The 55,529-nt window shown below is 71.2% G+C and carries 54 protein-coding genes and 1 pseudogene (1 of these 55 running past the window's edge); 32 read left to right on the top strand and 23 right to left on the bottom strand.

From position 1 onward, the window contains the following. A protein-coding gene (locus tag EJK15_RS20925; RefSeq protein ID WP_138712177.1) for an STAS domain-containing protein crosses the window boundary here: on the top strand, nt 1-282 show its 3' portion. 75 nt of this gene lie to the left of the window's left edge; only the last 282 of its 357 coding nucleotides appear in the window; its start codon lies off the left edge, out of view; its stop codon occupies nt 280-282. 2 nt (nt 283-284) lie between these two features. Here EJK15_RS20925 and EJK15_RS20920 read toward each other — a convergent pair whose 3' ends face one another. Further along, on the bottom strand, nt 285-1,001 hold the full coding sequence (locus EJK15_RS20920; RefSeq protein ID WP_138712150.1) for an ANTAR domain-containing response regulator: 717 nt from the start codon (nt 999-1,001) through the stop codon (nt 285-287). Between the two features lie 64 nt (nt 1,002-1,065). Here EJK15_RS20920 and EJK15_RS20915 point away from each other — a divergent pair, with 64 nt between their 5' ends. Both EJK15_RS20915 and EJK15_RS20910 read left to right on the top strand, forming a co-directional pair. Then, nucleotides 1,066-2,892, top strand: coding sequence for a SpoIIE family protein phosphatase (locus EJK15_RS20915; RefSeq protein ID WP_138712176.1), 1,827 nt, complete (start codon nt 1,066-1,068; stop codon nt 2,890-2,892). A 108-nt stretch (nt 2,893-3,000) separates the two neighbouring features. Further along, a complete protein-coding gene (locus EJK15_RS20910; protein ID WP_138712149.1) occupies nt 3,001-4,104 on the top strand; it encodes a glycosyltransferase in 1,104 nt (367 codons plus the stop codon). A gap of 58 nt (nt 4,105-4,162) precedes the next feature. On the opposite strand, the gene EJK15_RS20905 is transcribed toward EJK15_RS20910, so the two are convergent. Next, entirely contained in the window at nt 4,163-5,230 is a 1,068-nt protein-coding gene (locus EJK15_RS20905; RefSeq protein WP_138712148.1) for a PucR family transcriptional regulator, read from the bottom strand. A 76-nt stretch (nt 5,231-5,306) separates the two neighbouring features. On the opposite strand from EJK15_RS20905, the gene EJK15_RS20900 reads away from it, so the two are divergent. Both EJK15_RS20900 and pruA read left to right on the top strand, forming a co-directional pair. Then, the gene (locus tag EJK15_RS20900; RefSeq protein ID WP_138712147.1) at nt 5,307-6,224 is read left to right on the top strand and encodes a proline dehydrogenase family protein; all 918 of its coding nucleotides are present in this window, start codon (nt 5,307-5,309) and stop codon (nt 6,222-6,224) included. Next, the gene (gene pruA, locus EJK15_RS20895; RefSeq protein WP_138712146.1) at nt 6,225-7,850 is read left to right on the top strand and encodes an L-glutamate gamma-semialdehyde dehydrogenase; all 1,626 of its coding nucleotides are present in this window, start codon (nt 6,225-6,227) and stop codon (nt 7,848-7,850) included. Between the two features lie 71 nt (nt 7,851-7,921). Here pruA and EJK15_RS20890 read toward each other — a convergent pair whose 3' ends face one another. From EJK15_RS20890 to EJK15_RS20845, 10 genes are all read right to left on the bottom strand, one after another. Further along, nucleotides 7,922-9,463: an FGGY-family carbohydrate kinase gene (locus EJK15_RS20890; RefSeq protein WP_138712145.1), complete on the bottom strand. Its 1,542-nt coding sequence runs from the start codon at nt 9,461-9,463 to the stop codon at nt 7,922-7,924. Between the two features lie 26 nt (nt 9,464-9,489). Further along, the gene (locus EJK15_RS20885) at nt 9,490-9,969 is read right to left on the bottom strand and encodes an RpiB/LacA/LacB family sugar-phosphate isomerase (RefSeq protein WP_138712144.1); all 480 of its coding nucleotides are present in this window, start codon (nt 9,967-9,969) and stop codon (nt 9,490-9,492) included. A 32-nt stretch (nt 9,970-10,001) separates the two neighbouring features. Continuing rightward, entirely contained in the window at nt 10,002-11,735 is a 1,734-nt protein-coding gene (locus EJK15_RS20880) for a dihydroxyacetone kinase family protein (protein ID WP_138712143.1), read from the bottom strand. Continuing rightward, entirely contained in the window at nt 11,732-12,418 is a 687-nt protein-coding gene (locus EJK15_RS20875; protein ID WP_138712142.1) for an HAD family hydrolase, read from the bottom strand. The genes EJK15_RS20880 and EJK15_RS20875 overlap by 4 nt, the downstream gene beginning before the upstream one ends. Continuing rightward, nucleotides 12,415-13,179 (bottom strand): DeoR/GlpR family DNA-binding transcription regulator, encoded by a 765-nt coding sequence (locus EJK15_RS20870; RefSeq protein WP_240777097.1) that lies wholly within the window; start codon nt 13,177-13,179, stop codon nt 12,415-12,417. Before EJK15_RS20870 ends, EJK15_RS20875 begins: the two co-directional genes overlap by 4 nt. 38 nt (nt 13,180-13,217) lie before the next feature. Then, complete coding sequence (locus EJK15_RS20865) at nt 13,218-14,936, bottom strand: glycerol-3-phosphate dehydrogenase/oxidase (RefSeq protein ID WP_138712141.1); 1,719 nt, start codon at nt 14,934-14,936, stop codon at nt 13,218-13,220. A 135-nt stretch (nt 14,937-15,071) separates the two neighbouring features. Continuing rightward, nucleotides 15,072-16,079, bottom strand: coding sequence for a D-ribose ABC transporter substrate-binding protein (locus EJK15_RS20860; RefSeq protein ID WP_138712140.1), 1,008 nt, complete (start codon nt 16,077-16,079; stop codon nt 15,072-15,074). Nucleotides 16,080-16,143: 64 nt separating this feature from the next. Continuing rightward, nucleotides 16,144-17,250, bottom strand: coding sequence for an ABC transporter permease (locus EJK15_RS20855; protein ID WP_240777096.1), 1,107 nt, complete (start codon nt 17,248-17,250; stop codon nt 16,144-16,146). After that, nucleotides 17,243-18,826, bottom strand: coding sequence for a sugar ABC transporter ATP-binding protein (locus EJK15_RS20850; protein WP_138712139.1), 1,584 nt, complete (start codon nt 18,824-18,826; stop codon nt 17,243-17,245). Before EJK15_RS20850 ends, EJK15_RS20855 begins: the two co-directional genes overlap by 8 nt. Next, nucleotides 18,826-19,482 (bottom strand): DUF2291 family protein, encoded by a 657-nt coding sequence (locus tag EJK15_RS20845; protein ID WP_138712138.1) that lies wholly within the window; start codon nt 19,480-19,482, stop codon nt 18,826-18,828. Before EJK15_RS20845 ends, EJK15_RS20850 begins: the two co-directional genes overlap by 1 nt. A gap of 271 nt (nt 19,483-19,753) precedes the next feature. Between EJK15_RS20845 and EJK15_RS20840 the strand changes: the two genes are divergently transcribed. The 8 genes from EJK15_RS20840 to EJK15_RS20805 all read left to right on the top strand — a co-directional run bounded on the left by EJK15_RS20840 (nt 19,754) and on the right by EJK15_RS20805 (nt 28,262). After that, a complete protein-coding gene (locus EJK15_RS20840; RefSeq protein WP_138712137.1) occupies nt 19,754-21,385 on the top strand; it encodes a glycerol-3-phosphate dehydrogenase/oxidase in 1,632 nt (543 codons plus the stop codon). Then, nucleotides 21,386-22,897, top strand: a complete 1,512-nt coding sequence (locus EJK15_RS20835) for an FGGY-family carbohydrate kinase (RefSeq protein WP_138712136.1) — start codon at nt 21,386-21,388, stop codon at nt 22,895-22,897. Then, nucleotides 22,894-23,673, top strand: a complete 780-nt coding sequence (locus tag EJK15_RS20830) for a triose-phosphate isomerase (protein ID WP_240777095.1) — start codon at nt 22,894-22,896, stop codon at nt 23,671-23,673. Before EJK15_RS20835 ends, EJK15_RS20830 begins: the two co-directional genes overlap by 4 nt. Nucleotides 23,674-23,700: 27 nt before the next feature. Continuing rightward, the gene (locus EJK15_RS20825; RefSeq protein ID WP_138712134.1) at nt 23,701-24,507 is read left to right on the top strand and encodes a DeoR/GlpR family DNA-binding transcription regulator; all 807 of its coding nucleotides are present in this window, start codon (nt 23,701-23,703) and stop codon (nt 24,505-24,507) included. A 94-nt stretch (nt 24,508-24,601) separates the two neighbouring features. Then, on the top strand, nt 24,602-25,561 hold the full coding sequence (locus EJK15_RS20820; protein WP_138712133.1) for a GlxA family transcriptional regulator: 960 nt from the start codon (nt 24,602-24,604) through the stop codon (nt 25,559-25,561). Between the two features lies 1 nt (nt 25,562). Then, entirely contained in the window at nt 25,563-26,186 is a 624-nt protein-coding gene (locus EJK15_RS20815; RefSeq protein WP_138712132.1) for a DJ-1/PfpI family protein, read from the top strand. A gap of 445 nt (nt 26,187-26,631) precedes the next feature. Next, nucleotides 26,632-27,279, top strand: coding sequence for an MFS transporter (locus EJK15_RS20810; protein ID WP_240777094.1), 648 nt, complete (start codon nt 26,632-26,634; stop codon nt 27,277-27,279). Nucleotides 27,280-27,455: 176 nt separating this feature from the next. After that, the gene (locus EJK15_RS20805) at nt 27,456-28,262 is read left to right on the top strand and encodes a serine/threonine-protein kinase (protein WP_138712131.1); all 807 of its coding nucleotides are present in this window, start codon (nt 27,456-27,458) and stop codon (nt 28,260-28,262) included. A 72-nt stretch (nt 28,263-28,334) separates the two neighbouring features. Here the strand turns inward: EJK15_RS20805 and EJK15_RS20800 are convergent, their stop codons facing one another. Together EJK15_RS20800 and EJK15_RS20795 are read right to left on the bottom strand one after the other, a co-directional pair. Then, nucleotides 28,335-29,081, bottom strand: a complete 747-nt coding sequence (locus tag EJK15_RS20800) for a lysophospholipid acyltransferase family protein (protein ID WP_138712130.1) — start codon at nt 29,079-29,081, stop codon at nt 28,335-28,337. 24 nt (nt 29,082-29,105) lie between these two features. Continuing rightward, nucleotides 29,106-30,281 carry a cytochrome P450 gene (locus tag EJK15_RS20795; RefSeq protein ID WP_138712129.1) on the bottom strand — a complete coding sequence of 392 codons (1,176 nt, stop codon included), beginning with the start codon at nt 30,279-30,281 and terminating at the stop codon, nt 29,106-29,108. 45 nt (nt 30,282-30,326) lie between these two features. Between EJK15_RS20795 and dhaK the strand changes: the two genes are divergently transcribed. Genes dhaK through dhaM form a run of 3 tightly spaced genes read left to right on the top strand, consistent with a single transcriptional unit; the run spans nt 30,327 to nt 32,360 of the window. Next, on the top strand, nt 30,327-31,307 hold the full coding sequence (gene dhaK / locus EJK15_RS20790; protein WP_138712128.1) for a dihydroxyacetone kinase subunit DhaK: 981 nt from the start codon (nt 30,327-30,329) through the stop codon (nt 31,305-31,307). Continuing rightward, nucleotides 31,307-31,933: a dihydroxyacetone kinase subunit DhaL gene (gene dhaL / locus EJK15_RS20785; protein WP_338089878.1), complete on the top strand. Its 627-nt coding sequence runs from the start codon at nt 31,307-31,309 to the stop codon at nt 31,931-31,933. The genes dhaK and dhaL overlap by 1 nt, the downstream gene beginning before the upstream one ends. Before the next feature lie 52 nt (nt 31,934-31,985). Beyond that, complete coding sequence (dhaM, locus tag EJK15_RS20780; RefSeq protein WP_138712127.1) at nt 31,986-32,360, top strand: dihydroxyacetone kinase phosphoryl donor subunit DhaM; 375 nt, start codon at nt 31,986-31,988, stop codon at nt 32,358-32,360. Between the two features lie 29 nt (nt 32,361-32,389). On the opposite strand, the gene EJK15_RS20775 is transcribed toward dhaM, so the two are convergent. From EJK15_RS20775 to EJK15_RS20740, 8 genes are all read right to left on the bottom strand, one after another. Beyond that, complete coding sequence (locus EJK15_RS20775; RefSeq protein WP_138712126.1) at nt 32,390-34,093, bottom strand: thiamine pyrophosphate-binding protein; 1,704 nt, start codon at nt 34,091-34,093, stop codon at nt 32,390-32,392. Continuing rightward, nucleotides 34,090-34,863 carry a cyclase family protein gene (locus EJK15_RS20770; RefSeq protein ID WP_138712125.1) on the bottom strand — a complete coding sequence of 258 codons (774 nt, stop codon included), beginning with the start codon at nt 34,861-34,863 and terminating at the stop codon, nt 34,090-34,092. Before EJK15_RS20770 ends, EJK15_RS20775 begins: the two co-directional genes overlap by 4 nt. A 63-nt stretch (nt 34,864-34,926) precedes the next feature. After that, entirely contained in the window at nt 34,927-35,739 is an 813-nt protein-coding gene (locus EJK15_RS20765; protein ID WP_138712124.1) for a carbohydrate ABC transporter permease, read from the bottom strand. Then, nucleotides 35,736-36,626, bottom strand: coding sequence for a carbohydrate ABC transporter permease (locus EJK15_RS20760; protein WP_138712123.1), 891 nt, complete (start codon nt 36,624-36,626; stop codon nt 35,736-35,738). Before EJK15_RS20760 ends, EJK15_RS20765 begins: the two co-directional genes overlap by 4 nt. Beyond that, entirely contained in the window at nt 36,623-37,882 is a 1,260-nt protein-coding gene (locus tag EJK15_RS20755; RefSeq protein WP_138712122.1) for an ABC transporter substrate-binding protein, read from the bottom strand. Before EJK15_RS20755 ends, EJK15_RS20760 begins: the two co-directional genes overlap by 4 nt. Continuing rightward, the gene (gene melA / locus EJK15_RS20750) at nt 37,879-39,168 is read right to left on the bottom strand and encodes an alpha-glucosidase/alpha-galactosidase (protein ID WP_138712121.1); all 1,290 of its coding nucleotides are present in this window, start codon (nt 39,166-39,168) and stop codon (nt 37,879-37,881) included. Before melA ends, EJK15_RS20755 begins: the two co-directional genes overlap by 4 nt. Beyond that, on the bottom strand, nt 39,165-40,079 hold the full coding sequence (locus EJK15_RS20745; protein ID WP_138712120.1) for a carbohydrate kinase family protein: 915 nt from the start codon (nt 40,077-40,079) through the stop codon (nt 39,165-39,167). Before EJK15_RS20745 ends, melA begins: the two co-directional genes overlap by 4 nt. Further along, nucleotides 40,069-40,932 (bottom strand): endo alpha-1,4 polygalactosaminidase, encoded by an 864-nt coding sequence (locus EJK15_RS20740; protein WP_138712119.1) that lies wholly within the window; start codon nt 40,930-40,932, stop codon nt 40,069-40,071. The genes EJK15_RS20745 and EJK15_RS20740 overlap by 11 nt, the downstream gene beginning before the upstream one ends. A 401-nt stretch (nt 40,933-41,333) precedes the next feature. On the opposite strand from EJK15_RS20740, the pseudogene EJK15_RS77615 reads away from it, so the two are divergent. Next, a pseudogene (locus EJK15_RS77615) lies at nt 41,334-41,468 on the top strand (hypothetical protein); the annotation flags it as partial. A 333-nt stretch (nt 41,469-41,801) separates the two neighbouring features. On the opposite strand, the gene EJK15_RS20730 reads toward EJK15_RS77615, so the two are convergent. Beyond that, on the bottom strand, nt 41,802-42,230 hold the full coding sequence (locus tag EJK15_RS20730) for a CBS domain-containing protein (protein WP_138712117.1): 429 nt from the start codon (nt 42,228-42,230) through the stop codon (nt 41,802-41,804). A gap of 145 nt (nt 42,231-42,375) precedes the next feature. Between EJK15_RS20730 and EJK15_RS20725 the strand changes: the two genes are divergently transcribed. The 15 genes from EJK15_RS20725 (at nt 42,376) to EJK15_RS20660 (ending at nt 55,515) form a co-directional block, all read left to right on the top strand. Next, the gene (locus EJK15_RS20725) at nt 42,376-43,779 is read left to right on the top strand and encodes an aminopeptidase P family protein (protein WP_138712116.1); all 1,404 of its coding nucleotides are present in this window, start codon (nt 42,376-42,378) and stop codon (nt 43,777-43,779) included. Nucleotides 43,780-43,947: 168 nt separating this feature from the next. After that, complete coding sequence (locus EJK15_RS20720) at nt 43,948-44,739, top strand: MlaE family ABC transporter permease (protein ID WP_138712173.1); 792 nt, start codon at nt 43,948-43,950, stop codon at nt 44,737-44,739. Nucleotides 44,740-44,749: 10 nt separating this feature from the next. After that, nucleotides 44,750-45,604: an ABC transporter permease gene (locus tag EJK15_RS20715; RefSeq protein ID WP_138712115.1), complete on the top strand. Its 855-nt coding sequence runs from the start codon at nt 44,750-44,752 to the stop codon at nt 45,602-45,604. Between the two features lie 4 nt (nt 45,605-45,608). Further along, complete coding sequence (locus tag EJK15_RS20710) at nt 45,609-46,628, top strand: MCE family protein (protein ID WP_138712114.1); 1,020 nt, start codon at nt 45,609-45,611, stop codon at nt 46,626-46,628. Nucleotide 46,629: 1 nt separating this feature from the next. Beyond that, a complete protein-coding gene (locus EJK15_RS20705; RefSeq protein ID WP_138712113.1) occupies nt 46,630-47,685 on the top strand; it encodes an MCE family protein in 1,056 nt (351 codons plus the stop codon). Next, nucleotides 47,685-48,710 carry an MlaD family protein gene (locus tag EJK15_RS20700; RefSeq protein ID WP_138712112.1) on the top strand — a complete coding sequence of 342 codons (1,026 nt, stop codon included), beginning with the start codon at nt 47,685-47,687 and terminating at the stop codon, nt 48,708-48,710. The genes EJK15_RS20705 and EJK15_RS20700 overlap by 1 nt, the downstream gene beginning before the upstream one ends. After that, nucleotides 48,707-49,732 (top strand): MCE family protein, encoded by a 1,026-nt coding sequence (locus EJK15_RS20695; protein ID WP_138712111.1) that lies wholly within the window; start codon nt 48,707-48,709, stop codon nt 49,730-49,732. Before EJK15_RS20700 ends, EJK15_RS20695 begins: the two co-directional genes overlap by 4 nt. Beyond that, nucleotides 49,729-50,733 carry an MCE family protein gene (locus tag EJK15_RS20690; RefSeq protein WP_138712110.1) on the top strand — a complete coding sequence of 335 codons (1,005 nt, stop codon included), beginning with the start codon at nt 49,729-49,731 and terminating at the stop codon, nt 50,731-50,733. The genes EJK15_RS20695 and EJK15_RS20690 overlap by 4 nt, the downstream gene beginning before the upstream one ends. Next, nucleotides 50,730-52,067: an MlaD family protein gene (locus tag EJK15_RS20685; protein WP_138712109.1), complete on the top strand. Its 1,338-nt coding sequence runs from the start codon at nt 50,730-50,732 to the stop codon at nt 52,065-52,067. The genes EJK15_RS20690 and EJK15_RS20685 overlap by 4 nt, the downstream gene beginning before the upstream one ends. After that, complete coding sequence (locus EJK15_RS20680; RefSeq protein ID WP_138712108.1) at nt 52,064-52,957, top strand: hypothetical protein; 894 nt, start codon at nt 52,064-52,066, stop codon at nt 52,955-52,957. Before EJK15_RS20685 ends, EJK15_RS20680 begins: the two co-directional genes overlap by 4 nt. Further along, nucleotides 52,954-53,568: a 4'-phosphopantetheinyl transferase family protein gene (locus EJK15_RS20675; RefSeq protein ID WP_240777092.1), complete on the top strand. Its 615-nt coding sequence runs from the start codon at nt 52,954-52,956 to the stop codon at nt 53,566-53,568. Before EJK15_RS20680 ends, EJK15_RS20675 begins: the two co-directional genes overlap by 4 nt. Before the next feature lie 4 nt (nt 53,569-53,572). Next, nucleotides 53,573-53,749 carry a hypothetical protein gene (locus EJK15_RS70725; protein WP_171074432.1) on the top strand — a complete coding sequence of 59 codons (177 nt, stop codon included), beginning with the start codon at nt 53,573-53,575 and terminating at the stop codon, nt 53,747-53,749. Nucleotides 53,750-53,833: 84 nt separating this feature from the next. Then, entirely contained in the window at nt 53,834-54,292 is a 459-nt protein-coding gene (locus EJK15_RS20670) for a MarR family winged helix-turn-helix transcriptional regulator (RefSeq protein WP_171074431.1), read from the top strand. 60 nt (nt 54,293-54,352) lie between these two features. Next, entirely contained in the window at nt 54,353-55,003 is a 651-nt protein-coding gene (locus tag EJK15_RS20665; protein ID WP_138712106.1) for an LppX_LprAFG lipoprotein, read from the top strand. Beyond that, nucleotides 55,000-55,515 carry an MFS transporter gene (locus EJK15_RS20660; protein WP_240777091.1) on the top strand — a complete coding sequence of 172 codons (516 nt, stop codon included), beginning with the start codon at nt 55,000-55,002 and terminating at the stop codon, nt 55,513-55,515. Before EJK15_RS20665 ends, EJK15_RS20660 begins: the two co-directional genes overlap by 4 nt. The last annotated feature ends 14 nt before the right edge of the window (nt 55,516-55,529 follow it).

Here is a 55,529-nt window from a genome sequence, read left to right as displayed (position 1 = left end):
CGAGTCGACGGCGTGCTCGACGCGACCACGCGCGAGCAGTTCGCCGATTACCTGTCGATGGCGGGTTCCGATGTGATCCTCGACCTGGCCGGGGTAACGTTCATGGACTCGCGCGCGCTGGGCCTGATCGTCCACCACTGGCAGACGAGTCTGGCCTCGGGCTCCAGGTTCGCCCTGGTGGGGGTGGAATATTCGAAGTCCAAGGTGATGTGGATCACCGGGCTCGCGCAGCGGCTGCCTCTCTACGACACGCTCGACGACGCCCTTGCCGCCATCGGCTGAGGTCAGTGCCGCGACTTGCGCTGGTGCTCGTCGACCAGGAGCCTGGCAAGGTCGGCCACCTTGACCTGGTGGTGCTGCGAGATCCTGCGCAGCTCCTCGAAGGCGGCCTCGGCGGTGCATCCGCTGGTCTGCATGATGATGCCCTTGGCCTGGTCGATCACGGAGCGGCCGGCGAGCGCCTCCTGGAGCTGGGCGGCGTCGGTGCGCACCTCCTCGAAGTCCCACAGGTTCGCCATGGCCACGCCGAGCTGCTCGGTGAGCATGTCGGCGAGCGAGTGGGCGCCCTGCGGGGAGAACGCGCCGGGGCGTACGGAGTAGAGGCCGACGACGAGTTGCGCGGGCGACGCGTCGATGGGGACGATGAGCGCCGAGCGCACGCCCCAGCGCGTGGCCAGCGCGTCGTAGCGGGGCCAGCGGGTGTCGCTCAGCACGTCCGACACGGAGGCGCGGGCGCCGCTCTTCCTGGCCTCGATGGACGGGCCCTCGCCGAGCTCGCGCTCGCCCTCGACGAGCATGATGAGCTCGCTGTGCGAGCCGGAGACCAGGACGCGGTGGTCGCGCCAGTGCTCGGCGGAGGAGCCGGAACAGCCGGGCACGCCCGCGGCCAGCGCGGTCGTCAGCCCGCGCAGCACGCTCTCCATCGACGTGTCCTCGCCCAGCCTTCCCAAGGTGGCGAGGTCACGGGCGAGACCGGGGGTGATCATCGCGGTGGATTCCATAGCGATAAGGCTCTACCCCTTATGGCACCCCTTATCCCGGGTGGCGTAGCGTCAGAGGGTGACCATGCCGGACCTCGAACACGCGCTGGACGCGCTGACCCAGCGCGTCTCGTCGTTGCGCGAGGCGAGGACCGCCTATCCCGCCGACCTGGCGCCCACGCTCGACGCCGCGCTGGCCGAGCTCGACACCGCGGTCGAACTGCTGGCCGAGGCCCATGAGCAGCTGCGCAAGGCGCCCAAGCGGGGCGGGGGCAAGAAGGACGGCACGCAGCGGGAGCTGAAGCTGCTGCGCCAGATGTTGAGGGCGTTTCCGGTGCCGGTCATCGTGCTCGACGGCGGCGGCGTGGTCAGGCGGATCAATCCCGAGACCTCCCGGATGCTCGGCAGCCCCGACGGCTACCTGGTCGGCCGCTCGTTCCCGCTGCTCGTGGACGTGTCGCGGCGGGCGGCGTTCCGGTCGCATCTGACGTCGGTGCTGCAGACCGGGCAGCCGTCGGCGTTCGAGACCCGGCTGGCGCACCAGGGGCGCACGCACACGGTGCAGGTCGCGCTGACCAGGGTGACGATGCCGGGTGAGCCGCAGCAGATGGTGGCGGTCGTGGCGCTGCCGACCGAGGTGCAGCTGCCCGAGCCGGGCGCGCGGCGGCCGGAGCAGTCCGACGGCGCGCTGCTGATCGCGGCGGCCAAGCGGCAGGACCTGCTGGTCAGGATGGCCGGGCTGCTGCTCGACGAGCAGGCGCTGCTGCGGCCCGTCGCGGTGCCGCGGGCGACCCGGCTGCTGGCGGCCGAGTGGGCCGACTGGGTGATCGCGGATCTGGTGCGCAACGGGCTGCCGCGCCGGTCCGTGGTGGTGGGGCCGAAGGACCATCCGGTCGGCGAGCTCGTCCGGCAGGTCGAGTCGGCCGATCCGGCGAGCAGCCATGTGGTGCTGCAGGTGCTGGAGCGGGGCTCCGGCCTGGTGCACGAGATGGTGGACGACGAGACCCTGCTGGGCTTCTGCCCCGACGGGCCGCTGCTGACGGTGATGGGCGCGGGCTCGATGGTGTGCGTGCCGATCGGATCCGGCGACGGCGCGCTGACGCTGGTGCGGACGCACGACAGGCCGCCGTTCACGCTGGCGGACCTGGCCGTGATGCAGGAGGTGGGAATGCAGCTCGGGCTGGCGGTACGCGCGCAGAGCAGCTTTCAGAGCCGCTCGCGGGCGGCGGACGCGCTGTCGGCGAGCGTCGCGCCGCGCAACCTGCCCGACGTGCCCGGCTACGAGGCGGCCGCCGTCTACCATCCGGGGTCGTCGGTGGGCGCCGAGTTCTACGACGTGTTCCCGGTCTCGGGCTCGTGGGGGTTCGCGCTCGGCGGCGCGGCGGGCAAGGGCGAGGAGGCGGCGTCGGTCAGCGCCATGGTGCGCGGCGGCCTGCGGGTGCTGAGCGTTTGGGAGTCCGATCCCGACCTGGTGATGCGCAAGGTCAACGAGGCCCTGGTCGCACAGGGCACCGGCATGTTCGTGATGGCAGTGGCGGGGTTCGTACGGGGCCGCGAGATCAGGATGGCGTCGGCCGGCCACCACCCCGCGGTGCTGCTGCAGCCGGACGGCAGCGTGCGCTACGCTGCGGGCGGTGGCGTGCCACTGGGCATCGCTCCCGAGGCGGAGACCGGGGTGGAGACACTGACGGTCTGCACGGGGCAGACGCTGGTGCTGTATTCGGAGGGGCTGATCTCCTCCAGGAACGACCGGGGCGAGCCGTACGGCGAGGAGCGCCTGGCCGACGTGCTCGGCCGGTGCGCGGGCCAGTCGCCGTCCACCGTGGTCAAAGCGGTGGAGGCGGACCGGCATGCGTTCTCGGGCGGCCAGGTCTGGGACGAGATCGTGGTGTTCGCGTTGCGAGGTGTCTGATCTGTGGGGGTTTGCGATCGGCGCAAACCTGGGTATCGTCGGGATTGTAGACATACGTGCCTAAGACGCAGGCACACCTTAACGCATTCCACGCTGCTGAGGTGTGCCATGAATATCGCGATCGTCGCATCCGCCGGGGGTAACCAGCGTCACCGCCTGCTCGCCGTCGCACGCGAGCTGGGGCGCGAACACCACGTCACCATCTACTCCCGCCGTGACAACGCCGAGGGCAAGCCCAAGACGCGGGTGGCCCCGGGGGTCACGCTGGAGCAGCTCGACGTGGGCCCGGCCAAGGACCTGCAGGCGGACGACGTCCTGCCGTACCTCAACGACCTGGGCGACCACCTCATGCGGCGCTGGAGCCATGAGCGGCCCGACGTGATCCACGCCCACACGTGGACCTGGGGCCTGGCCGCCGTGGCGGGCGCCAAGGGGCTGTCGGTGCCGGTCACGCAGACGTTCCACACGGTCGACGCCCTGCACAAGGAGCTGGAGCTGGCGCTCGGCCGCCGGGCGGACGCGGTCATCGCCGGCTCGGGCGACGAGGAGTCGGCGCTGATCCGGCTCGGGGTGCCGCGCGGCAACATCGCGGTCGTGCCGTACGGCGTCGACACCGAGCGCTTCCAGCGGCGCGGCCCGGTGGCTACGCGCGGCTCGCGCAAGCGGCTGCTGCACGTCGGCCCGCTCACGCCGGACCGCGGCGCGCACACCATCGTCCGGGCGCTGCAGGGGCTCTCCGACGTCGAGCTCGTCATCGTCGGCGGGCCCGAGCCCGAGAACCTCGACGCCGACCGGGACGCGCGCCGCCTGCGCGCGCTGGCCGACCAGCTCGGCCTGGCCGACCGGGTGACGCTGCTGGGCCAGGTGAAGCGAGCGGCGGTGCCGAAGCTGATGCGCAGCGCGGACGCCGTGGTGTCGGTGCCGCGCGAGGCCGTGACCGGGATCGTCGCGCTGGAGGCCATGGCCTGCGGCGTGCCGGTGATCGCCTCGGCCGTCGGCGCGCACCTGGACTCGGTCATCGACGGCGTCACCGGGCTGCTGGTGCCGCCGGACCGGCCGGCGCGTACCGCGCGGCTGGCCCGCGAGCTGCTGTGGGACCCGACCCTGCGCACCGCCCTCGGATACGCGGGCGCCGACCGGGCCCGCTCGCGCTACTCCTGGGAGCGCGTCAGCCAGGAGCTGGTCCGGGTCTACGAGTCGGCCTGCGCCTGAACCCCCCCGAAACGAACTCCGGCAGGTGGCAACAGCCACCTGCCGGCGCCATGAAGGTCTACAAGGCGTCCTGAGTGCGCAGCCTGGCCGCCTTGAGTCCCAGGTGCACGGCCAGGCGGTCGTCGCCGTCCGACAGGTCGCGGTGCGTGAGGCGCTCGGCCTTGCCCAGCCGGTAGTAGAGCGTCTGCCGGTGGATGCCCAGCTCGGCGGCCGTCTTCTGGGCGTGGCCGCCGAGGTCGAGGTAGATCTCCACGGTGTGGGCCAGCTCGGTGTCCAGCGCGGCGGTCTCGGCCGCCAGCTCGCGCAGATCCTGCTGGCCGAGCCGGGCCAGCAGGCGGTGCACGCCCAGGTCCGCCCAGCGGGCGACGGGGGCGTACCGGGGGAAGTGCTCGGCGATGCGCAGTGCCTGGCGGGCCTCGCGCCAGCTCAGCCAGGCGTCGGCCGGGTCGGCCCTGGGGGCGCCGACGCCGGCGGCGGTGCCGTACGCGCTCTGGACCGTCTGCGCCACCTCGCCGGCCAGGTGGGCGGGGGCGAGCAGGGCGACCGGCGAGCCCGTGCGGGCCAGCACTCCGCGCGGGAGTGTCCAGAGGGCGGCGACGCGTTCCTGCGACTCGCGCACGGCGACGGCCGCGACCGGCCCGGGCACCTCGATGGAGGCGCCGGCGCGTTCCTCTGGGTCGGCCGAGAAGAGGGCGAGCAGGCCGTGGCCGAGGTCGCGGCGGCTCCTGGCCTCCTGGGCGAGCGCGGCGGCGGCCCTGGCCACGAGCGGCTCGGCGGAGCGGAGCCGCTCGGCGGAGAGCGCGCCCGAGTCGAGCAGCCACAGGTAGCCGTAGACGACGTCGCCGTGCCGCAGCGGCCAGCACACCCGGGCCAGGACCTCGAGCTCGGCGTCGCCGGGGATCCTGACCGGGCCCTCGGCCCTGGCGATGCCGTAGCGTTCGAAGTAGTCGCGCACCTCGCCGGTGGCGCGCCTGCGCAGGATGGACTCCTGGCGGACCGTGTCGATGGCGCCGTGCTGCGCGCCGTAGGCCAGCAGCCGGAACGAACGGTCCTCCAGCGTCGCGGAAGCCCCCAGCCGGGCGGCGATCTCGTCGACGATCTCTTGTAGGTCAGCCGAGTCGTACATTTGTATGACAGCCTGCCACACGCGGCGTTACGCGCGTCGATGGCCCCCTCTGAGCTGCGTTTTTAGACTTGGCCGCATGCTGGGTCAACTGCTGCTTGCCGCTTCCAGGAGCGGTGTCGTACGTCGCTCCGTGTCGGGCCTCCCGCTCACCAGGAGAGTGGTCGAGCGCTTCGTCGCGGGTGAAAGCGTCCAGGAGGCCCGCGACGCCGTCGAACGGCTGCGTGATGCGAACCTCGCCGTCACCATCGACCACCTCGGCGAGGAGACGCGAGACGCGCGGGCCGCCGAGGCCACCGCGAACGCCTACATCACGCTGCTCGAGGCGCTGCGGCCACAGGAGCTGGGCGGCCGGGGCGAGGTGTCGGTGAAGCTGTCGGCCGTCGGGCAGCGGCTCGACGACGCGATGGCGCTGGAGCACGCCCGCGAGATCTGCGCCGCGGCCGCCGCGAACGGCTCGACCGTCACGCTGGACATGGAGGACCACACCACCGTCGACTCGACGCTGGGCATCCTGCGCAAGCTGCGCGAGGATCACCCGTCGACGGGCGTGGCGATCCAGGCGTACCTGTTCCGCAGCGAGGAGGACTGCCGCGACCTGGCGGCGGAGGGCTCCAGGGTGCGGCTGGTCAAGGGCGCCTACCGCGAGCCCCCCTCGGTCGCGCACCAGGGGAAGGCCGCCGTGGACAAGGCGTACGTTCGATGCCTGCGGATCCTCATGGCGGGGAAGGGATACCCCATGGTGGCGACGCACGACGATCGCATGATCACGATCACGGAGCTGCTCGCCGACCGGTACGGGCGGGCGATCGGCGACCACGAGTTCCAGATGCTCTACGGAATCCGGACCGACAGGCAGGAGGCCCTGGCCGGGGCCGGTCACACGGTCCGCGTCTACGTCCCGTACGGCGACGACTGGTACGGCTATTTCATGCGCCGCCTCGCGGAGCGCCCGGCCAACGTCGCCTTCTTCCTTCGTGCCCTTGGGGGTAAGTAAATGGATGCCATCAGCAATGTCCCCGTTCCCGCCAATGAGCCGGTGTACGGCTACGCGCCCGGCAGCGCCGAGCGGGCCGCGCTGGAGGACCGCATCAAGGAGCTGGCCGGGGCGTCAATCGACCTCACCATGACCATCGACGGCGAGCAGCGGCTCGGCGGCGGCGCGCCCATCGACGTGGTGCAGCCGCACAACCGCAGTGCCGTGCTGGGCCGTGCCCACGACGCCACGGCACAGGACGTGCGGGGCGCCGTCGACAGCGCGCTGCGGGCGGCGCCCGCCTGGCGGGCGCTGTCGTTCGACGAGCGGGCTGCGATCTTCCTGAAGGCGGCCGATCTGCTGGCCGGGCCGTGGAGGGCGACGCTGAACGCGGCCACGGTGCTGGGCCAGTCGAAGTCGGCGTACCAGGCGGAGATCGACGCCGCCTGCGAGCTGATCGACTTCCTCCGGTTCAACGTGACCTTCGCCCGGCAGCTCTACGCCGACCAGCCGTTCTCTTCGCCCGGCGTGTGGAACAGGATGGAGTACCGGCCGCTCGAGGGGTTCGTGCTCGCGATCACGCCGTTCAACTTCACCGCCATCGCCGGGAACCTGCCGACCGCGCCGGCCCTGATGGGGAACGTCGTCGTCTGGAAGCCGTCGCCCACCCAGCAGTTCGCCGCGCACTTCACGATGCGGCTGCTGGAGGCGGCCGGTCTGCCGCCCGGTGTGATCAACATGGTCACCGGGAACGGCCAGGCCGTCTCCGAGGTGGCCCTCGCGCACCCCGCGCTGGCCGGCATCCACTTCACCGGCTCCACCGCGACGTTCCAGCACCTGTGGAGCACGGTCGGCGCGAACATCGCCTCGTATCACGCCTACCCGCGCCTCGTCGGCGAGACCGGCGGCAAGGACTTCGTGCTCGCCCACCCGTCCGCCGACCCGGGCGTGCTCGCGACGGCGCTGATCAGGGGCGCGTTCGAGTACCAGGGGCAGAAGTGCTCGGCGGCCTCGCGGGCGTACGTGCCGCGCTCGGTCTGGAACCTGATGCGTGACGACTTCGTCGCCACCGCCGAGTCGCTGACCATGGGCGACGTGGCCGGCGACCTGTCGACGTTCATGGGCGCGGTCATCGACGACCGGGCGTTCGCCAAGCACAAGGCGGCCATCGACCGGGCGCGGGCGGTCTCGAACATCGACGTGCTCACCGGCTCGTACGACGACTCCGTCGGATATTTCGTGAAGCCGACCATCCTGGAGTGCGCCGACCCCACGGACGAGATCTTCGTCAAGGAGTACTTCGGGCCGATCCTCGGCGTGCACGTCTACGAGGACCGCGACTACGACCAGGTCCTCGACCAGATGGAGGGCATCGCCCCGTACGCGCTGACCGGGTCGATCATCGCCCAGGACCGGTACGCCATCGCCGCGGCGTCGGAGCGGCTCCGCTTCGCGGCGGGCAACTTCTACGTCAACGACAAGCCGACCGGGGCGGTCGTGGGCCAGCAACCGTTCGGCGGCGCCCGCTCCTCGGGCACCAACGACAAGGCCGGCTCGATCTTCAACCTGATCCGCTGGGTGAACGCCCGCACGATCAAGGAGACGTTCGTCCCGCCGACCGACCACCGCTACCCGCACATGGGCTGACCTCTCATGACGCGAGCCCCGATCCCCCCGGTGGATCGGGGCTCGCGGCATGATGCGCCGCGGTCCTGCGGTCAGGCGAGAACGGCTGAGCCGGGGTCCTCCTCGGCGACCGGGCCGGGCGGCCGGTGGCGTGCCCGGGACACGGCCAGGCGGCCCCAGTCGTTCCTGGCCCCGTCACGGAGGGCCAGGAAGTCGCCGTACAGCTCGTCGTACAGCGCGGAGCGCTGCTCGTCGGGTTCGAAGACGTCGCGCGGCACCACGTGCCGTTTCACCGCGGCCTGCACGGAGGGCTCGGCGCCGGAGGCGACGAGCGCGGTGATGAACGCCCCCTTGGCCCCGATCTCGGAGTCGGCGGACCGTGACGTGGGCACGCCGGTGATGTCGGCGAGCAGCCGGCACCAGAAGTCGCTGTTCGCGCCGCCGCCCGTGATCCGCAGCTCCGTGGGGCGGGTGCCGGAGAACTCCAGGCACTCGCGGACGACGTAGCTCATCCCTTCCAGCATGGCGCGGGCGATGTGCGACCTGGTGTGCTCGAAGGTGAGCCCGCTCATCGAGCCGCGGGCGCGGGCGTCCCGGAACGGGGCGCGCTCGCCCGCCGGGCTGAGATAGGGATGGAAGAAGAGGCCGCCCGCGCCGGGATCGGTGGTCTGCGCGAGGTCGGAGATCCAGTTGGGTTTGTCCAGGCCGATCAGCTTCATGCCCCAGCCGATGGCCTCGACTCCGGCCATGGCGGCGAGGGAGCGCAGGTATCCCCCGGGCACGCCGGAGGGCAGGGTCATCCCGGCCGGTGGGCCGGAGGTGTCCACCTCGGCGACGGGGATCCCGGTGGACAGGGTGGTCCCGAGGATCGTGCAGGCCTGTCCCGGGGCGACCGCCCCGATGCCGAGCGCCGTGGCCGGGATGTCGAAGGGCGCCATGACCACCGGGAGCCCGGCCGGGAGCCGCAGCTCCGCCGCCGCGAGGGGCTGCAGCTGGCCGATCCGGTCGCCGTCGCCGCGGACGCCGGGCAGGAGGCGTTCGGCCCAGGGCAGGCCGAGGAGGTCGAGGATCTCCGGCGAGTAGGCGTGCGTGCGGATGTCCAGGAACGGCGAGGCGGCGTCGGACTCCTCGGCCGCGTACTCGCCGGTGAGCCGCAGGAACAGCCAGCCGCCGCAGTAGAGCGCCTTGTGGGAGGCGTCGAGCCGCTCCCGGTCGTTGTCCCGCAGCCACGCCAGGATGGCGCCGGACGTGCCGGCGAAGCCGTAGTTCCCATTGATCCTGAAGACGTCGTCGAGCACCCCGCCGGCCTCCCAGCGGTCGATGACGTCGGCGGCCCGCCCGTCGTTCCACAGAATGGCGGGCCCCGTGGGACGGCCGTCGGGCCCCACCAGCCAGCATCCGTCCCCTTGCCCGGTGAACGCGAGCATCCGCACCGGCTCGGGGGAAGCGTGGACGATGGACCGGACGGTGTACACGACCGCGTCCCAGACGCCGTACATGTCCTGCTCGCTGAAGCCCGGGGCGCGTCGCCGCACCTGCGTCTCCTGGCGGACGACCCGCAGCTCGCTCCCCTCGTCATCGAACATCACGGCCTTGACCATGGTGGTGCCCGCGTCGACGCACAAGACGGCCATGTTTCTCGCTCCTTCGACGGGGGTTCCTAGCTGGCGCTCCGGTCCTCGTAGCGGGTGATGACGACGACCTTCTCGTTCGATGGGGAGGAGCTGTCGAACTCGTAGCCGAGCCACTCCTTGACCAGGCGGCGGGCCAGCTCGGGCCCGATCACGCGCTGGCCGAGCGTGAGCACCTGGCAGTTGTTGGACAGGATAGACCGCTCGGCGCTGAAGGAGTCGTGGGCGACGGTGGCGCGCACCCCCGGCACCTTGTTGGCGCTGATGGCCATGCCGATGCCGGTGCCGCAGATCAGGACACCCCGGTCGATCTCCCCCGCCGCGACGAGCTCGGCGAGCCTGATGCCGACCTCCCCGTAGGACTCACTCTCCGGATCGGACGCGGGGACGCCGAGGTCGCGGACCGACTGCACGCGGTCGTCGGCCTGCAGATCCGCCAGGATCAGCTCCTTGTACGCGAGTCCGGCGGCGTCGCAGCCGATCGCCATACGCCAGCGCTTGGACACCATGGACAGTCTCCTTCGTACGTTCTTTCAGCAGATCAGCCGCACTGCACGGCGAGCACGTCGCCGACGGCGGTGAGGATGAGACCCATGGAGGTCGCGCCGGCGTCCGGGGACCCGACGCTGCGCTCGGCCAGGGGGCGTGCCCGGCCCACCTTGGGCACGAGTTGAGCGGTGGCGGCGGCGGCCTCGACCGCTGACCGAGCCGCCGCGGCCCATGAGGCGGCGAGCGCGGAGCCCGCGGCGAGGTTCGCGTCGAGGGCGTCGGCGAAGGGGAAGACCGCGTCGAGCATGGTCTTGTCGCCGAGTTCGGCTCCGCCGAAGTCCTTCATGGCCTCCGCGCCCCGCCGCACGGCCCGCGCGAGCCGCGCCGGTTCTACGGGCTCGTGGTTGCCGAGGGACTCTCCGATGGTGCGCAGGAACAGGCTCCACAGCACCCCGGAGGTGCCGCCGGCCCGGTCGCCGAAGGCGCTCGCCGCGGCGGTGAGCACGGTCTCGGCGCCTCCCCGGGTCGCCTCGGCCGCCGACAGTGCGGCGCGTAGCCCGCGTACCATGCCGGAGCCGTGGTCGCCGTCGCCGGCGACCGCGTCGATCCGCGCCAGCTCGTCCTCGTGCTCGGCCACGACGGCGGTCATCGCGCGCAGCGCGTCCCTGACGACGGCGGCGGCGCGCTCCGATTCGGGGCCGGCCTGCTCGGCGACGTCCGCCGCGACGGCCTCCTCCGGAACGACGTGGTGTTCCGGGGCGGCGTGGTGTCCGGCGGCCGCGGTGTGGACGCTGCCCCGGCGGAAGGCGGGCGTGTGCGCCGGGGCCCGCCAGAGCTCGTCCAGCTCGTCGTCCAGCCAGGTGATCGAGAGCGAGCAGCCCGCCATGTCCAGGCTCGTGACGAGCTCGCCGACCTCCGGCATGACCGGCTCGACGCCGGCGCCGGCCAGCAGCGGCCGCACGTTGTTCCAGAGCAGGAACAGCTCCTCGTATTTGGTGGCGCCGAGGCCGTTGAGGAGCACGGCGGCGCGCTGCGCGCCCTCCGGGCGTTCGGCGAGCAGCGGCTCCACCAGCGCCGAGGCGATCTTGGCCGCGGGCATCCAGGCGTCGGATCGCACACCCGGCTCGCCGTGGATGCCCAGCCCGAAGTCCATCGTCCGCTCGGCCACGGCGAACAGCGGGCGGGACTGCCCCGGGAAGGTGCAGCCGGCGAAGGCGACGCCGAACGAGAACGTGCGGGCGTTGGCCGCACGCATGATCCGCTCCACCGCGTCGAGGTCGTCGCCACGCTCCGCGGCGGCGCCGGCGACCTTGTACACGGTGAACGTGCCGGCGATCCCGCGCCGCTTGCCGGACTCGGCGGCGGGGGCGGAGGCGATGTCGTCGGTCACGTACACGATGCGGACGTCGATGCCCTCCGCGCGCAGGCGGTCCGCGGCGGCGGCGAAGTTCAGCCGGTCACCGGCGTAGTTGCCGAAGGCCAGGACCAGGCCGGCGCCGCCGTGCGCGGCGCGCGCGACCCGGTAGACCTGCTCGGCCGAGGGCGAGGTGAAGACGTCGCCGAGCACGGCGCCGTCGGCGAACCCGGCGCCGGTCACCCCCGAGTAGGACGGGTAGTGACCCGATCCGCCGCCGATGACCAGGCTGACCTTGCCCGCGCGCGGGCCGCCGGACCGGATGAAACCGGACGCGCCGGGCACTCGCCGGACGTAGTCCGGGTAGGCCAGGGCGAACCCGTCGAGGACCTCGTTCTTGAACTCTGCGGGGTCGTTGTAGATCTTGGTCACTGGCGTACTCCCTCGGGGAGCTGCGCGAGGATGAACTCGCGCGCGTCGACGTGGTCGGCCGCGAGGTGGTCCGCCAGCGCCGCCGCGTCCGGTTCTGGCGGGTAGGTGGCGTTCGGGATCCCGACGACGAGCAGGCCCGCGGCGTACGCGGCGCGGATGCCGTTGCTGGAGTCCTCCACGGCCAGGCCGTTGCCGGGGCTGATCCCGAGCCGGGCGACGGCCTCGAGGTAGACGTCGGGGCTCGGCTTGCCGCGCGGCACCTCCTCGCTGGACACGGTCGTGGTGAACAGCCCGGCCAGGCCGTGATGGCGGAGCACCGCGTCGATGGCCCCGCGGGCGGCCGACGACGCCAGCGCGATGGGCACCCTGGCGCTCACGCTGGTGACCAGCTCCCGCGCGCCGGGGAGGAGCTCGGCCTCACCACGCCGGATGCGGCCGACCAGCCCGTTCACGCAGTGGTCGCGGGCCACGTCCGCGTCGCCGGGGGCGCCGACGTGGCCGGCGAGGTAGCCGGCCCACTCGATCGAGCTCATGCCCTGGACGGCCAGGGTGTCGGACAGCTCCCACGGGCGCCCTCGGGACTCGGAGAAGTCGCGCCAGACCTCCTCCCAGAGGTGCTCGCTCTCGATGATCACACCGTCCAGGTCGAAGACGACCCCCTCGATGCTCTGGGCACTGGTCATGAGGCCACCTCCACGGTCGCTCCGGCCGCCTCGAGGGCGCCGAGCGCCTGTGGGCTCGCCTCGGAGTCGGTGATCACCAGGTCGAAGACGGGCAGGGAGGTCAGCCGGTGCAGCGCGGTTCTGTCCAGCTTGCTGCTGTCCACCAGCAGGTAGCGTGCGGAGGCGGACTCGATCATCGCGCGCTTGAACGCCACGATGCGCTCCTCCTGGTGGTAGGCGTGGCCGGCCGCGACGGCGGAGGTGGACATGAACAGCACGTCGGCGTGGATGGCCTTGATGGTCTCGATGGCGTGCATGCCCTGGAAGGAGTCGTGCAGCGGGTCGTAGTCGCCGCCGATCCCGATGACGCGGATGTCCGGCAGGGCGGTCAGCTCCCTGAGCGCGGCGAGGAAGTTCGTGGCGACGTGCAGCGGCGCGAGCTCGGCGAGGCCGGGGACCATGTGCAGGACGGTCGTCGAGTCGTCGAGCATCACGGACATGCCGGGTTCGACGTGGCGCAGCGCCGCCTGGGCGATCCGGCGCTTCTGGTCGACGGCCGCCGCGTGCCGGAACGCCACGCGGGCCTCGAAGACCCCGCTCGGCTGGGCGGTCGCGCCGCCGCGGGCCTTGCGCAGGACGCCCTGCCGCTCGAGCTCGTCGAGGTCGCGGTGGATCGTCATGACGCTGACGCCGAACATCTCCGCGAGCTCCTGCGCCGTCAGCGACCCCTGCTCCAGGATGAGGTCGGCGATCTGGCTCTGACGAGCCTTGTTCTTCCGCACGGGCACTCTTTCGACGTCGGGGGCACTCTGGGAATTCGTCACAGCCGCTCGCCGTCCGCGACTCGGAGCCGGACGTCCCTAGCGGCGTCGCGGGCCGCCACCGCGGACGCGTCGTCGGGAAGGCGCTGGGCGGCCAGTTCCGCCTCGATCCTGGCGAGGTAGAAGTCGAGCTCCTTCCGCCCGCGCTCGGCGTCCCACCCGAGCTCCGCGCCGATCAGCGGGGCGATCGCGCGCGCGGCGGCGGCGCCGCGGTCGCGCGTCTCGATCGCGATGTGGGTACGCCGGGTCAGCACGTCGTCGAGGTGGAGCGCGCCTTCGTGCGTGACGGCGTACACCGCCTCGGCTAGCAGGTAGTCCGGCGCGCCGTCGATGGGCCGCCCGAGCTCCGGGCGCTCGGCGATCATGGCGATCAGGTCCTCGGTCAACGAGCCGTAACGGCCGAGGAGGTGCTCGGCCTGGTCCGGGGTGAGCACGCCGGACGCGGCCGTGCGCGCCCTGGCCTCGGCGTAGCCGACGGCGCCGATCAGGGGGACGCTCTGGGTGCGCGACGGGGGCGCCGCGCGGCCGAGTCCCTTCACCGCCTCGTCGATCGTGTCTTTGGCCATGATCCGGTAGGTGGTGTACTTGCCGCCCGCGACCGTGGTGAACCCGGGGACGGGCGTCTCCACCGCGTGCTCCCGGCTGAGCCGGCTGGTCGTGCCGGCCCCCGTCGTCGCCGGGCCGCGGATGAGCGGGCGGAGCCCGGCGAAGACCCCGTCGATGTCGTCCCGGGTGAGCTCGGTCTCCAGCGCGGCGTTCACGTTGCGCAGCAGGTAGTCGATGTCGGTCGAGGTCGCGGCCGGATGGTCGAGCCCAGCCGTCCAGGCCGTGTCCGTGGTGCCGATCAGCCAGTGGCGGCCCCAGCTCCGTACGAACAGGACGCTGTCCTCGGCGCGGACGAAGAGCGAGACCTCGCTCCGGATCCGCTCCCGCGGCACCATGATGTGGACGCCTTTGGACGCTTTCACGCTGAAGCCCTGCCTGCCTCCCGCGAGGCTGCTCAGTCCGTCCGTCCAGACGCCGGTGGCGTTGACCACGTGCCTGGCGCGGATGGTGAACGTCTCTCCGCTCTCCAGGTCCTGCACCTGCGCGCCGCGGACGGCGCCGCCGGAGGTTTCCAGCCCGACGACCTTGACCGCGGAGGCGACCTCCGCGCCGTGAGCCGCCGCGGTGCGCACGAGTTCCAGGGTGTGGCGCGAGTCGTCGACCTGGGTGTCGTAGAACGTGATCGCGCCGACCAGCCCGCGCTGCTCGACGCCGGGTGCGAGCCGGCGCACCGCGCCGAGGGACAGGTGGCGGTGGCGGGGAACCGCGCCGGCGCCGCCGAGGGTGTCGTAGAGCAGCAGGCCGGCGCCCACGTAGGCGCGCTCCCAGAGCCGCCGGCGCAGCGGATAGAGGAAGCGGATGGGCTTGACGAGGTGCGGCGCGAGCTCCTTCAGCAGCAGCCTGCGCTCGCGCAGCGACTCGCGGACGAGGCCGAAGTCGAACCGCTCGAGATAGCGCAGACCTCCGTGGATGAGCTTGCCCGACCGGCTGGACGTGCCGGCCGCGTAGTCGCGCATTTCGACGAGGGCGACGGCCAGCCCGCGGGTGGCCGCGTCCAGTGCGGCCCCGGCTCCGGTGACGCCGCCGCCGATGACGAGGACGTCGTATTCCGTACGGGCGAGCCGCTCCAGCGCTTCCACGCGGCTCGCCGGGCTGAGCTGGCCGTTCGGCATTCGCTATCGGGCCCTTTCTGGCAGATGGCAGGGACGCTGGACTCGGGACTCTTCAGGGGTGCCGGGGGGTGGGCGCCGGCCGTCGCGAGCGACGGCACCTGGCAGGTCAGCGCCCACCCCAGCTTGGGATGGCGCTCACTTGTCCATGACGAACGGCGCCTTGTACTTGTCGGCGTTCTCCTTGGTGATGAGCACGCAGTCGATGCTCTGCTTCTCGTCGGCGACACCGGTCTTGCCGCTCTTGAGGTATTCGACGGCCTGGGCGACGGCGTTCGTCGTGCCCTGGACGATCGGCTGGAGCACCGTGGCCACCATGGTCCCGGCGCGCACCGCCTCGACCGCGTCGGCGTTCCCGTCGAAACCGAGCACCTTCACCTTATCGATCTTCTTGGCGTCGGTGAGCGCCTCGATCGCGCCGAGGGCCATCTCGTCGTTGCCGGCGATGATGCCGTCGATGTCGGGGTGGGCGGCCAGGAGGCCCTCCATCTTCTCCTTGCCCTGGACGCGGTCCCAGTTCGCCGTCTCCTGGCCGACCTTCTTGAGGTCGGGGTAGGCGGAGATGACGGCGGCGTAGCCGTCGGAGCGCACCTGGGCGTTGTTGTCGGTCGGGTTGCCGAACAGCTCGACGTACGTGCCCTTGCCGTCCATCGACTTCACCCAGGCTTCGGCGCCGATCGTGGCGCCCTGGGCGTTGTTGGAGATGATCTGCGACTTGGCGACGCCCTGCTTGGCGATCTCGGCGTTCACCAGGAGCACCGGGATGCCGGCGTCGGTCGCCTTCTGCACGGCGGCAACGGATTCGTCGGCGCCCGCCGGGTCGAGAATGATGGCCTTGACCTTGTTGCTGATCGCGGTGTCGATCAGCTGGTTCTGCTTGTCGGGGTCGGCGCCGTGGGCGTTGACCGTGGCCTGGAAGCCGGCCTTCTCGATCTCGGCCTTGGCGGTGTTCGCCTCCGCCTGCCAGTACGAGTTGGCCAGGTCCACCGTGATGACGGCGATGGTCCCGCCCTGGGTGCCGCCGGCCGAGGCGGGAGCCGCGCTCGGGGCGGCGCTCGTGGTGGAGTCGGAGCCTGACGAGCCGCAGGAGGCGAGGCCGAGTGCCATCACGCCTGTCGCTGCGATAGTGGCGATCTTTCGGAACATGTGGAGCCTTTCGCGAACACTGGTAGTGCAGACGGCCAACGGCGGGCCGTCCGGGTACGTCGGGTCACACCGAGGCCGGCACGTGCTCCGACGGCTTGGGGGGTGTCAGCGCGGCCTTCGCGGACCGGCGCTTCTGGAGGGTCTGCTGGAGCTGGTCCAGCGCGACGGCGATGATGATCACGGCGCCCTTGATGATCTGCTGCCAGAACTGGGAGACCCCCACGAGGACGAGGCCGTCCACGAGGAAGCCGATGACGAAGGCGCCGATGAGGGTGCCGCGGATCGTGCCGCGGCCGCCCGAGAGCGCGGCGCCGCCGATCACCACGGCGGCGATGGCGTTGAGCTCGAAGAACTCACCGGCCGCCGGGGTGGCCGAGGACAGGTCCGCCGTCAGGAGCAGGCCGACCGCCGCCGCGCACAGACCGGAGAGGACGTAGATGCGGGTCTTCACCTTCTTGACCGGCACGCCGGACAGCTCGGCCGCGCGCTCGTTCCCGCCGGTGGCGTAGAGCCATCGGCCGAACGGGCTCTTGCTGAGCACCACCGCGAACACCGCGGCGAAGAGGACCATCGCCCAGACCGGCATGGGCAGCCCGAGCGGCGCGCTCTTGAGGAAGGTGAGGAAGCCGGTGTTGCCCAGCGTCGCCTCCCCGCCGAGCTTGGAGAACGGGGTGCCGTTCGTGATCAGCAGCGCGATGCCCCGGGCGACGTAGAGCATGCCGAGCGTCGCGATGAACGGGGCGACGTTGAGTCTGGCCACCACCACCCCGTTCACCCATCCGGCGAGGGTGCCGACGCCGAGGGAGACGACGATCACCACCCAGGCGGCGGGGTAGAGGAAGAGGTCGAGGCCGTTGATCTCGAGTCCTTCGATCAGCAGGCCGGCGACGACGCCGGACAGGCCGACGATCGAGCCGACCGACAGGTCGATGCCGCCGTTGAGGATCACCAGCAGCATCCCGATCGCCAGGATGGCGTTCATCGCGACGTGCCGGGTCATGACGATGAGGTTGTCGGTGCTGAGGAAGTTGGGGGACAGCAGCGAGAAGACGACCACGATGAGGAGAAGCGCGAGCAGCGCGCGTCCTTCGATCATCAGGGCTCTGGTGTTGATCTTGCGGAGGAGGCGCGGCGCCGTCGCCTTGACGGCGGGCTGGCTCAGCTCACTCACTGGCGGTTCCCATCGGGTGGATGCCGACCTCGGACTCCCCGGAGGCGGCCATGATCTCTTCGCGTGAGGCCGTGCGCGGGTCGAACTCCCGGACGACGCGGCCCTTGGACATGACGACGATGCGGTGCGATGCCGTGATGGCCTCGCCGATCTCACTGGTCACGTAGAGGACCGCGAGCCCCTTCCGCGCCTCGCGGAAGAGCAGTGAGAAGATCTCGCCCTTGGCCCCTACGTCGATGCCGCGGGTCGGCTCGTCGAGAAGGAGCACCTTCGGGCTGGTGAGCAGCACCTTGCCGATCACCACTTTCTGCTGGTTCCCGCCGCTCAGCGACGTGATCGGCGCGCCGGGGCCGGTGGTCTTCACCCGGACCTCGGAGATCCCCTCCTGGACCCGGCCGGTCTCACGCCTGCGGGAGATCAGGCGGGAGACGGCGAACGACCTCGTCATCTCCAGCAGGCTCGACAGGGACAGGTTCTGGCCGACGGACATCGACTGGACCAGCCCGTCACGCTGCCGGTCCTCGGGGACGAGACCGATGCCGAGCGCGATCCGCTCCGCGATGGACGTGCCCGCGAGGTTCCTGCCGCCGATCTCCACCCGGCCGGAGGCGATCGAGCCGCGGCCGGCCAGCGCCTCGACCAGCTCGGTCCGGCCGGCGCCCATGAGCCCGTACAGGCAGACGATCTCGCCGTACCTGACGTCGAGCGAGACGTCGTTGACCGCGAGGCGGCCTTCCCCCGCGGCATCGACGACCTTGAGGTTGCGGATGCTCAGCGCGACGTCGCCGGGGTCGCGCTCCGCGTCGCGGAAGTCGTACTCGGCGGCCCGTCCGACCATCTTGCCGACAACCCAGGACAGGTCGATGCCGGCCGCCTCCGCGGTTGCCACCAGCTCGCCGTCGCGGAACACGACCGCGTGGTCGGAGATCTCGATCGCCTCCTCCAGATGATGGGAGATGTACACGATCGCGACCCCGTTGGCGGTGAGGTCCTTGATGACCTTGAAGAGGACCTCGACCTCCGGGGCGCTGAGCGCCGAGGTGGGCTCGTCCATGATCAGGATGCGGGCGTCCAGCGCCAGGGCGCGGGCGATCTCGACGATCTGCTGCTGCCCGATGCGGAGGTCGGCGACGAGGGTGTTCGGGTCGATGTCCTCCTCGAGCCGCTCCATGAGCCGCTGCACGACCTTGCTCTCAGCGCGGTAGTCCACCGTGCCGAACATCCTGGTGCGCTCGCGGCCGATGAAGATGTTGTCGCGCACGCTCATGTTCGGGCAGAGGTTGAGCTCCTGGTGGATGATCGAGATCCCATGCTCGGCCGCCTGGTTGGGCGAGTGCAGCTCGATCGGCTTCCCATCGAGCTCGAGGTGTCCGGAGGTCGGGGACTCGACGCCGGCGATGATCTTCATCAGCGTCGACTTGCCGGCCCCGTTCTCGCCGAACAGGACGGTGACCTTGCCCCGGTGGACCTCGAAGTTGACGCCCTTGAGGGCCTGCGTCGCGCCGTAGTGCTTGGTGATGTCGATCGCCCGCAGGACGACGCCGGACCGGGCGGGACTCGCGGCTTCCCGGGACATCAGCCCGCCACCTCGACCTTGACCGGCGTGACGAGGTAGCTGTCGTCCGGGCCGGTGTTGGTGACGTAGACGCCGGCCACCGACACGTTCGCGCCGCGCACCGCGGCGGCGCCGGCCTTGCGGGCGACCTCCGCGAGCATCCTGGCCTTCAGTTCGTTGGCCACCTGCTGGTAGTCGGTCTGGTTCTGGAAGTCCTTGAACTTGAGGGTGCCGGGGGCGTCGCGCAGAGCGGTGCCGTTGGCGGCCTGGCCGATGGCGACGCGGACCACGCTGCCTTTGGGCAGTCCCGCCACGTCGATGGTGAGCAGGCCCGCGTCGGTCTCGGCGACCTTGCCGGTGAAGCGCACCGGGACCGCGTACTTGTCGGTGCCCGCGACGTTGCCGTACTTCTGGCCGGCGGCCGAGGGGTCGGCGACGACCGCGGTGGCGACCTCCTTGAGATCCACGGCCTTCGCCTCGATGGCCCCCACGATCTTGGGGTATTCGGCGGCGGCGAAGTCCTTGGCGCTGAACTCCGCGGGGTTGAGCGCGGTGACCTCTTCTCTGGACAGGAACCTGGTGTCCAGGCCCATGGCGACCAGGAGGGCGACGATCACGACGGGCCAGACGAGGCGCGTGAGCATGCGGGGCGGGTCGGCGGCGGCTGCGGTGCTCATCGGACTCGGGGGCTCCTTTCCAGCGACCGGCTGGCAACGGGGGTCCGGCGGCGAGATGCGCGGACTTATCACGTGTTCACGGGAACGTAACAGAAGATTCCGTTATCTTTCAAGGTTCTTCTGTTAGGTACGCCGACGGGTATTCAGTATCTGTGACCCATCCCACTACTGTCTAGATTAATCACGCAGGTCACGATAGCGTTGCCGTAGTTCACGTTAGAAATAACACCGTAGATCTCATCTAAACATGAGATGATCACTCAGGAACGCGATGAGCAGCTACCGGAACCGCTCCCTCCAGCGTCTTCAGCTCGATTTCGACCTGCTCGTCATCGGCGGCGGCGTCAACGGGCTCGGCATAGCGTGGGACGCGGCCGACCGCGGCCTGTCGGTGCTCGTGATCGACAAGGGAGACTGGGGCAGCGGCACGTCGTCGTGGTCGTCTCGCATGATCCACGGCGGGCTCAAGTATCTGGACAAGCTCGAGGTGGGACTCGTCCGCGAGTCGCTGCGGGACCGGGAGTGGCTGCTGCGCCGCGCGCCGCACCTGGTCGCGCCGCTCCGGTTCGCGCTCCCGTTCTACCGGAACAACTCGCACCACCGGTTCGCGTTGCGCGCGGGGATGGTGCTCTACGACGTGCTCTCGTTCGACAAGTCTCTGCCGGTCCACCGCACCTACGGGCGGCGGAAGACCGCCGCCCTGCTGCCCGGCCTGTCCCCGGACGGGCTCCAGGGCTCGGCGGTCTACTACGACGCGCAGGTGGAGTACGCCGAGCGGCTCTCCGTCGAGATCATGCTCGCCGCCCGCGCGGCCGGGGCCACCACGCTCAACCACGCCGAGTCCACCCGGCTGCGGGTCGAGCGGGGCCGCGTCGTCGGGGCGTCGGTCCGCGACATGCTCACCGGAACGGTCCACGAGGTCGCGGCGCGTTTCACCGTCAACGTGGCGGGGCCGTGGGCCGACTCCGTGCTCACCGGTTCGCCGCTGGCGGACGAGCGGCTGATCGGCGGCACCAAGGGCACGCACCTCGTCGTGGAGCCGTTCCCGGGCTCGCCCCACTGCGCGATGTACTACGAGGCGCTCAGCGACGGCCGCCCCCTCATGGTGATCCCCTGGCTCGGCAGATACCTCATCGGCAGCACGGACGAGCGGTTCGAGGGCGACCCCGGCGCGGCCGCGGCCGGCCAGGAGGAGATCGACTACATCCTCGCCGAGACCAACCGCCTGTTCCCCGCCGCGAACCTGAGCGAGGACAGCATCCTGTACACCTACACCGGGGTCAGACCCCTTCCGTTCTCGCCGAGCGGCGACCCCGGAGACATCACGCGCAGGCACATCCTGCACGACCACCGCCCCCGGCTCGACGGGCTGCTCTCGGTCGTCGGCGGCAAGCTGACCACGTTCCGCACGCTCGCCGAGCACGCCGTCGACCAGGTGGGCGAGCGGCTGGGCAGGAAGACGTCGTCGCGGACGCGCGGGCTCGGCCTGCCCGGCAGCCCACCCGAGGGGCCCGGGGAGTTCAGGCGCGCGTTCGAGCGGGAGAGCGGGCTCCCGGCCGCCGAGGCGCGCCGGCTGGCGCGCGTCTACGGCGCCCGAGCCCGCCAGGTCGCCGCCCTGATCGCCTCGTCCGAGGCACTCTCCCGGACCCTCGCCCCCTCGCTCCGGGCCGGCGAGGTCGTCTTCGCGATCAGGGAAGAGGAGGCCGCCGGCCTCGCCGACGTGCTCGCCCGTCGCACCATGATCGGCCTGGAGCCCGACCTCGGCCAGGGAGCCATGGACGCGGTCGCCGCCGTCTGCGCCGCCGAGCTCGACTGGGACGACGCGGAGACCGCCCGGCAGAAGGCCGCCTACCTGGCCTATCTCCGGCGGTTCGGCGAACTCGAACCGAGGCCGGCGGTTTAGATGGGACGCTACCTCCTCGGCGTCGACGCCGGATCCACGGTCACCAAGGCCGTGCTCTTCGACGCGACCGGCCGTGAGCTCGGCCAGGCCGCGCGGCGGGTGCCGCACAGCTACCCGCTGCCCCACCACGTCGAGCGCGACCAGGACGAGCTGTGGGAGGTGACCTGCTCGGTCATCCGGGAGGTCGTCGCCACGACCGGCATCCGGCCGGCGGAGGTCGCGGGCGTCGCGGTCACCTCCCACGGTGACGGCATCTACCTCGTCGACGAGCGGGGCAGGCCGACCCGGCCGGGGATCCTCTCACTCGACACCCGCGCCGCGGACCTGGTCGCGGACTGGCAGCGCACCGGGCGCAGCGCCGCCGTCCTCCCGCTCAGCGGGCAGAAGCCCTGGCCGGGCTCGCCGGTCTCGGTGCTGGCCTGGCTGCTGCGCAACGAACCGGACGTCATGGACCGGACGGCCTACGCGCTGCCGGGCAAGGACGTCATCAAGCAGCGGCTGACCGGCGTCTTCTCCACCGACCCGACGGAGTCGAGCCTGTCGTTCACCAATGTGCACTCGCAGGAGTACGACCGCGAGACGCTGCGTGTCTTCGGCGTCGAGCGGCTGTACCGCCTGCTGCCCGAGGTGATCCGGTCCGATGAGGTCGCCGGCGAGGTCACCGGCGCGGCGGCGGAGCGATGCGGCCTCGCCCCGGGCACCCCGGTCGCGTCGGGCGCGCACGACGTCGACTGCGGGGCCATCGGCATGGGCACGGTGCTCCCCGGCCAACTCGCGATCATCGCGGGCACCTTCAGCATCAACGAGGTCATCTCCGACGCGGCCCGGGTGGACGAGCGGTGGAACGCCCGCGCGTTCGTCGTTCCCGGCCAGTGGATGAACATGGCGCTCTCCCCGTCGAGCGCGGCCAATCTCGAGTGGTTCGCCACCCGGCTGGCCGCCACCGACATGCGGGCGGGCAGCGCCGCCGGCCGGCCGTTCGGCTTCGTGGAGGAGGATCTCGGGGCGGTCGAGTCGAGCCCCTCCGACCTGGTCTACCTGCCCTTCCTCTACGGCTCCCCCTACCCGGTGGACGCGAGCGCGGCCTTCGTCGGGCTGCGCGGCTGGCACGAGCGCGGCCATCTGCTCCGCGCGGTGATGGAAGGGGTGGTCTTCAACCACCGCCACCACGTCGACGCGCTGCGGGACGGGTTCGACGTCACCGACATCCGGCTCACCGGCGGAGCCGCCAACAGCGTCCGCTGGGTGCGGATGTTCGCCGACACCCTGGCCGCGCCGGTGGGAGTGAGCACCGTGCGGGAGGCGGGGGCGCTCGGCTCCGCCATGCTCGCCGGCATCGCGGCGGGCGTCTACGCCGACCTGCCGGAGGCCGCCGCGGCGGTCGGCACGGCCCCCGTGGTCTGCGAGCCCACGCCCGGCGGCGTGGCGCGGCAGGAGGAGAACTACCGGCGCTACCAGCGCGTCGTGGAGAGGATGACGGCCGTATGGGCCGAGCTCGGGGAGCACCCGTGACGTGGATCGGCACCAGCTGGAAGATGAACAAGACGCTGGCCGAGGCGCGGGCGTTCGCCGACGGGCTCGTCGCCGCCCGGAGCGCGCTGGACGGCGTCCGGGCCTTCGTCATCCCGGCGCACACCGCGATCGCCGCCGTACGCGAGCGCCTGCCGTCCGACCTCCCCGTCCTCATCGGGGCCCAGAACGCGCACTGGGAGCCCGCCGGGGCCTACACCGGCGAGGTGTCGATGGGGATGATCGCCGATGCGGGCGCGACGCTCGTCGAGATCGGCCACTCCGAACGCAGGCAGCACTTCGGCGAGACCGACGACACCGTCGCGCTCAAGGTCGCGGCCGCCGTCGCGACGGGCCTCACGCCGCTGCTGTGCGTCGGCGAACCGGCCGGGGTACGCGCCGCCGGAGGGGAGATCGGCTGGGTCGCCGGGCAGGCGAGCCGGGGACTCTCCAGGCTCCCCCCGCACGACCTGCACAAGGTCGTCGTCGCCTACGAGCCCGTCTGGGCGATCGGCGACCGCGGCCGTGAACCGCTGCCGCATGAGATCGCCCCCGTGATGGGGATGCTGGCCGCCCGCTTCGGACCGGACGCGCACGACGGGGTCGCGGCCGTTCTCTACGGGGGAAGCGTCAACCGGCTCAACGCGGCGGCGCTGCTCGGCGTGCCCGGGACCGACGGCCTGTTCGTCGGCCGGGCCGCGTGGGACGTCGCCGGATTCGTCGAACTGGTGCGCATCGCGGCCCGTGCCCGTCACGCGGGATGGCGGAATGCGGGATAGTCGGAGGCTGAGACGCTGGGAGGTGCGATGAAGGAGTCGCCCGCGGAGGGCCGCCTTGAACGGCAGCGCGCGCGCCAGCGCGCGATCGCCGAGGACGTGCTGGCCGATGGCTCGGTCCGCATCGAGGCTCTCGTGGAGAAATATCGCATCAGCCTGATGACCGCCCACCGCGACCTCGACGCGCTCGTCGCCCGGGGGATCGTCCGCAAGAGCCGGGGCGTGGTCACCGCCCTGCCGTCCAGCCTCGTCGAGGCCAGCGACCTGTTCCGCCGCGGCCGGCAGCAGGGCGAGAAGGCGGCGCTCGCCCGAGCCGCCTGCGCGTGGATCGAGCCGGGCCACGCCGTCATCCTCGACGACTCCACCACCACCTTGAACCTCGTGCCGATGCTCGGTGACAAGGCGCCCCTGACGGTGATCACGAACTTCCTGCCCGTCATCGATGATCTGACCGGCGAGCCGGACATCACTCTCATCGCGCTCGGCGGCCGGTTCCACCCCTGGGCGAACTCGTTCATGGGGCACATGACCGTCGCGGCGATCCGCGAGGTGCGCGCCGACATCGTCGTCATGTCCACCTCCGCCATCACCGACGACATCTGCTTCCACCAGACCGAGGAAACGGTCGACACCAAACGCGCCATGTTCGACGCGGCGGCCACCCGCCTGCTGATCGTGGACCACACCAAGTTCGAACGCCGGGCCCTGCACGCCCTCGCGCCGCTGACCGAATTCGACCACGTCATCGTGGACTGGCGGACGCCGGCGGAGCACGTGGAGCGGCTGCGGCGCAAGGGCGTCGGCGTCACCGTGGCGCCCGCGGTGCGCGGGCGCTGACACCCGCGGCGGCCAGGCCGTCCCGCCTGTCGTGGCGTAATGTGCAATGGTCGTGTCGTTGACGCCATGACCGCTCCGCGACCAGCATGAAGACATGCAGCGACGGATCCTGATCGTCGTCTTCCCCGGTTTCCAACTGCTCGACCTGGCCGGGCCCGCCGACGTGTTCGCCACGGCGGGCCTGCTCGCGCCCGGCGGCTACCGGGTCGAAGTCGTCGCCGTGCGCGCGGGAGCCGTACCCGCCGGGAACGGGGTCGAGGTGACGGCGGGCGCGCTCGGCGAGGTCACGGGGCCGATCGACACGCTGATGGTGGCGGGCGGGCCGTCGGTGCCCGAGCACCTGGGGGACGGGGAGCTGATCGGCGGCATCGCCGCGCTGGCGCGGGCCGCCGGGCGGGTCGCCTCGGTGTGCAACGGCGCGTTCCTGCTGGCCGAGGCCGGGCTGCTGGACCACCGGCGGGCCACCACGCACTGGCTGGCCGCCGGCGAGCTCCAGTCCCGGTACGCGTGCGTCGAGGTGGACGCCGACCCCCTCTACATCGAGGACGGCAACGTCTGGACCTCGGCGGGCGTCCTGTCCGGCGTGGACCTCGCGCTGGCGCTGGTGGCCAGGGACCACGGCCACGCGCTGGCCCGCGACGTCGCCCGCGGGCTCGTGGTGTACCTGCACCGGCCGGGCGGGCAGAGCCAGTTCAGCACCCCGATGCGGGCGATGACGCCGCGCAGCGAGCCGCTGAGGGAGCTGCAGGCGTACATCGACGCGAACCCGGCCGCCGACCTGAGCGTGCCCGGGCTCGCGCTGCGCGCGGGCATGAGCGAGCGCCACTTCTCCCGCGTCTTCACCCAGCAGACCGGCCTGTCACCCGGCCGGTACGTCGAACGCAGCCGGGCCGACGCCGCCAGGCGGCTCCTGGAGGTCACCGATCATCCGCTGGACACGGTGGCCAGGGAGTCGGGGCTCGGCACGGCAGAGACGCTCTACCGCGTCTTCCGCCGCCACTGGCGGATCTCACCCGGCGATCATCGCCGCGGGTTCCGATCGAAGGAGAAGTGACATGCGCGTGGCCATCCCGCTCTACCCTCGTTTCACCGCGCTGGACGCGGTCGGGCCGTACACAGTGATGGCCTTCGCGCCTGACTGCACGGTCACGTTCGTCGCGGCCGAGCCGGGGCCGGTGACCGACGACCAGGGCACGCTCGCCCTGACCGCCACGGCCTCGTACGCCGACCTGCCCGATCCCGACGTCATCGTCGTACCCGGCGGGCCCGGCACCCTGGAAGCCCTGTCCGACGAGGTCCTGATCGGCTGGATCCGCCGGGCCCATGCGCACACCCGGTGGACGACCTCGGTGTGCAGCGGCTCCCTCCTGCTCGGGGCGGCCGGGCTGCTGGACGGCGTGAAGGCGACCACCCACTGGGCCATCCTGGAGATGCTCGCGCAGTTCGGGGCCGAGCCGGTGAGCGAGCGCGTGGTCGTCGAAGGCAAGATCGTGACCGCGGCCGGGGTGTCGGCGGGCATCGACATGGCGCTGACGCTGCTGGCCCAGGCCAGCGATGTGGAGACGGCGCAGGCGGTGCAGCTGGCGATCGAGTACGACCCGCGGCCGCCGTTCGACTGCGGCTCGCCGAAGACCGCTCCGGAGGGGGTGGCGGAGCGGGCGCTCTCTCTCATCACCTGACCGGATCACTCCTGCTCGCCGGCGGCCCCCAGCGGCAGGACGTCGAAGTGGACGACCACGTGCCCGGTGGAGCCGGTGACGTGGTCTCGCCTTCCCTCTGGTCGGACAGCGTCCGATATCTCTCCAGCACCTCCAGCACCTCATCCCTCATCTCGGCCGTCTTCGTCGCCGTGAGCCGCAGCGACCGCCGTCCGAACCCGCTGGCCCGCACCCACTCCTCCGGCGCCCGTGACGCCGCCTCGCGGGTCGTCCACCGCGCTGTCGAACCTCGCGGACGGCGTGCTCAAGATCGGCGCGCCGCTGCCGGCCGTGTCGATGACCCGCTCCCCCACCCTGGTCTCCCTGGTGGGGGCCGCCGCGACGGCACCCTGGCTGCTGCTGGCACTGCACGCGGGCGCGATCGCCGACCGGGCCGGCCGCCGCGCTGGCCGGGCTCCTGGTCGGAGTGCTCCCCGCCGCCGTCTTCGGCGCCCCGGCCCTGCTGTACGCCGCAGCCGGGCTGCTCCTGCTGGGCATGCGCGGCACGTACCGGGTGACCGGCCCCCGCTCGGACCGCCGCCCGCTGCGGCGGGACATCGGCGAGGCCCTGCGCTACCTGTGGTCCCACCGGGTGCTGCGAAGCCTGGCGATCACAGCGGGGATGCTCAACCTCGCCAACGCCGCCTACTTCGCCGTCTTCGTGCTGTGGGCCGTGGGCGACGGGTCGATGATCGGGCTGGAGCCGAGCGGATACGGCCTGATGATGACGGCGTTCGCGGCCGGCGCCGTGGCCGGGTCGCTGTTGTCCGGGCGGGCCGCGGGGATCTTCGGCGAGGTCCGCACACTCGTCGGCGCGTGGCTGACCAGCAGCCTGCTGCTCCTGGTGCCGGTGGTCGCGCCGTCCCCGTGGACGCTCTACCCGACCGCCGTGCTGTGGGGCCTGGTGGGCGCCGCGGGAAACGTGCTGGTCATCTCGACGCGGCAGCGGCTGATCCCGGCGGAGCTGCTGGGGCGGGTCAACTCGGCGTACCGGCTCGTCGGCATGGGCGGGATGCCCCTGGGGCGGCACTCGGGGGCGTGGTGGCGGAGCTCGCAGGCCTCGGAGCCGTCCTGATGGGCGCCACAGGCGTATGTTTGGTGGCCGTCGGGCTGGTGTGACGCGCGTTGTCGGAGCGAATTTCTGGGCCGCTGACCAGCGAACCTACACTTTCCGACATATCCAGACGACGTTAGTCACCCACCAGCATGCGCTGAAGTGACATGATTATCCCCCGAGCTTGAGGGGATGGTATGCGGGAGATCGGCGGACGGTACCTCCTGAACGAGGAGGCCGGTCGTGGGGGTATGGGAGTCGTCTGGCGTGCGTTCGATCAGCTCCTCCACCGTACGGTGGCGCTCAAGGAGCTGACCTTGGCCGGTGAGGTCGAGATGGTGCGCCGCCGGGTGCTGCGTGAGGCCAGGATGGCTGCCGGCCTGACGCACCCCAACATCGTCACGGTCCACGACCTGATCGAAGAGGGCGGCAAGCTCTGGATCGTGATGGAATACCTCGACGGGCTCTCATTGCACCAGTTGCTCTCCCAGGTCGGCACGCTGCCGGCGCAGTCGGTGGCCGCGATCGGGCAGCACCTGCTCGCCGCGCTGCGCACGGCCCACCAGGCCGGCGTGCTGCACCGCGATGTGAAGCCCGCCAACGTCATGCTGACCGGTGACCGGGTGGTGCTGACCGACTTCGGCATAGCGACGGCCGAGGGCGACATCCGGATGACGACGTCGCGGCGGCTGCGGGGCACGCCCGCCTTCATGGCGCCCGAGCGGCTCCACGGCGGGCCGGCCAGCAAGGAGGCCGACATGTGGTCCTTCGGCGCCACGCTCTACAGCGCCGTCGAGGGCCAGCCTCCGTACCCGGGCCAGGACGCCGCCACGGTGCTCGGCATGGCCAGAAGCGGCCCTTACCCGCCGCCCCGGCGGGCCGGGGTGATGCGGCCGCTGATCGAAGGGCTGCTGCACCACGATCCGGTACGCCGCTTCACACCGGAGCAGACGGCGGGGCTGCTGGCAGGCATGCGCGCCAGCTCCTACCAGGCCGCCATCTAGCCGTCCGACGGCCGCGGGCGGCGCGCACGCGACGACACCACGCGTGCAACGCGTCACGCGTGGCGTCGCGGCCTACGACTTGTTCGCTCTCGCCTCCGCCTCGGCGGCGTCCATGGCGGCCGCCTCCTCCGGGGTCGGCGCGGTGCCGCCCAGGTGGGCGGGCTGCCACCACACCCCCGGCGGCACCTCCGGGTAGGTGCGCTGCGCCCGGTCCAGCAGCTCCGACATGCGCGCGTGCAGGTCAGCGGTGTGCTGGTTGATGTCCTCGCCCCGCTTGGGGTACATCGGCTCGCCTACCAGAATGGTGAGCGGCACGTGCCGCTGCAGCAGGTTCCGCGGCCGGCCCTTGGTCCAGAGCCGCTGGCTGCCCCACAACGCCACGGGGATGAGCGGCGTGCTGGTGGCCTGCGCCATCCGGATCGCGCCGTTCTTGATCTCCTTGACGGTGAACGAGCGGCTGATCGTGGCCTCCGCGAAAACGCCGACCACCTCGCCGGCCTTCAACCTCCGCAGCGCCGTGGCGTACGAACCGGCGCCCGCCCCCCGGTCGACCGGGATGTGGTGCATCCCGCGCATCAGCGGCCCCGAGATCCGGTGCTTGAACACGTCCTCCTTGGCCATGAAGCGCACCAGCCGCTTCGACGGCAGCGCGGCGAATCCGGCGAAGATGAAGTCGAGGTAGCTGATGTGGTTGCTCACCAGCACCGCTCCCCCGGACCGCGGCACGTGCTCGGTCCCCTCCGTGTGGAATCGGATGTCGAGCGCGCGAAACAACGTCCGCGCGGCGACGAGCACCGGCGGGTACACAATCTCAGCCATGACCAGAACGTACCGTAAGGCCGCTCAGGCGGGTGTCACGGTGGTCGGGAGCCCGACCATGCCCCGTACGTTGCCGTGCGCGGTGCGCCTGATGCCCGCCACGTCGATCTCGTAGCCGGGCGAGACGGCCTTGGTCAACTCCTCCAGCGTCACCCTGGCCTCCAGTCTGGCCAGCGGGCCACCGAGGCAGTAGTGGCGGCCGACGCCGAAGCTGATGGCCCGGGAGGTGTCGCGGGTCAGGTCGTAGACGTCGGCGTCGGGGAAGACCGACTCGTCCCGGTTGGCGGCGCCGATGAGGAGCCAGATCTTGGCGTCCTTGGGGACGAGGGTGCCGTGCAGTTCGGTGGGCTCCGTGAGGCGGCGGGCGATGCCGTGCGCGGGGGTGTCGTACCGGAGCGACTCCTCGACCCACGGCGTGATCGCCCCGCCGAAGGCGGCGGCGCGCTGGTCCGAATTGCGCCACGCCCAGTACCAGGCGGCGCTGAGCAGGTGGGTGGTGGTCTCGGAGCCCGCGCCGATCAGCAGGAAGATGAACGCCACGATCTCCTCGACGGTCAGCCCGCCCTCGCCGACGAGCGCGGAGACGAGGTCGTCGCGGAGCGTGACCTGGCGGTCGGCGATGATCGAGGTGTAGTAGTCGCCGAGCGACAGGATGCTCTTGAGCCCCGCGTCCGCCATCTGGCCCTGCGGGTCGTACCTGACCAGGGTGTCGGATTTGCGGCGTACGTCGGCCCGGTCGGACGGCGGCACGCCCATCAGCTCGGAGATCACGTCGAGCGGCAGCTTGGCCGCCAGGTCGCGGGCGAAGTCGAACGTACCGCGCTCGAGGCCCTGCTCGATGTAGTCCCGCGCGATCTTCCTGATCAGGGGTTCGAGCGCGGCCACCCGGCGCGGGGTGAAGGCCCGTGAGACGATCGCCCGCATGCGGGTGTGCTCGGGCGGGTCCATGGCCACGAACGACAGGTACGTCCGCGCCTGCGGCCCCCACGCGCCGGCGTCGAGCATGGGGCCGTGGTCGCTGGAGTAGCGGGCGCTGTCGGTGAACGCGGCGGAGACGTCGGCGTGCCGGGACAGCGCCCAGAAGTCGAGGCCGGGGTTGTGGTAGATGGGCGCGTCACGGCGTAACCGCGCGTAGACCGGGTAAGGGTCGTCGTTGATCGACGGATCGTAAGGGGTGTAGAAGACATCCACCCCGTCCACGCTACGACGCTTGCGCGTTCGTGAAAACGGGCACATGTTTTGAGCATGAAGAAGCTCATCAACACGGCAGAAACCGTCGTTGAGGACGCGCTGAACGGCATGGCCGCGGCCCACCCCTCGCTGCGGGTCCGCGATCAGGTGGTCTACCGGGCCGAGGGTCCGCGCCCGGGGAAGGTCGGCCTGGTCTCGGGCGGCGGCTCCGGGCACGAGCCGCTGCATGCCGGTTTCGTCGGGTACGGCATGCTCGACGCGGCCTGCCCGGGCGAGATCTTCACCTCGCCGGTGCCCGACCAGATCATCGACGCGACCAGGGCGGTGGACGGCGGCGCGGGCGTGCTGCACATCGTCAAGAACTACACCGGCGACGTGCTGAACTTCGAGATGGCCGCCGAACTGGTCGAGGACGTCGAGGTGGCGAGCGTGCTGGTCGACGACGACGTCGCCGTGCAGGACTCCCTCTACACGGCCGGCCGCCGCGGCACCGGGGCCACGCTGTTCGTGGAGAAGATCGCGGGGGCCCTGGCCGAGGAGGGCGCGCCGCTGGGCGAGGTGGCCAGGGTGGCGGGCGAGGTGGACGAGCGCAGCAGGTCGTTCGGGATCGCGCTGACCTCGTGTACGACGCCGCACGCGGGCAAGCCGACCTTCGACCTGCCGGAGACGGAGGTGGAGCTGGGGATCGGCATCCACGGCGAGCCCGGGCGCACGCGGGCGCCGATGGTGCCGGCGCGCGAGCTGGCCGGGGTGGCCGTGGAGGCGATCCACGGAGACATGCCGCTCCACGGCGAGCTGCTGGTCATGGTGAACGGCATGGGCGCGACGCCGCTCATGGAGCTGTACGTGGTGTTCGCGGAGGTTGCGGCGTTCGTCAAGGGGAAGGGGGCGCGCGTGTCGCGGTCGCTGGTCGGCAACTACGTGACGAGCCTGGACATGCAGGGCTTCTCCGTGACGGTCTGCCTGCTCGACGACGCGCTGACCCGCCTGTGGGACGCGCCGGTCGAGACGCCGGGGCTGCGCTGGGGGCGCTGATGGACACCATGGACACGCGCTTCTTCGTGGCGTGGCTCGAGGAGGCGGCCCGGCTGGTGCGGCGCGACCGCGACCGGCTGACGGAGCTGGACGCCGCGATCGGCGACGCCGACCACGGCACGAACCTCGACCGCGGGCTCACCGAGGTCGCCAAGGCGCTGGCCGAGCGGCCGCCGGAGTCGCCGGTGCAGGTGCTGACCTCGGCCGGGGCGACGCTGATCCGGCGCGTGGGCGGGGCCTCCGGGCCGCTGTACGGGTCGGTGTTTCGCCAGATGGGCAAGGCCCTGGAGGCGCCGGTGACGCTGGCGAGGTTCTCGGTGGCGTTCGAGGCGGGGGTCGTGGCGCTCGAACGGCTGGGCAAGGCGGCTCTGGGCGACAAGACCATGGTGGACGCGCTGGCTCCCGCGTCCCGCGCGCTGGCGCTGGCCGTACGGGATGGGGCAGGGGTACAGGAGGCGTTCGAGCAGGCGGCGCGCGCGGCGGCCGAGGGCGCGAAGGCCACGATCCCGATGCAGGCCCGCAAGGGCCGGGCCAGCTACCTGGGTGAGCGCAGCATCGGGCATGAGGACCCCGGCGCGGCCTCGGCGGCGCTGTTCATGGCCGCGCTGGCCACCGTGGCGGCGTGATGGCCCGTCCCGCGTGGGTTCCCCGGACGGGCGCGGTGGCGGAGGCCGTGTGATGGTGGGGCTGGTACTGGTATCGCACAGTGCGGGGCTGGCGGCGGAGGCGGTGGCGCTGGTCCGGAGCATCGCGGGTGACAGCACGCCCGTGGCGGCGGCCGGTGGGACGGATGACGGCGGGCTGGGCACCAGTCTGGATCTGATCGAGGCGGCGGTGCGTGAGGCCGATCAAGGGGACGGCGTGGTGATCATCCCTGATCTGGGCAGCTCGGTGCTGACGGCTCGCCTGGTGGAGGAGCCCGGGCGGGTCGTGGTGGCGGACGTGCCGTTCGTGGAGGGCGCGATCGCGGCGGCGGTGGCGGCGGGCGCGGGCGCGGCGCTGGCCGACGTACTGGCCGGCGCCGAGGAGTCCCGTGTCTTCCGCAAGCTCTGACGGGCCGGGCACCGCCCGCACGCCGCGGGTCAGTGGCCTTTGAAGGCCTCCTCCAGCCACCAGGAGCCGTGCTCCCCCGTGACTTTGGCGTGGACCAGCAGCGGCCGGTCTCGTGGGCCTTTGAGCCAGTCGGCGACGTCCGCCAGGTCTGCCGCCTCGGTGACGGTTACGGCGGTGAAGCCGTGTCCGCGGGCGATGGCGGCGAGGTCGGCCGGTGGGAACGTGACCGTGTCCAGCGGGTGGCCGTGCGGTCCGAAGTGGTGTACCTCGGCCCCGTACGCCTCGTCGTCGTAGACCACGATCACCATCGGCAGGCCCAGCCGGACGACGGTCTCCAGCTCGGCGATGCCCATGAGGGCACCGCCGTCGCCGAGCGCGGCCACCGGCAGCCGGTCGGGGCGGGCCACGGCGGCGCCGATCGCCGTCGCCAGGCCCAGCCCGATCGACTGGAACGCCTGGGTGAAGCAGAATCCACCCTCATCCGGGACATCGATGAACATCGACGGATAACCCATGAAATTTCCGGAGTCGATGGCCACGATCCGTTCCATCGGCAGCAGATCGTCCAGGCCGATGGAGAGCGTCCTCGGGTCGATCCTGCCGCCGCCGCTCTCGTCCTCGTACGGGACGTCCCGCCACCGGCCCTCGGCCTGAATGCGGCGCGCGACCTCAGGCGACCGGTGCCCCATGGTGCCGGTTGGTCCGCCGGTCCTGATGCCGGCCGGTCCGGCGGTGCCGGCGCCCGGCTCAGCGGCCCCAGCGGGCGGCGCGCCGAGGTGCGCGGCCAGGGCGGTCGCGACGAGTCCCACGTCGCCCACCACGCCCAGGTCGACGGGCACGTGAGTGCCGAGCGCCGCCCGGTCGAGGTCCACCTGCGCCACCTTCGCCCCCGGCGGGATCAGCGAGCCGTGGCGGGTGGTCCACATGTTCAGCGCGCACCCCCATCCGATGACCAGGTCGGCGCCGCGGATCAGCTCGGCGGCGAGCGGGGTGGCGAAGCCGCCGCTCACGTCCAGGTCCCACGGGCTGCCGCGGAACAGCCCCTTGGCCACGGCCGACGTGGCGAGCAGGGCGCCCGCGAGGTCGGCCAGGGCCTCCAGCTCCCGCCGCGCGTGCCGGGCACCGCGCCCCGCGATGAACACGGGCCGCCGGGATCGCCTGAGCAGGCGCGCCAGTTCCTCCGCCTCATCGCTGCCGGGAGCCCGGCCGGACTCGCCGCTTTCGAGAAGCGGCGCGGCGTCGCCGAGGGTGACGGGCAGGGACTGGATGTCGAGCGGGAGGTTCAGCAGGACGGTGCGGCGCTCCTCCGTGGCCACCCGGTACGCCTCCACCGCCCGCTCCCACGCGCCCTCCGCCGTCGTGACCCGCATGGGCACCGCGCCCACCGCCGCGACCATGGCGTCCTGGTCGATGTGGAAGTTGGAGCGGGCGTCGGTGGCCTCCCCCGCGAGGACGATCAACGGCGTACGGCTCTTGGCCGCCTCCGCGATGCCGGTCATCGCGTTCGTGAGCCCAGGCCCCTGATGGACGGAGACGATCCCGGCCCGGCCGCTCATCCGGGCGTACGCGTCGGCCATCGTGGCGGCCCCGCCCTCGTGCCGGGCGGCGAAGAACCGGACACCGCTCGCCACAAGGGCGTTCGTGACGTGGAAGTTGCCGCTGCCGACCACGCCGAAGGCGACCTCGGCGCCGCACCTGGCGAGGGCCCGGCCGACGGCCTCGGCTACGATCAACGTTCCACCAGGGCGAGCACGCGGACGGGGCTGCCGGAGCCGCCCGTGATCGGCAGCGGCGGAGCGACCACGACGGCGCCGGTCACCGGCAGGCGGTCCAGGTTGCGGAGCTGGGTCAGGCCGTACTTGCCCGCGCCGAGCAGGAACGAGTGGCAGGGGAAGGCGGGGTCGAAGGAGTGGGCGGTGCCCGCGTCGGTGCCGACGGTCTCGACGCCCACCCCGATGATCGGCGCCTCGGAAGCCAGCCACGAGGCGCACTCCACCGAGATGCCGGGCGTGTGGGGACCGGTCTCGCTGGCGTTCAGGAACGCGGCCTGGTCGCCGGAGCGGGTGTCCCAGCCGGTCCGGTAGAGGAGCCAGCCGCCGTCGGGCAGCGCCCCGTTGGCGCGCTCCCACTCCTTGACGTGGTCGATCTGGAGGAGGAAGTCGGGGTCCTTGGACGCCTCGGCGGAGAAGTCGAGCACGACGGCGGGCGCGATCAGCTTGCCCGCGGGCACCTGGGAGACGTCCTCGCCGTCGCGGCCGGTGATCCAGTGGATGGGGGCGTCGAAGTGCGTTCCCGTGTGCTCACCGGTGTGGATGTCGTTCCAGTACCAGGCGGGGCCGCGGTCGTCGTACCGGCTGATCTCCTCCAGCCGGAACGGGATCGTGTTGCTGAACGGCTCAGGTAGCTGGAGGATCGGCGTCTCGGACGAGAGGGGCGCGGTCAGGTCGATCACCTCGATCGCGCCGCTCCGCACGCTGTCCACGAAGCTCTGCAACACCGACATGGCATCCTCCTCGGTTGGCTGAGCGCATCCTCCTATGCGTGCGTAACCGGCGCAAACACCGCCTCAGCCCTTCAGCCCGCTGAAGCTCATCGTGGCCACGAAGTGGCGCTGCGCCAGCACGAACGCGGCCACGAGCGGCAGCACGGCCACGAGGTTGCCGGCCATGAGCGCCGACCACTCGGTGTGCCGGGCGCCGGAGAACGTGGCGAGGCCGAGCTGCAGTGTGTAGCTCTCCTCGGAGGAGATCGCGATGAGCGGCCAGATGAGGTCGTTCCAGGAGCCGAGCAGCGTGAACACCACGAGCGTGGCCAGAGCGGGCCTGGCCAGCGGCAGCACCACCCGGAAGAACACCCCGAGCCGGGAGCAGCCGTCGATGGTGGCGGCCTCCTCCAGCTCCTTGGGCAGCGACAGGAAGAACTGCCGCATGAGGAAGACACCGAACGCCGAGGCCAGCCAGGGCACGATGGCCGCGCCGAGGGTGTCGATCAGGCCGAGGTTCTTGAACAGCAGGAACGTCGGGATCATCAGCACCTGGGTGGGCACCATGATGGTCGCCATGAGCGCGCCGAACGCGAGCCCGCGGCCGCGGAAGCGCAATCTGGCGAAGCCGTACCCGGCCAGGGAGCAGAGCACCACGTGTCCCAGGACGGCGGCCCCGGCCACGATCATCGTGTTGGCCAGCCACCGGGGGTAGTCGTCCTCGGTGAAGATCCGGGTGAACCCGGCCAGGGTGAAGCGCTCGGGCCAGAGCTTGGGCGGGTAGGTGTTGATGTCGGTGTCCGGCATGAACGCGGTCAGCGCCATCCAGGCCAGCGGCGCCACGAACAGCAGCGCGGCGGGCATCAGGACCAGGTGGGCGAGGTGGCGGCCCTTCATTTGGCGCTCCTCCACAGGACCGCGCCCGACACGGCGAGCGTCACGAGGAACAGGACGTAGGCGATGGCCGTGCCGTAGCCGGAGTGGAAGAGCTGGAACGCCTGCCGGTAGAGGTAGAACACGATCGTGGTGGTGGAGTCGAGCGGCTGGCCCTTGGTGGTGGTGTAGACGAGGTCGAACAGCTGCAGCGCGGTGATCGTCTGCCAGATCACCAGGAACACCGTGGCGGGCCGCAGCTGCGGCAGCACGACGTGGCGCAGCACGTGCCCGCCGGAGCCGCCGTCCACCCTGGCCGCCTCGACCAGCTCGCGCGGGATGTCCTGCAGGGCAGCGAGGTAGACCACGGCGGGCATCCCCACGCCGCCCCAGATGGAGATCGCGACCAGCGTGAGCATGGCCTGGCCGGGATCCTGCAGGAACCCCATCGCGGGCAGGCCGACCGCCTTGAGCCCGGCGTTGACGATGCCGAAATCGGGGTCGAACACGAAGTTCGCGAGGATGCCCGTGGCGGCGGCCGAGACGACGTACGGCACGAAGAAGCAGGTGCGGTAGAACCCGATGAGGCGGATCCGCAGGTTCAGCGCCAGTGCCAAGAGCAGCCCGAGCGCCACCGAGCCCGGCACGAACAGCACGGTGTAGAGCAGCGTGTGCCCGGCGGCCGCGGCCAGCTCCGCGTCGCCGAGCATGTCGCCGTAGTTCCGCAGGCCGACGTAGTCGCCGCCGCTGAGCAGGTCGCCGTCGCGCAGCGAGAGCAGCAGCGCCCACACCGCGGGGAAGAGGCTGAGCCCGACGATCACGAGCGTCGCGGGCAGGACGAAGCCCCACCCGGTGAGCTGCACGACCCGGCGCCGCCGCCGGGCTCCCACCCGCACCGCGACGGTGGTCATCGGGCGCGCCCGAGCACGGTGTCGGCCTCGGTGGCGGCCTTGGCCAGGGCCTCCTGCGCGGGCGTGCCGCCGACCAGGGCCTGGCCGATGGCGTTGCCGACCTTCTCCGACAGCTCGGGGTACGCGGGCAGGTGTGGCCGGGCCTGGCGGGCGTTGTCCAGGTTGGCGGTGAAGACGTCGATGTCGGGAAAGTCCTCGGTGAACTTCCGGTACGCCGGCAGCGCGGTCGTGGCCTTGCGGATCGGCAGGTTGCCCAGGCCGAGCGTCCACCGGGCGTCCTGCTCGGGCCGGGTGAGCCAGGTGAGGAAGTCGGCGGCGGCCTTGGCGCGGCGCGAGCCGTTGTCGAACACGACCCAGTTGTCCGGCCCGGCGATGGTCTCGTGGTTGCCGTTGTAGCCGGGCAGCACCTGCACGCCGTACGGCACCTTGTGGTCGATGATGTCCAGCAGCGCCCACGGTCCCGCGACGATCATCCCGACCTTGCCGCTCTGGAACAGGGGCAGGAACTTCTCCCCGTTCTGGTCCAGGTACACGGATTTGTCCTGGCGGGCCATGGCGCTCCACAGGTCGAGCGCCCGCACCGCCTGCGGCGTGTTGAACGCCGACTTCTTGCCGTCGGGCGTCAGGATGCTGCCGCCCTGCTGCCAGATCATCGGCCAGAACCGCCACACGGTGTCCTCGGTGCCGGTGACCGGATAAGCGGTGCCGTAGACACCGTCCTTCGTGAGCTTCTTGGCCGCCGCCCGGAAGTCGTCCCACGTCCAGTCCTTCGACGGGTACGCCGCCCCGGCCGCGTCGAACAGCTTCTTGTTGTAGATGACGGCCAGGTTGTCCACCACGGCGGGGATGCCGACGACCTTGCCGTTCACCTCGGACACGGCCCGCTCCGACGGCCAGAAGTCGTCCCAGCCGAAGTCCGGCGCCTTCACCGTGGCGGTCAGGTCGTACACCTTGGGGTTCTTGGCCAGTTGCGGCATCCATGTGCCGTACATGTAGGCGATGTCCGGCGCCTTGCCGCCCGCCAGCACCGCCTGCACCTTTTGCAGCATGTCGTCCACGTTCGTGGTGCCGACCGCCGGGACGACCTTCACGCCGGGGTGCGCCTTGCCGTACTCGGCGGCCAGCTCCTCGATGACCTTGGCCTGCGTCTCGACCTGGCCGTGCCACCAGGTGATCTCGATCGAGCCATCGGTCTTCTCGGATGACGAGCAGCCCGTCAGCAGAGCCGCGACCAGAAGGAGCGCCGCCGCTCTCATGACCGCCTCCCGAGGGACTCGGGCAGCAGGTCGGCGTGGGCGTCGAGGAGCGCGTCGCACAGGGACGCGATCTGGTCCACGGTGAGGGTGGCGGCCGTGTTCGGGTCGGCCATCATGGCGTGCCGCACGTGCTCGGGGCGGCCCTCGGTGACGGCGCGCACGGTGAGCTCGTTGACGTTGACGTAGGCGCGGTTGAGCGCCGCGCACTGCGCCGGCAGGTCGCCGACGGCCGTCGGGCGGACGCCGAGCGCGTCGGCCACGCACGGCACCTCCACCACGCAGCCCTCCGGCAGGTTTGCGACCAGGCCCCTGTTCTGGACGTTCCCGTAGACGACCCGGCTCGTGCCGGTGGCGATGCTGTGAATGATCTGCGGGGCGTATTCCATGGTCCCCTCCACGGTGATCGGCCGGCCCGCTCTGAGCGCGTCGCGGGTGGCCTCGTACTGGCGCACGTTGTCCTCGCTGATTCCGATGTAGGCGCCGACGGGGATCCGCAGGCGCTCGACCTCGGCCTCGTCGTGCAGGTACCAGGGCACGTACTCGGCCGAGTGCTCGCTGGTCTCGGTCGGGTAGAAGCCGAGCCTGCGGTACATGTCCACGCGCACCCGCCGCAGCAGCCCGGGGTCGCGGGCGATGGCCTCGTCCAGCCGCGGGTACAGGTCCTCGCCGCCGGACTCGAAGCGCAGCATCCAGGACTGGTGGTTGACGCCCGCCGCGAGGTACGACACCTCCTCGTACGGCACCCCGACCAGCTCGGCGAGGTCGTGGGCGGTCCAGTAGACGGAGTGGCAGAGACCGACCACGTTCCGCACGGGGGTGGCGGCGGCCAGGTACCAGACGTTCATGGCCATCGGGTTGGTGTAGTTGAGCAGCCACGTGTCCGGGCACACCTCGGCCATGGCCCGCCCGATGCGGTCGAGGGCGGGGAACGTGCGCAGGGCGCGGAAGATGCCGCCCACACCGATGGTGTCGGCGATCGTCTGGCGCAGCCCGTACCTGGCGGGCAGCTCGAAGTCGACCCGGGTGGCGTCGATCATGCCGACCTGGATCATGTTGATCGCGAAGCCGGCCCCGTCGAGCGCCCGCCGCAGGTCGAGGTGGGCGGAGATCTTGACGTTCCGGTCCGCGGCGATGACGCGGGCGGCGGCCTCGGCGGTGTCGAGCCGCTCGGGGTGGATGTCGTGCAGCGCCACCTCGAGCTCCCCCAGATCGGGGAGCGCGACCAGGTCCGCCAGCAGGCCCTGGGTGAACTCGACGCTTCCCGCGCCGAGGAAGACGATCTTCATAGGTCCTTCCACGTGGGCTGGGCGGCGGTGCCGCCGGGGGCCTGGGTCGAGAGGGATCCGCAGGTCACGGCCACGCGCAGGCATTCGCCCAGGCTCATCCCGCGCAGCCGGGCGGCGATGAACCCGGCGTTGAAGCTGTCGCCGGCGCCGACGGTGTCGACCGGCTCGACGGGCCCGGCGGCGGCTCGCGTGAGCAGGCCGGACTCCCAGGCCAGCGCGCCGTTCCCGCCGTCCTTGACGATCACGGCCGGGCCGAGCCCGCCCAGCCTGGCCGCCGCGGCCTCGACGCACTCGTGGCCGGCGCCGAACAGCCGGGCGGCGATGGCGGCGGCCTCGGCGGCGTTGGGCAGGAACACGTCCACCTCGGGCAGCACGTCCGCGAGGCCGTCCCAGGCGCCCGCGGGGTCGTCGTTGGTGTCCAGGGATGTGGTGGCGCCCGCCCTCCGCTCCCCCGCCAGGAGACCGGGGAGCCCGGCCGCCAGCGCCGGTTGCAGGAAATACGACGACACGTGTACGTGGCTCGCCAGGCCGCGCGGCACGTCCTCCACGGTCAGGTACGGCAGGCAGCCCGGCGAAGTGAGGATGGCCCGGTCGCTCCCGTCGGCGAGCACCACGGTCATGGCCGTCGGCCGGGAGCCGATCACGCAGTGCGAGACGTCCACGCCGCGCTCGGCCAGGACGCCCAGCACGAAGCGCCCGGCCGCGTCGTCGCCCACGCGCCCGGCGAAAGCGGTGCGCAGGCCCAGCCTGGCCGCCCCGCACGCGGTGATCGCGCCGGACCCGCCGAGGACGAGGTCGCCGCCGGAGACGAGCTGCTCGCGCTGGCCGAACGCCGGCTCCCGCGGCGCCCCGGAGAGCACCACGTCGGGGTTGGCGTCACCGACGACCAGCAGGTCGAATTCACGCGCCACGGCAGGGCACGCGGTAGGCGTCGAGGTCGTACTTCTTCTTGAGCGAGTTGAAGTTCTGCGCGTTGGACTTGGCGCAGAACTTCGAGGTGGCCAGGTTGTACTCCACCTGGAACACGGCCTTGCCCGCCTTGACGAACTGGTCGTAGCCGTAGCCGCCGTTCTGGGCGGTGGTGCACTCGGAGTGCTCCCAGCACTCCTCGTTGACCGCGAAGTCGAAGTACGGCAGCAGCCGGGGGATCTGCTCCACGTCGTTCTTGAGCGCGACGGACAGGCCCCGCTTGTGCGCCTCGTTGGCGAACCAGGCGTTGTAGGCGAGCTGGTCGGCGGCCTTGAGGGGGAAGCCGCTGTCGTTGCTGTAGCCGTCGACGTTGTCCGGCTCCACGGCGTCGAACCCGGCGGCCTTGCACATGTCGAGCCGGGCCTTCATGATCTCGCCGAGCTCGCCGGTGTACTTGCGGATGTCCAGCCAGCGCTCGCCCGGCCACTCCTCCAGCGGCTCGCCGAGCACCTCCTCGGGGAACCGGCTCTCGTCGGGGCGCCAGTCCTCGTACGTTCCGGCGCTGATGTAGCAGACGACGCGGCGGCCGGGCTTGTCCGCCTTGAGCGACTTGACGATCGCGCCGTCCTTGGCCGCCATGAACCCGTCGATGTCGTACATCTGCACGTCGAGGAACGGCTTCGCGGGCAGGGAGGAGAGCTGCCACTGCCAGCTGGTGTTGAGCGCGGGCTGCCAGCAGCCGTTACACGGGACGGGCGCGGGCAGGGCGGCCGCCTGGGGCTGGGCGGCGGCGGGGGTGGAGACGAGAGCGGTGACGGCCAGCGTGGCCGCGGATACGAGCGCAGATAGGCGCATGGACACTCCTCGTGAACGAAAGGGTTCTCGACAAGTGGCGATGCGCGCTGTTCCGCACTCTCCGCTTCGCGTCCGTGCCGGGGACGCCGGAGTGGCGTGGCCCATAGCCGCAGGGCGTCACGCCAGCACGCTCGGACGTGCCTCCCTTCTGTTGCCGCATAGAATTGCGCGTTCCTGCTCTGTTGTCCAGGCTTTGCGGCACAAAAGAATCACGCTCGGGTCCACTCCGCGCATCCGCCGGTCTGGAACGCCTTGTCGGTGGCCTGGATGGTGACGGTGTCGGGGCCCGCCGGCGTGCCTGACGTGATCACGTCGGCCGGGTTGGCGGACGTGCTCTTCATCCGGGCCCAGAAGCACATGGGGAACCCGGTCATCGGCCCGGCCGTCCGGTAGGTGCCCGGCTGTATGTCCTTGCCGACGACCAGCGTGCGCAGGGAGGCCTGGTTGACGGCGGGGTTGGTGGCCGTTCCGCCAGGCGAGGCGCTTCGCGTGGCGCCAGGCTGGGTGGCGCCAGGCTGCGTGGCTCCCGGCTGAGTGGCTCCCGGCTGCGTGGCTCCCGGTTGGGTGGCTCCCGGCTGCTGCGTGTTCCCCGGCTGGCTGGGGACCGCCTCCGATGGCGTGGTCTGTGGCGCCTCGGTCGTCTGCTGGCCGGGGGGTGGCTCGGTGTCCTCGATCGTCACCGTGACCCTGGGCTCGGGCGACTCCGGCACCGTCCCCGCGCCGAAGCCCACGAAGACGCCCAGCAGGAAGCCCAGCAGTGCGGCGAGCCCGGAGACGAGCAGGATGATCGTCGGACTGCTCGTCGCCCGCGGGTACTCAGGCGGGTATCCAGGAGGTCCGTACATCACGGACCAAGCGTGCCATCACTGTCAACGGTGGAGGTAGTCGACGAGCGACGCCTTCTCTGTCTCCAGCTCCTCGATGGCGCTCTTCACCACGTCGCCGATGCTGACGATGCCGACGAGCCGGCCGTTCTCGACCACGGGCATGTGCCGGAACCGCTGCGTGGTCATGATCTGCCGCAGCGAGTCGACGTTCTCGCCGGGGCCGACCGTGCGGACGTCCGTCGTCATGATCGCGGACACCGGCTCCTCCAGGACCGCCGCCCCGCGGTCGTGCAGGTGGCGCACGACGTCGCGTTCGGAGACGATCCCCGCGATCGTGGTGCCGTCAGTGGAGACCACCACGGCGCCGATGTTGTGCTCGGCGAGCTTGGCGAGCAGCTCCCGTACGGACGCCCCCGGTACCACGGTCGTCACGTCGCTGCCCTTGCCGCGAAGGATCGTCCCGATGAGCATGTGCACCACCTCTGCCCTCAGTGTTCCAAACCCTGGGTCAAGGCAAACAACCCCACGGGTATGGAGTCAAGCCGTCACATAGGCTGCTTGCCGTACTAAATCCCGTACAAAGACCGAAATCTCACCTGAACAGGGATGCTATTAGATGACCGAGCCGCTGAACATCGGTAGCCATGACCTGCCTGTCACCGACGAACTGGCCGCGTTCATGCGGACGGGCTGGGCGGACACCCGGCGCATCGATGTGGCGGCGCTGCCGATCGCACCCTGGGCGGCCAAGCGCCGCGCCGCGCTGGCCGGCCGCTTCCCCGGCGAGCGGCTGGTGATCCCGGCGGGCACGCTCAAGGTCCGCAGCAACGACAGCGACTACCGGTTCCGGCCGCACAGCGCGTACTCATATCTGACAGGCGCGGGCGAGCCCGGCGACGTGCTCGTGATCGAGCCGTCCGGGGAGAGCGTCCTGTACGTGCGGCCGCGCTCACCGCGCGCGCAGGGCCAGGAGTTCTACCGCGACCGCCGCTATGGCGAGTTCTGGGCCGGCCGCCGGCCGGACCTGGCGGAGGCGGCCGAGCTGTACCAGGTGGCGTGCGCGCACATCCGCGACCTGGACCTGAGCGGGCCCGCCCGGGTGCTGCGCGGCGTGGACGCCTCGGTGGACGCCTCGGTGGACGCGCGGGTGCCGCACGGCGACGGCGACGCCGAGCTGGAGGCGTTCCTGTCGGAGCTGCGGCTGGTCAAGGACGAGTGGGAGATCGGCGAGCTGCGGTCGGCCGTGGACGCCACCGTGCGCGGCTTCGAGGACGTCGTGCGCGCCCTGCCCCAGGCGCTCGGGCACCCCCGGGGTGAGCGGTACCTGGAGGGTGTGTTCGGGCTGCGGTCACGGCTGGAGGGCAACACGGTCGGGTACGAGAGCATCGTCGCCTCCGGGGCGCACGCGTGCGTGCTGCACTGGATCCGCAACGACGGCGCGCTGAACGCCGGTGACCTGCTGCTGCTGGACGCGGGGGTCGAGTCGGACACGCTCTACACGGCCGACGTGACCCGGACGTTCCCCTTGTCGGGGCGGTTCAGCGCCGTGCAGCGGCAGGCGTACGAGCTGGTGTACGAGGCGCAGACGGCGGCCATCGCCGCGCTCCGGCCGGGCGCCCGCTTCCGCGACTTCCACCTGGCGGCCATGCGCGTGATCTGCGAGGGCCTGCGCGACTGGGGCCTGCTGAAGGGCTCGGCCGACGCGCTCATGGAGACGGGCCTGTACCGGCGGTACACGCTGTGCAGCAGCGGCCACATGCTCGGCCTGGACGTGCACGACTGCGCGAAGTCTCGGGCCGAGGTCTACCTGGACGGCGTCCTGGAGGAGGGCCACGTGCTCACGGTGGAGCCGGGGCTCTACTTCCAGCCGGACGACCTGACGCTGCCCGAGGAGCTGCGCGGCATGGGCATCCGCATTGAGGACGACCTGGTCGTCACCGCCGACGGCGCCGCCATGATGTCCGCCGGGCTGCCGCGCCACCCGGACGAGATCGAGTCCTGGATGGGTGCCCTTTTGTAACGAAGCGGTCACCTTTCGTGCTGGGCTGACAAGGTGTGATCTGGGTCTCATACCTTTTCCTCAAATTCCAGCGAAAGCGTCGACTACTAGACAACCCGTCAGTAGGGTGGCTCATCCGTAGGCGGCGGAGGTGCTCATGGCGGGAACATGCGCGCGGGCGAGCGGCCCATGACCCTGTCCGGGTTTGTCGCGCGCCGGGCCGGTTCCGCGCTCGGCCAGGTCGGTGACCTGTTCGTCATCGCCCTGGAAGGGATGCGCCGCAGCTGGGACATCAAGAGCTGGTGGTGGGAGTTCGTCGACCAGTGCTGGTTCCTCGCCCGCGTCACCAGCGTCCCCGTCCTGCTCGTCTCCCTGCCGCTGGGCGCGACCGTGGCGCTGCAGGTGGGCGAGCTGGCCTGGCAGCTCGGCGCGGGCTCGGCCACCGGCAGCGCGGTCTTCGTCGGCCTGATCCGCGAGGTGGCACCGCTGGCCAGCGCGCTGCTGATCGCCGGGGCCGGCGGCAGCGCGATGACCTCCGACATCGGCGCGCGCCACATCCGCGACGAGCTGAGCGCGATGGAGGTCATGTCGGTCAATCCGATCCATCGCCTGGTCACGCCGCGCATGTGGGCGGCCAGCACGATCGCGGTGTGCCTGTGCCCGCTGGTGATCCTGGCCGGGGCGAGCGGCGGCTACTTCTTCAACGTGGTGGTGCAGGGCGTCACCCCGGGCGCGTACTTCGACGGGGCGCTGTCCCTGGTCGTCGCCTCCGACCTGTACGTCACGCTGTTCAAGGCGTGGATCTTCGGGTTCATCGCGGCGGCGGTCGCCTGCTACAAGGGCATGACGTGCGCGACCAGCCCGGTCGGCGTGGGCCGGGCGGTCAACCAGTCGACCGTGGTGACGTTCATGCTGGTGTTCACGTTCAACTACGTGATCTCCGCGGTCTACTTCCTGGCCTACCCGCCGAGGTCCCTGTGATGGTGACACCATGCTGACACGGTCGGCCGGGCTTCAGCTCGCCTACCGGGGGCGGGATCTCGCCGAGCGGTTCGCGACGCTGGCCGACTGGCCGCTGTTCGTGTGGAAGGTGCTGTTCTACTCGGTCCGCGACGTCGTGCTCCGGCTGCGTTACTTCAAGGTCGTCCTCAGGCAGGTCAGCGACGTCGTGGTGGGCGTCGGCGCGACCGTCATCGGCGGCGGCATGATCTTCGTGGTGTTCACGATGGCGTTCGTCGTGGGCGCGACCGTCGGCCTGCAGGGCTACCAGGGGTTGCAGGCGATCGGCGCCGAGTCGTTCATGGGCCTGGTCGGCAGCTTCGCCAACGTCCGGGAGATCACCCCGATCATCGCGGCCACGGCGCTGGCGGCGCAGGTGGGCTCGTCCTTCACGGCGGAGCTGGGCGCGATGCGGATCTCGGAGGAGATCGACGCGCTGGAGGTGATGGGCATCAACGCCTTCACCTACCTGATCTGCACCCGGGTGGTGGCGGCGCTGCTGGCGCTGATGCCGATCTACCTGATCGCGCTGTTCGCCAGCTTCTTCGCCACGCGGCTGATGTGCACGGTGCTGTTCGGCCTGGCGCCCGGGGTCTACGACTACTACTTCTACCTGTACCTGCCGGTCAGCGACATCCTGTTCAGCGTCGCCAAGGTGGGCGTGTTCGCGTTCGCGGTCGTCGTGATCCACTGCTACCACGGCTTCTACGCCACCGGCGGTCCGGTCGGCGTGGGGGTGGCGGCGGGCCGTGCCATCCGCCAGTCGATCGTCACGATCGTGCTGCTCAACCTGCTGCTGTCGTACCTGTTCTGGGGCGGCGGCGGCAACATACCGCTGACGGGGTGAGCCGGTGACCCGATTCGAACTCTCCCTCGCCGCCCGCGTCGGCGTCGCGTTCGCCGTGCTCGCCGTGCTGGCGGCGGCGACGGTGTTCGTGGTGCGCACGACGACCGAGCTGCGCGGTACGCGGATCGACGCCGTGTTCGCCCGCGCCGGTCAGGGCCTGGACACCAACTCGCCGGTCAAGATCCGCGGCATCACGGTCGGGGACGTGACGGGCGTGTCTCTCGACGCCAAGGGCAGGGCCGTGGTGACCATGCACATCGAGCCCGGCGTCAGGGTGCCCGAGTCCACGGTCGCCTCCATCGAGCCGACGTCGGTGTTCGGCCCCAAGTTCGTCAGCCTGACCCCGGGCACGGGCGAGACCACCGGCCCCTACCTGGCCGGCGGCGCCGTCATCACCGACACCGAGGGGCCACTGGACCTGTCCGACACACTCGGCGACGCCTACCGCGGCCTGGACGCCGTCGACCCGCGCGAGGTCACGGTCATCGTGCACACCCTGGCCAAGGGCCTCGACGGCAACGGCGAGCACCTGCGCGAGCTGATCGGCGACGCCGGCACCGTCGTGGGCGTCGCGCACCGGCAGCGCGGTCGGGCCCGGCAGTTCCTGCGCGACGCCGCCACGCTCGGCACGGCCCTGTCGGACAAGGGCGACGAGCTCGTCTCGATCTCGTCCGACGTCAACGTCATCACCCCGGACCTGCTCAAACGCGCCGATAAGGTGCGCGTCCTGCTCCAGGAGGTCACCTCCGTCTCCGGCCAGGCGGCGCACGGCCTGGGCAAGCACCGGCAGAACCTGCGGGCGGGGGTGCACTCGGGCGAGCGGGTGGCCGCGCTCATCTACGCCCAGCTCGGCCTGGCCGGCGACGGCGTACGCGGGCTGAACCGGCTCGTCGACCTGCTCAACGAGCTGATCGAGGCCCAGGGACCGGGCAACAGCCGCCAGATCCAGGTCGAGGCGTTCGTCGCGACCGACATTTGCGAGCTGATCGTCGGCTCCTGCGGCCCCACCGACGGGAGGGACTGACATGGCCTTCTCCGGGGAGCGCATCCGCCGCCGCTGGACCTTCCTCCGGTTCGCGCTGTTCATCGGGGTGACCATGTCGCTGATCGTGCTGATCAGCGTGCAGATCGAGCGGATCGGCGCGGGCGGCGGCTACCGGCTCGTCGCCACGTTCGACGACGTGTCCGGGCTGGCCGAAGGCGACCAGGTCAAGATCGCCGGGGCGCCGGTGGGCCAGGTGGACGCCATCAGGGTCGTCGACGGCAGAGCCGAGGTGACCCTGGAGGTGCAGGACGCGGTCCGGGTCCCCGCCGACACCGAGGCCGCCATCCGCTGGCGCGACGCCGTCGGCCAGCGCGTGGTCTACCTGCTGCCCGGCACCGCCCCTGACCGGCTGCCGGCCGGCGGGCGCATCGCGCGCACCTCCTCCGTGGTGGACATCGGGGAGCTGGTCAGCGACCTCGGCCCGCTGACCCGCAGCCTGGACCCCGAGCAGATCAACCAGCTGCTCACCGCCGCCGCCAAGTCGCTCAAGGGCAACCAGCGCAACATCCCGCGGCTGCTCGACAACGTCAACGCCATCACCAGCACGGTCAACGACCGCGGGAAGACCATCGAGCAGCTGCTGGAGGACTACGCCACGGTCACCGGCGTGGTCGCCCGGCGCGACAAGCAGATCGAGCAGCTCGTCGACAACCTCGTCACGCTGTCGGACGCGTTCGCCGACAACCGGAAGCTGATCGACGACTCGCTGGTGGAGCTGTCGGCCACGATCCACACCCAGAACGAGGTGCTCGGCAAGAACGCCGGCGAACTCGGCGCCCTCGTCGACAACCTGTCCGGGCTGACCGGCGGCATCCGGCGGAACGTGAACCGGATCGACACCACGATCAGCACGCTGCAGCCGCTGTTCGCCCGCGCGTACTCCACCGTCAACCGCGGCCACTACTTCATCACCGCGGTCCCCTGCCTCGCCCTGGGCCCGGCGCCCTGCCCGTACGGGATGCAGGCGCCGCCACCGCTGCGCAACACCCGGGTGCAGAGCACGAAGGACCTGCAGAAGCTCATGGTGGGCCGGTGATGGCGCTCAAATCCTTTAGGGACCGCAACAAGCACGCCGTCGGCCTGGTGTCGGTGGCCACGCTCGCCACGATCCTCGTCGCCACCTTCCTGGTCGGCAACCTCGGCCTCCTGGAGGGCGGCTACACCATGTCGGGCGTGTTCGCCGACTCCGGCGGGCTGCGCTCGGGCAACGACGTCCGGGTCGCCGGGGTACGCGTCGGCGAGGTCACCGAGGTACGCCCCGACTACGCGCAGGGTCACGTCATCGTCACCTGGCGGGTCGACGACGGCGTCCGGCTCGGCCGCGCCCCCCGGGCCGACGTCGCCCTGTCGAACCTGCTCGGCGGCCGCTACCTCAAGCTCACCGGCGCCGTGTCGGCCCCCTACGCCGACCAGCTCCCCGAGGCGCAGCGCCGCATCCCCATGGAGCGGACCGGCGTGCCCACCCTGATCAACGACGCCATCAACGACGCGACTCGCCTCGTCCAGCGCCTGGACACCGAGGCCGTGGACGACCTGCTCACCGAGCTCGGCAAGATCGACGTCTCCCGGCGCGGCCGGATCACCCGGCTGCTGAAGAACATCGGCGACCTGTCGGACACGATCAGCAAGAGCGAGCCGCAGCTCCAGCGGCTCCTCGACAACGGCACCAAGATCATGGACATCCTGGAGAAGAAGGACAAGCAGCTCGTCCGGCTCATCGACGGCATCGAGATCATGCTGAGCGAGCTGCGCAAGCGCAGGAACGAACTGCGCACCCTGCTCGGCGACGGCAGCGACCTGGTGCAGAGCACCACCCGGCTGATCAACGAGCACGAGAAGTCGCTCGTCCAGGTCCTCGACGACAACGTGGCCATCACCACGCGGCTCGACGGCAGCAACGAGCAGCTCAATTCGCTCCTGGCATGGGCGGGCCCGACGTTCTCCGGGCTGTCCACGATGGGCGGTCAGGGCCCGTGGCTCGAGGCCATAGCCACGGGCCTCGGCCCTGTCAACCCGGAGGTGCTCGCCGCGATCGCCAAGGACAGGAAGAGCGACAGATGAGACGGCTTCTCGCGATCCTGATCGCCGGGGCGTTCCTGACGTCCGGGTGCTCCGTGGTGGGGGCGGAGCCGTACCGGCTGGTGGCGATCTTCAGCAAGGCGCCCTCCCTGTACGAGGAGGCGCGGATCAAGGTGATGGGCCTCGACGCCGGGTACGTGGACAGCATCCGCATCGACGGCGACCGGGTACGCGTAGGGCTACGGGTCGACCGGGACGTGCCGCTCCCCGCAGACGTGAAGGCCGTGGTCGCGCCGCAGAACACCCTGGGCGAGCGGAACGTCGTCCTCTATCCCCCGTGGAAGCCCGGCGACCGCCGGATCGCGGCCGGGGCGACCATCCCGCTGGAGCGGACCGACCTGCCGGTGGAGATCGACGACGCGCTCGACGCGTTCACCAAGCTGACCGACGCGCTCGACGACGACAAGCTCGGCGACTTCGCGGGCGACCTGGCCGACGGGGTCAAGGGGCGCGGCAAGACGATCAACAACGCGATCGCGGACACCGCCGAGCTCACCGGCACCCTGGCCAAGCAGGACCAGCAGCTCATCGACCTCGCCAAGGGGCTGAACAGGCTGGCCACCACGCTCAACGACCGCGAGAGCCAGGTGACGGGCGCGATCGACTCCTTCTCCGAGGCCAGCGCGATCCTGGCCGATGAGCGGCGGCGGCTGCGCGGGTTCGTCTCCAACATGGCCGAGTTCGTACGGCGCGGCGACGTGATCATCGAGCAGTACTCGGAACGGCTGCCGCAGGCCACGGGCACGCTGGCCGAGCTGGTGCTGACGGTCCGGGCGAACAGCGAGTCCATGGCACAGGCCGTCAAGGGCGCGGCCGACTTCGCCGACGTACTGATCGACGCGTGGGACAAGAAGAACCACGTCCTGAAGATCCGCGTCGTGCTCAACGCGATGACCAGGGTGTGGCTGACGCCGCTGTTCGAGGCGCTGAACCTGGGGCGGGTGCCGTGCCTGTCCGGCGGGCTGAGCAACTGCCCCTTCGAGCGGCAGGGGAGGCGGCGATGAGGGGGCGTCTCATCGCCGGGGCGCTCGCGCTGGCCGTCACCGCGTCGTGCTCGCTGCAGACGCTCGGCGCGACCACCGGCGACCTGACCCTCCACGCGGTCTTCGACGACGTGCAGAGCCTGGTGGCCGGGCACAGCGTGCAGATCGCCGACGTGCGGGTGGGCACGGTCACCGGCATCCGGCTGCAGGGCTACCGGGCCAGGGTGACGATGTCGATCAAGTCCGAGCACCGGTTGCCCCAGGGCAGCACCGCCACCGTGGCGAAGACGTCGGTCCTGGGCGAGAACTACGTGCTGCTCACCCCGCCGGAGGGCAAGGACCTGTCCACGGGCCCGTACCTGGCCAGTGGCGCCACGATCTCCGACACGTCGGTCGAGCCGGACATCGAGCAGGTCACCGCCAAGGCCGGGCCGCTCATCGAGGCGCTCGGCGCGCAGGACGTCAACGCCATCCTGGACGCCGCCTCGACCGCGTTCGCCGGGCAGGGCGACGACGTCAACAAGCTGATCAAGCAGACGGCCGAGGTCACCGACGCCTACTCCGCGGCCCGCGCCGACCTGGCCACCAGCATCGACGCTCTGGCCGAGCTCGGCGACGACCTCGCCAAGGGCAGCGCCGAGCTGGACCGGCTGCCGGGGACGCTCGCCTCGGCCACCTCGCGCGTCGCGCACGGGCGCAAGCACATCAAGAAGGCCATCGTCGCGCTGACGAACCTGGCCAGGGAGGCCAACCTCACCGTCTACCCGCGGCACGCCGCCCGGCTGCGCACGCTGCTGCGCGAGCTGGCGGCCATCTCGTCGTCGATGCAGCGGGGCAAGGACGACCTGAAGGCGCTGGTGGCCAAGATCCAGAAGTTCATCGACGCGCCGCCGGTCACCGTCAACGGGCAGGTGCTGATCTACGTCTGGCTGAAGGGCGTGCTGCTGCCCCAAAAGTCCGATGCCGGGCCGCGGCCGAACCGGGTCGAGGACTTCCGCCTGCTGCTGGAGCCGCCGCGATGAGAAACCGGATCTATCTGAACCTGGGATTCTTCGTGGCGCTGGGCATCGTCATGACCATCTGGGCGTTCAGCACGATCATCAGGCTCGACGCGATCGAGCGGCCGTACCGGGTGGCGGCCGAGTTCGTGTCCTCTCCCGGGCTGATACGCGGGTTCGACGTGGCCTACCTGGGGGTCCGGATCGGCAAGATCGGTGACGTGCGGCTGGCGCCCGGCAAGATCGTCGTGGGCCTGGACATCGAGAAGGAGATCAGGCTGCCGAAGGGCGTGACGGCCGAGGTGCGGCGCAGGTCCGCCATCGGAGAGCCGTACGTGGAGCTCTCGCCGCCCGCCGCCGGCGTCACGGGGCCGTCGCTGGCGGCCGGCGACACGATCCCGCTGACCAAGACGTCGGTGCCGCTGGACTACAAGAAGCTCTTCGAAGGCGTCGGCAAGCTGCTGAACGCCGTCCCGCCCCAGGACGCCAAGACGATCACGCATGAGCTGGCGGTCGCGCTCGACGGCCGGGCGCCGTCGATCAGGAACCTCATCGACGACGCCCACTCCCTGACCGGCACGCTGGCCGACAACGCCGACGTGCTCGACGACCTGTCGGTGCAGCTCACCCGGCTCACCCACACGCTGGCCGGGAAGAAGGACCAGCTGGCCTCCGGGATCACGGACCTGAGCACGGTGACGGGCACGCTGCGCGCGTCCCGTACCGACCTGAACGCCTTCCTCGACCACGGTCCCGGGGTGTTCGCCCAGCTCGACGCGGCCGTCAGGGAGTCCAGGCCGGGGTTCTCGTGCCTGCTGACGGCGGCGGGGCTGCCGCACCGGCCCGCGTTCTCGGCGGAGACCGAGCGGAACGCGCACCACCTGCTGAGCATCGTGCCGACCGCGCTGAGCCTGTCCGACGACATCAGCGACCGGCGCGACGGGACCGTGTACGGGAAGGCGGCGTTCGTGTTCAGCGTGCCGGGCGGGCCGACACCCGCCGAGGAGTACGCGGGCCCGGTCGGGCCGCCGGCGGTGCCCCGCCTGCGCACCTGCCCGGACCGTGCGCCCGCCGCCGATGTCGCCGAAGACGCCGATGACGCTCGTGGGCGCGAGCGCCGCCAGGACGCCGCCGGGACGCCTCGGCCCGCGGAGAAGAAGACCGAGGAGCCCAAGGACGCCAAGCCCGTCGCCAAGACATCGCCCAGCGGCGTGGCCGCCGCCGCCACGTCGTCCCGTACCCCACCCAACACCGTCCCGCTGATCGTCGCGATCTTCCTCGCCGTTGTGGCAGGTGGCGGCATCGTGGGCTGGATCGCGGCGGGCCGGGCCGCCCGCCGCCGTGAGGAGTCACCGTGATCTCCAAGCAGGACCCCGCCGACGAAAACCGCACCGAGGAGGCCCGTACGGAGGCGCCTCGCACCGGCCAGCCCCGCACCGAGGAAGCCGCGCCTCGCAACGGCCGGCCCCGCCCTGGTGACACCACCGACGCCACCTCCGGCAGCGAGCCCCCGGCGACGGGCACAGCACCGAACGACCTGCAGCCGACGGCGGACACGACGTCCGACGGCGATCACTCGACGACCGGCACTACGCCGAGCGGCGAGCTATCCACGGCGGACGCGTCCTCCGACGAGCAACCGGCCGCCGGCATGCCCTCTGAGGGCGAGCGGCCGCGCGGGGCCAAAGGCCGGTTCATCCGGGCGCGGGTGGCCGGGGCGGTGGCCGCGATGGTGGTGGCCGCGATCGCCGCGACCGCCGTGCTCCAGTGGGTCGCCGCCGCCCAGGCCGACGACGCGCGGACCAAGATGGAGACCGAGCGGGCCCTGCGCCTGGAGGTGTCGGGCGCGGCGAGCGCCTTCAGCAAGGCCCTGCTCAGCTACGACTACCAGAAACTCCAGGCCACCCGCGCGACCCTCTCCGCCCAGGCCACCGGCGACTTCCTGGCCACCTACGACACCGCGTTCGGCGGCGCGATGGCGCAGGTCATCGTCAAGCTCAAGGCCACCTCGCAGGCCACGGTGCGCGAGGTGTACCTGGCCGACGTGGACGAGGCCACCGCGCACGCCATCGTCGTCGTCGACCAGCAGGTGAACACCTCCGAAGCGATCCGCTCAGTAAGGGATTCGCACCTTAAGATCGCTCTTGTGAAGGAGAAGGGCATCTGGAAGGTGCACGACGTGACCGTGCTCGGCGCGGCCTCCGAGGACCAGTACAACCTCGACGGCGACGACAAGAAGAAGGAATGACGATCGGCCCTCTGGCGATGGGCGGCCACCCCGACGAGGTGCGCGCCCCCGAAGACTGGCTCACCGAGGTGGAGCGGGATCGGGCCGGGCGGTTCAGGTTCGAGGCGGACCGCGTCTGCTTCGTCGCCGCCCACCTCCTCGCCCGGCTCTGCGCCGCCGCCGCGCTGGACGCGGAGCCGTCCGAGCTGACGCTCCTGCAGCACTGCGACGTGCACGGTCCCGGGCACGGCAGGCCGTACATCGAGCAGGCACCCGGGCTCGGCCTCAGCTTCAGCCACACGCGCGGCTACGTGTGCGCGGCGGCCGGTCCCGGCAAGATCGGCGTGGACGCCGAACACGTGCGTGCGGGCCCGCTGGACGAGCTGCTGGCCGATCGAGTGCTCACCCCGCGCGAGCGCGCGCTGGTCACCGGGAACGACGAGCTGATGAGGCACTGGACGCGTAAGGAGGCGCTGATCAAGCGCGGCGAGCTGTCGCTCGACGGGCTCGGCTCTGGCGGCGACGACCTGGCGGGCCGGCATCTGCTGGAATGGAGCGCCGAACCGGACATCAGAGTGGCCGTCGTCACGGACGCCCCTGCCAGGAGGGTGCCCATTCCGCGGTTAAGCTGAGGGTATGTTTTACCGCAAATCGGTCGAGGAGCGAATCGCCGACCGCATGGCCCAACGCAGGCCGCTCGAGGAGGGCAAGACCTTCGAGCACGGGCCGGCCAAGTTCGTGTTCATCTCCTTGATCGTGGCAGTCGTGCTGATGCACGTCGTCGGGGTCGCGATCGTGATGGCGTTCTCCTAGGAACGGCGGGTGGGATCGGGTCGATGAGCAGCGGCGGCAGCGTACCGCCCCGCCGCTCGTTCTGCGTGCGCTAGATTGGGGATCATGAGCGCGCCTCGCTGGCTTTCTCCCGCCGAACAGCGTGCCTGGCGCACGCAGCTGGCGCTGCATAAGCTGCTCATGCACCGGCTCGACCGGGAGCTTCAGGAGCACGCACTTTCGTTGAACGACTACGAGATCCTCGTCAACCTGTCGGAGAGCCAGGACCGGCGCATGCGGATGAGCGACCTGGCGGACGCGACGATCCAGTCGCGCAGCCGCCTGTCGCACCAGATCTCCCGTATGGAGGCCAAGGGCCTGGTGACGAGGGAGGACTGCCACGACGACCGGCGGGGCACGTTCGCGGTGCTGACGGACGAGGGCTGGGAGACGATCCAGCGGGTGGCGCCGTTCCATGTGGCGAGCGTGCGGGAGCACTTCGTCGACCGGCTCACCGACGACCAGCTCAACGCGCTGGAGGCGGCGTACGCGCCGATCGTCGAGAACCTGAAGAAGCTGCGCTGACACCCAACCGATATCGGCGACGCCTCACCGACGTTCCCGGGCGGTCGCTACGATCCGCTCATGCTCAGAAAGCTACTGATCGTGGCCGTTCTCGCGCTGGCGTCGGCATGTTCGTCCGGGAGCGGCGGGGAAGAGCTGCCCGCCGGTCCCGATCTGATGAAGAAGGCCGCGGAGGCGATGAAGACGGTCAAGTCGGCCGGCTTCTCGATCTCCACCGAGGGCAAGCCGAAGGTGCCGGTCAAGAAGGCCGACGGCCGGCTCACCGCCGCCGGGGACGCGGACGGGACGATCACGATCGACATCCTCGGCTCTCTCCAGGAGGTCAGCTTCGCCTTGGTCGGGGACACCGTCCACTTCAAGGGGCCGACGGGCGGCTTCCAGAAGATGACCAGGGATCAGCTCGCGCAGTTCTACGACCCGTCGGTGATCCTGGAGCCGACCAAGGGCATCGCGCAACTGCTCTCCTCGGCCACGGAATCCAAGGTCGAGGGCGTGGAGGGCGGCTCCTACCGGGTCGCCACGACGCTCCCCGGGCAGGTGGTGGGGCAGATCATCCCGGGCGTCACGCAGGGCGTGAACGGCAAGGTCTGGCTCGACCAGGCCACGAGCAGGCTCACCAAGGCCAGCCTGCCGTTGCAGGACGGGACGGTGACGGTGTCGTTCAGCGACTATGACGCGCCGGTCACGATCACACCACCCGCGGCCGGATGAGTCACTCCCGCCGGGTCGTGCTCGGCGCCGGCGGCGCGGTGGTGCTGCTGGCCGCGCTCGACGCGTACGTGGTGGCGACCGTCCTCATCGACATCGCCGAAGACGTCGGCGTCCCGCTGAACCACCTGGAGCGGGCCACCCCGATCGTCACCGGGTTCCTGCTCGGCTACATCGCGGCGATGCCACTGCTCGGCCAGCTCTCCGACCGATACGGGCGGCGGCCCCTCATCCACGCCTGCCTGGCGGCGTTCGCGATCGGCTCGGTGCTGACGGCGCTGGCGGCGGGCGAGGTGATGGTGGTCGCCGGGCGTGCGGTGCAGGGGGTGGCCGGCGGGGCGCTGCTGCCGATCACGATGGCCCTCATCGGCGACCTGTGGGACGAGCGCGAGCGGCCCGTGGCGCTGGGGGCGGTGGCTGACTCTTATACACATCTCCGAGCCCACGAGACCCTCAGACACCTCGTATGCCGTCTTCTGCTTGAAAAAAAAAAAAGAAGTACACCGTCAACGTGAAATCGGTCTCGGGG

Source organism: Nonomuraea basaltis (assembly GCF_005893125.1).
GTDB classification, from domain to species: domain Bacteria; phylum Actinomycetota; class Actinomycetes; order Streptosporangiales; family Streptosporangiaceae; genus Nonomuraea; species Nonomuraea basaltis.
Note: the sequence above shows the minus strand (reverse complement) of the source record. Positions and strands in the feature narration are given on the sequence as shown.

Coding starts and splice junctions, on each gene's coding strand:
- EJK15_RS20890 (WP_138712145.1), bottom strand. CDS start 9,463: ATGGCCGTCTTGTGCGTCGACGCGGGCACCACCATGGTCAAGGCCGTG.
- EJK15_RS20860 (WP_138712140.1), bottom strand. CDS start 16,079: ATGTTCCGAAAGATCGCCACTATCGCAGCGACAGGCGTGATGGCACTC.
- EJK15_RS20910 (WP_138712149.1), top strand. CDS start 3,001: ATGAATATCGCGATCGTCGCATCCGCCGGGGGTAACCAGCGTCACCGC.
- EJK15_RS20725 (WP_138712116.1), top strand. CDS start 42,376: ATGACCGAGCCGCTGAACATCGGTAGCCATGACCTGCCTGTCACCGAC.
- EJK15_RS70725 (WP_171074432.1), top strand. CDS start 53,573: ATGTTTTACCGCAAATCGGTCGAGGAGCGAATCGCCGACCGCATGGCC.
- EJK15_RS20920 (WP_138712150.1), bottom strand. CDS start 1,001: ATGGAATCCACCGCGATGATCACCCCCGGTCTCGCCCGTGACCTCGCC.
- EJK15_RS20805 (WP_138712131.1), top strand. CDS start 27,456: ATGCGGGAGATCGGCGGACGGTACCTCCTGAACGAGGAGGCCGGTCGT.
- EJK15_RS20720 (WP_138712173.1), top strand. CDS start 43,948: ATGACCCTGTCCGGGTTTGTCGCGCGCCGGGCCGGTTCCGCGCTCGGC.
- EJK15_RS20700 (WP_138712112.1), top strand. CDS start 47,685: ATGGCGCTCAAATCCTTTAGGGACCGCAACAAGCACGCCGTCGGCCTG.
- EJK15_RS20670 (WP_171074431.1), top strand. CDS start 53,834: ATGAGCGCGCCTCGCTGGCTTTCTCCCGCCGAACAGCGTGCCTGGCGC.
- EJK15_RS20825 (WP_138712134.1), top strand. CDS start 23,701: ATGAAGGAGTCGCCCGCGGAGGGCCGCCTTGAACGGCAGCGCGCGCGC.
- EJK15_RS20905 (WP_138712148.1), bottom strand. CDS start 5,230: ATGTACGACTCGGCTGACCTACAAGAGATCGTCGACGAGATCGCCGCC.
- EJK15_RS20865 (WP_138712141.1), bottom strand. CDS start 14,936: ATGCCGAACGGCCAGCTCAGCCCGGCGAGCCGCGTGGAAGCGCTGGAG.
- EJK15_RS20875 (WP_138712142.1), bottom strand. CDS start 12,418: ATGACCAGTGCCCAGAGCATCGAGGGGGTCGTCTTCGACCTGGACGGT.
- EJK15_RS20815 (WP_138712132.1), top strand. CDS start 25,563: ATGCGCGTGGCCATCCCGCTCTACCCTCGTTTCACCGCGCTGGACGCG.
- EJK15_RS20695 (WP_138712111.1), top strand. CDS start 48,707: ATGAGACGGCTTCTCGCGATCCTGATCGCCGGGGCGTTCCTGACGTCC.
- EJK15_RS20900 (WP_138712147.1), top strand. CDS start 5,307: ATGCTGGGTCAACTGCTGCTTGCCGCTTCCAGGAGCGGTGTCGTACGT.
- EJK15_RS20835 (WP_138712136.1), top strand. CDS start 21,386: ATGGGACGCTACCTCCTCGGCGTCGACGCCGGATCCACGGTCACCAAG.
- EJK15_RS20765 (WP_138712124.1), bottom strand. CDS start 35,739: ATGAAGGGCCGCCACCTCGCCCACCTGGTCCTGATGCCCGCCGCGCTG.
- EJK15_RS20885 (WP_138712144.1), bottom strand. CDS start 9,969: ATGGTGTCCAAGCGCTGGCGTATGGCGATCGGCTGCGACGCCGCCGGA.
- melA (WP_138712121.1), bottom strand. CDS start 39,168: ATGAAGATCGTCTTCCTCGGCGCGGGAAGCGTCGAGTTCACCCAGGGC.
- EJK15_RS20850 (WP_138712139.1), bottom strand. CDS start 18,826: ATGTCCCGGGAAGCCGCGAGTCCCGCCCGGTCCGGCGTCGTCCTGCGG.
- dhaL (WP_338089878.1), top strand. CDS start 31,307: ATGGACACCATGGACACGCGCTTCTTCGTGGCGTGGCTCGAGGAGGCG.
- EJK15_RS20660 (WP_240777091.1), top strand. CDS start 55,000: ATGAGTCACTCCCGCCGGGTCGTGCTCGGCGCCGGCGGCGCGGTGGTG.
- EJK15_RS20740 (WP_138712119.1), bottom strand. CDS start 40,932: ATGCGCCTATCTGCGCTCGTATCCGCGGCCACGCTGGCCGTCACCGCT.
- EJK15_RS20840 (WP_138712137.1), top strand. CDS start 19,754: ATGAGCAGCTACCGGAACCGCTCCCTCCAGCGTCTTCAGCTCGATTTC.
- EJK15_RS20915 (WP_138712176.1), top strand. CDS start 1,066: ATGCCGGACCTCGAACACGCGCTGGACGCGCTGACCCAGCGCGTCTCG.
- EJK15_RS20755 (WP_138712122.1), bottom strand. CDS start 37,882: ATGAGAGCGGCGGCGCTCCTTCTGGTCGCGGCTCTGCTGACGGGCTGC.
- dhaM (WP_138712127.1), top strand. CDS start 31,986: ATGGTGGGGCTGGTACTGGTATCGCACAGTGCGGGGCTGGCGGCGGAG.
- EJK15_RS20715 (WP_138712115.1), top strand. CDS start 44,750: ATGCTGACACGGTCGGCCGGGCTTCAGCTCGCCTACCGGGGGCGGGAT.
- EJK15_RS20685 (WP_138712109.1), top strand. CDS start 50,730: ATGAGAAACCGGATCTATCTGAACCTGGGATTCTTCGTGGCGCTGGGC.
- EJK15_RS20770 (WP_138712125.1), bottom strand. CDS start 34,863: ATGTCGGTGTTGCAGAGCTTCGTGGACAGCGTGCGGAGCGGCGCGATC.
- EJK15_RS20665 (WP_138712106.1), top strand. CDS start 54,353: ATGCTCAGAAAGCTACTGATCGTGGCCGTTCTCGCGCTGGCGTCGGCA.
- EJK15_RS20730 (WP_138712117.1), bottom strand. CDS start 42,230: ATGCTCATCGGGACGATCCTTCGCGGCAAGGGCAGCGACGTGACGACC.
- EJK15_RS20820 (WP_138712133.1), top strand. CDS start 24,602: ATGCAGCGACGGATCCTGATCGTCGTCTTCCCCGGTTTCCAACTGCTC.
- EJK15_RS20690 (WP_138712110.1), top strand. CDS start 49,729: ATGAGGGGGCGTCTCATCGCCGGGGCGCTCGCGCTGGCCGTCACCGCG.
- pruA (WP_138712146.1), top strand. CDS start 6,225: ATGGATGCCATCAGCAATGTCCCCGTTCCCGCCAATGAGCCGGTGTAC.
- EJK15_RS20675 (WP_240777092.1), top strand. CDS start 52,954: ATGACGATCGGCCCTCTGGCGATGGGCGGCCACCCCGACGAGGTGCGC.
- dhaK (WP_138712128.1), top strand. CDS start 30,327: ATGAAGAAGCTCATCAACACGGCAGAAACCGTCGTTGAGGACGCGCTG.
- EJK15_RS20845 (WP_138712138.1), bottom strand. CDS start 19,482: ATGAGCACCGCAGCCGCCGCCGACCCGCCCCGCATGCTCACGCGCCTC.
- EJK15_RS20705 (WP_138712113.1), top strand. CDS start 46,630: ATGGCCTTCTCCGGGGAGCGCATCCGCCGCCGCTGGACCTTCCTCCGG.
- EJK15_RS20760 (WP_138712123.1), bottom strand. CDS start 36,626: ATGACCACCGTCGCGGTGCGGGTGGGAGCCCGGCGGCGGCGCCGGGTC.
- EJK15_RS20800 (WP_138712130.1), bottom strand. CDS start 29,081: ATGGCTGAGATTGTGTACCCGCCGGTGCTCGTCGCCGCGCGGACGTTG.